The following is a 57,671-nucleotide window of genomic DNA, read 5'->3' on the forward strand; positions in this document are numbered from 1 at the left end:
ACGATGGCAGTGGGTGCCGCGCTAGCCCGCACACGTCATCGCCAATAGCGCTGCGGGGTGATCCGGCATGAGAATCAGCGAGTCTGAGGATCGGGCGGATTCTTGGCCGCCCGACCGGTCAGCGCATCGCGGACATGGTCGATCGTCGCCGTCAGCATGCCGATCGTCTTGAGCACGATTGACTTGGGTGGGGTATCCGGATGCGGTCGTGTCGGCGCGATCTTCTTTGCCTGCCGCAGCTGCTGACCCAATTTTTCTAACTCTTCATGGCTGACTGCCGCTTCGAATTTCGGCCATACCACGTCTTGTTCATACGCGATGTGCTCGCGGCCGGCTTTGACGAAAGCCTGCAGCGCCTCTTGATATTCAGGCTCCCCGGGCTGGCTGTTTTCTAGTTGCTGCAGGAGCTTTTTACCGGTCTGCTCTTGTTGAATTGCTTTATTCGCCAAAGCATCTCCCTCTTCGAGGGCACGGCGCACGGCAGGCCAGAAGAATGCTCCTCGATGGCCTCGTGCTGGGATTCGGCGATCACCAAGTTGGTCACCATTGTCTTGAGTCCACTAACCTGGCTGCCAGCGTCGGATGGCGCACCGTCGAGCACTTCAAACATGCCCAGCACACTTTTGTGGTCCTGACGCAGAAAAGTCAACGCGTCCATACGTTTACCTTCACTTTCTTGCTGCGGTGATGAACGAGCGGCCGCACCGGGTCTCGCGTCAAAGGCTTATGAGGTTGGCGTGCGCTGTTCGTGTGTGAACGGCTTGTCGCCCTCGACGGCTGGTGAGCCCGTTGGGTTGTGTTCCGCGCCCTGGTTTTTGCGCAGGTCGGTCCCGAGCCACTGCTGTTCGGGCTTTTCGATGTACTCCCACTCCACGCCGTCAGGCCACGGGCCTTGGCCCTCGTTCCAGGGGCCACGCACCGGCTTTCCGCCGCCGTCGGACATGTTGAACGCGACGTTCTGGAAACGGTTGTCCCCAGCCAATGTCCCCGGCGGGAAGTTCACCGGCAACTCGTTCAGCGCTGCCGTGAACTGTTGGTAGTGGGCGATTTCGCGTGTCATCAGGAATGTGAGCGTGTCCTGTACACCCGGGTCGTCGGTGAATTGTTTGAGGTACTCGTAGACAACTTTGGCCCGCGACTCGGCTGCAAGGTTGTTACGCAAATCCACTGTCGGGTCGCCGTTGGCGTCGATGAAGGCACCGGTCCAGTTGTTACCGGCGGAGTCTTTGACATCTGGTCCACCGCCACTGAGCACCAGAAACATTGGGTTGACCGCGACTTGGTGGATGGCCTGTTCGCGACCATCAGGGCTCGCCACCGCCGGCATCCAGTCGCAGCGTTGATGAGCTTGCTTAAGATCGTCGTTGAGCCCATCGAGGAGCATGGTGATCGTGGATCCGACCATCTCAAGGTGGCTCAGCTCCTCGGTGGCGATATCCATGAACAGGTCATACATCTTCGGGTTTTTCTCACGCAGCACGAAGGCCTGCGTGAAGTACTGCAGCGCGGCGGTGAGTTCACCATTGGCACCACCGAACTGCTCCATGAGCAGCGAAGCAAACCGCGGGTCGGGCTGCGCCACCCGAACCTCGAATTGGAGATCTTTGTTGTGGACGAACATTTGAGTGCCTCCCATAGGGGTAAAGAGGTCTACGGTGATCGGCGACCGGAAACCCACGACGCGAACCAGGGGCTGTAGTTCGTTTCGTCGAATACGAGCGATGCGGCGCTATCTCGCCGCCTCGCCATGTGCAGTACCCCTGCGGCTATCACCTAAACGAAGACCGAGTCCAGTCCAGCCCGCAGACCTTCTGCTCGGCGCCAAATGAATCAGTGTGGACGTCGCGCCACGGGGCACACCTGTGCAACCCCGTCGCGCACTACTTTCCAACCCCCCACGGCGGACCGCGTGCACTCCGCGGCCTGCAGGTGCTGATCAAAACCCTGGGCCGGTAAGGCCTACGGCAGTAGTAGTGCACTGGAGAAGTTTCGTGGCGGGGTTGGCGTCGCAGTGCTGACCGCCCCCGTGGGGTGTCAGGCGCAGTGTTCCTACTGCGCGTTCAACTCACCGTCCTGCAGGTGCCAAACCTCGCGGTCACACCCGCCCGAGGGCAATTCTCAGAAACCGTTGACGGACCTGACACACGAATCGTAAGTGGCTTCGCTACGACGCCATTTCCCCATTACTTCTTACTCGGAATGACGATGACGACGATCAAGGTCAGGATGGAGAAGAACAGCCCGAGAAGCCCCCAGCCCAGCGGATTGCGTCCTTTCATCGCGGCTATGAGGCCGCAGACTATCGCCGCGACCACGCTCCCGATGAAAACGAAAATTCCCTTAATTCCACGCAGAATAAACCCTGCCGCAATGGGATCCGAACTAGCCAGAATGACCGTGCAACATGTCAGGCCCTTTCTTTGCGAGAAGTCGTTACGGAATACCCTCGCAAAACCTTGCCAAACAAATTGCACTTGCCTACCAGCACAACCGGTTTGCCATGGGCCCGACCGCTAAAGCGCTCTAGAGCTCGCCGGAGAAATCGGCGGTGATCCAGCGGTCGGGCCGGATGGTGAAGAGCACACTTTCCTGCCCTTCGAGGCTTTTGACGAACGCGCGCCCGCCCTCCTCGCCGAGGTAACGGATCGCGATCTCTTCGCGCACGTCGAGCGGGGTCGGCTTGGTGGTCTCGACCACGGTTCCCTCGACGACCACATATTGATAGGGCGGTTCTTCGCGCTGGACCACCAGCGTCACCACTCCGGCCCGCTCGATGAGCTTGGCCTTGCGCGACGACGAACCGGTGTTGACCCGGATGTTTCCGCCGGGCTCGTAGTCATACCAAATCGGGACGCTGGCCGGCGGACGGCCGTCATCGGCCGCGACGGACAACACACCGACGTGTAGCGCGGCGAGGAATTCTTCACGCTGGGGCACGCTGAAAGCAGTCTTGGCCCGGTGAACGCGCCCGCCGCTGCCGGCTATTCCCGCTAGTTCGTGAATAGCGCGGGAATCTTTACCACCAGCTCGTAGAGGCCGTAGGCGAATGGCACTCCCACCCACAACCAACTGGCCAGACCCAGCAGCTTGAGGTGTGGCGGCGTCGGCTCGATCGTTTCCTCGGTCATTGTCCGGCCTCTCCGGAGATCACGGACGCCGGCTTTCGCGTATCCATCCCTGCCACAACGAAGCTGGGCGGCCGTGGCGTACGAATCAGCTCATTGCAGAGCATGCCGATCAGCAACAAGATCACCATGATCGTGAACGACCAGCGGTACCGTTCGGGGCCCACCACATGGGCCGCAATGCGATTATCGGCAATCGCATTGACGATCACCGGTCCGAGCACGCCCGCGGTCGACCATGCAGTCAGCAACCTGCCGTGGATCGCCCCGACTTCGAGGTAGCCGAACAGGTCACGCAGATAGGCCGGTACCGTAGCGAACCCCGCGCCGTAGAACGACAACAGCAGTATGCACACCACCAGGAACAGCGGCTTGCTCGCATTTTGTGCGACGATCAACACGGCGTAGAGCATCGCCCCGACACCGAGATAAAGCCGGTACATGTTCTTGCGCCCGACCGCATCCGAAGCGGTGGACCAGAGTAGGCGTCCCAACGAATTCGCCAGCGACAGCATCGCGACGAATCCGGCCGCGGCCGCCGTCAACGCCGCGGGAGAGGCCGCATGGGGAAAGTAATCCCGGTAAATGGGCGCCGCCCGTTCCAGAATGCCGATTCCCGCGGTGACGTTGAAGCACAACACAATCCACAGCAGCCAGAACTGGGGTGTCTTGATCGCCTCATTGGCGGTGCGATCGGGTCCTGCGGCATGCGGCATCTTCGATGCGGCGACTCTGACGATGGGCGGGTCCCATTCGTGCGGTGGTACCCGGATCAACAGGACCCCCACCGACATCAGGACGACGTACACCAGCGCCATCACGAAGAACGTCGCCGCCAGCCCGTGCCGGTCGGTGCCGAACCACTTCATCAACTGCGACGACCACGGGGAGGCTATGAGCGCACCGCCGCCAAATCCCATGATGGCGAAGCCGGTCGCCATACCCGGCTTGTCGGGGAACCATTTCATCAGGGTGGAAACCGGTGAGATGTAACCGATTCCGAGGCCAATCCCGCCGAGGACGCTATAGCCGAGGATGACGAGCCACATCTGGCCTATCTCGGCCGCCAGCGCGGCGACGAGCAAGCCGCCGCAAAAGCAGGTGGCCGCCACGAACATCGCCCAGCGGGGGCCTCGGCGCTCGACCGCCGTGCCGAAGACGGCCGCCGACACGCCCAGCATGACGATGCCCAAGGTGAAGGGCATGGCACTTAAAAGCCCTGATGCCCTGAGTGATTCATGTAATGGGAGCTTGAAGACGCTCCAGGAGTAAACGCTGCCTATCGCTAGATGTATCGAGAGCGCGGCGGGCGGAACGAGCCACCTACTCCATCCTGGGCGGGCAACGATTCGATCGCGTGAGAGTACTCCAGCAGACTCCATCGTCCTCTTTTCGCAGCGGGCTCCCCACGCCTCAGAACGTTCGGCGGTTTCCTGTCGGCGGCCAATGGGCAAGCAAGACAGAAACATCCGACAGCGTATCGATGATGCTTGGTAGAGCTAGACCGCCGACCCTTCTCGGCGAGTCCACCCGATGCTAGCGACCTGGGTCACACGATGAGCTCGACGAGATGTGATGAAAACGGTTGTGGTCAAGGAGACTAACGGGTTGCCCGGCCCATCATGAGCGGACGGACGATGCGCGGCATACCGCGCCACACGGCATCCTCGGCCGTGACAGCGAATCCGCAGGCGCGCATCAACTCCCCCGTCGGACGGTTGCAGCAACATCCGCCGGCGAAGGCGCGCCACGGCCGGAACAGGTAGTCCTGCCACGCCGCAAGCAACCGCGAATTCGCCCGTACGTGTTCGACGAACAGCAACTGCCCATCCGGGCGCAACACGCGCGCGATCTCGCGTAACGCGCGTTCAGGATCCTCGACGGTGCACAAGACGAGCGTCGAGACGACGGTATCGACGGACTCATCGGTCAGCGGTAAACACTCTGCGGGCGCATTGACGATCCGCGCCGGCCGGGCATGCCGCTGCAACCGACGGGCGAGCTTGCGGCGCATCGCCGGCTCCGGCTCCATCAGCACCAGATCATCGATGCCGTCGGGGTAGTGCGCGATGTTCAGCCCGGTCCCGGCGCCGATCTCGACGACGCGCCCCCGCGCGCCACTGACCACCGTGCGCCGCCGGCGGCGCATGCCTGCCAGCTCGCCGACCCACACGAAGGGGTCGTACACCCATGCCATGATCCGCAGCCAACCCGCGGACGGCGCGCGCACAGCGTGTTCTGGTTCGGTCGCGATCCGTGTCATGGGCGCAAACGTAGTTGTGGTCGTGGGGCGCGCGCATCGCCCAACGCGGCCATCTTTCGCCGATGGCCCGTTTCGGCTAGGTCATAGGAGCCCGAGGCGCGCGGCCTCGGCGACGGCGGCGGTGCGTGAAGTGCGCCCGAGCTTGCGGCGGATGTTCGCGACGTGGCGGTGCACCGTGTGTGGGCTCAGCACCAGATGCTCGGCAATCTCGCGATCGTTCAGACCTCGCGCGAGGCAGCGAAGGATCTCGCGTTCACGAGCGGAGAGCAGCACCGGCTCACTCGAGTGCTGCGGCGACGGAGGCTCGGGCGGCGCCAGCGCCTCGCGGCACGCACGCGCGACGGAATCGACGTCGCCGTGCCATGGGAAGTGGGCGCTCCCGGGCAGCGAGATCAGTGCGGCGCCGGGGATCGCGGCCGCGACCTCACGCCCGAGGCGATGCGGTACGGCGCGGTCGTCGCGACGATGCACGACCAGCGTTTCCGCGCTGACCTCGGGGAGGTACTGCCGTACGTCGAGGCAATAGACCAGACGCAACAACGCGGCGGCGGTCTCGGCTGTCGCTGCCTCGCGCTGCAAGCGTGCAAAGCGTTCGTGCTCCGCGGCTTCCGCCGCACCAAGGAACATGTTGCTGAGCAGGCGGGAGCCGAGTCCCCAATGCGCGCGGACCGCCGCGACGATCGCATCGCCCACTTCCGACGCGGTAATCGCCGAACCGTCAGCGTACGACCCGTACAGCACCAACCGCTCGACACGCTCGGGATACGTTGCGGCAAAGGCGATCGCGGTGCAGCTCCCGCAAGATCCGCCCTACAGCGACACACGCTCGTACCCGAGCTCGTCGACAAGCGCGCGCAGCATCGCCACTTCGCCGTCCAGGGTCAGGTCCGAATCCCGCACCGTGCGGTCCGACATGCCAACTCCGAGCCGGTCGTAGCGGATCGCGGTGTATCCATCGGCGACGCCTTCCCAGAATCGCCGGAAGCCCGCACTCTCCCAGTCGAGTTCGAGATGGCTCACCCACCATGCCGGAGCGACCAGCGGTGGACCGTCCCCGCGCGCGTCGAACGCCACGCGGCGGTCGCCAGCGCGCAGGAAGCGGATCTCGGACTTTGCCAGCATCGCCACGAGCGTACGACGTTCTGGCCAGCGAAAGGACCGTTATCGAAAGGCTAGAGCAGTCCGAGCAGTTGCAGGTCGGTGACGTATTTGACGATCATCGGCGCGCAGACATGCGGGATGTCGTTGTCGGGACCGATTTTGGCTTCCTGCACCGCGGCCCGGAATCTGTCGGTCGACGCCGACGCCCCGCGGATCGGGATTGCCGGCCGCACGTATTCGGGGCCGGCCGAATCCAGTAGCTGCAGCACGCTGCCCTGCCGCTGCCGCTCGCGCAGGGCACGCAGGCCCACCTCGAACCGTCGCAACCATTCGTCGAAATCGTGGACGCGCTGGACGGGATAACCGACTTCGATCAGCCAGTCGACATACTCGTCGAGCCCGATGCCGTCGTCGTGGGGGTTCATCACGTGATACGTCTGGAACCCATGGGCGGTTTGGGCGGTCTGGGCGCCCAGCATGGTGATCGCCTCGGCCACGAATCCGACCGGCAGCCCGTCGTAGTGCGCCCGCTGCCGGTTGCCGTTGGCGTCGCGCCGGTAGAACGATCCGGGCGCGACGCCGGCGGCCACCACGCTCAGCACCATCCGCGTGACCAAGTCCGAGACGTTGAGCTGGCCCAGGTAACTGGTGTCGGCCAGGATCATGCCGCTGCGGAACACCAGCACCGGCAGCCCGAACTGCTCATGTGCTTCCCGCAGCAGTACCTCACCGGCCCACTTGCTGTTGGCGTAGCCGATGACGGAACTGCCGGCGTTGACGCGGGTCGGGTTGATAACCCGGATGTCGGCGTCCTCGGTGAATACCGACCGCTCGATCGGGTCGCCGACGTTGGCCGTCGACACATAGGTGTACGGCTTGAGTTTCGTGGTCAGCGCCTACCGGATCAGCTCGGCGGTACCGCCGACGTTAGGTCCGAACAATTCGCTGTAGGGCAGCACGCCGTTGACCAAGGCGGCCGAATCGGCAATCAGGTCAACGGTTTCGGCCAGCTCCTGCCAGGTCGGTCCATCCAGGCCCAGCTCGGATTGGGCGTTGTCTCCGGCGACGACCCGCAGACGACCGGCCGCCAGTTCCCGAAAGTGCGCCAGCAGTCGCGGATCCCCGCTGTCGAAGATCTTTTCCAGACGATGCAGCGCATCCGCGTCGGACTTGCCGCGCACCAGGCAGACCAGCGTGCCGTCGACCAGTTCCAGCTGCTCGAGCCATTGCAGCACCAGGTAGCGCCCGAGGAAGCCCGTCGCCCCGGTCAACAGCACCGTGCGCACTTGCGCACTCGGGCCCGGCAACGCGCCGGCCGCCGAAAGCGTTGCGGCATCGAGGAATCTGTCCAGGGCCAGATCTGCGGCGTGGAACTCGGCGGCGTCGGTACCGTGCACGGCCACAAACCGCGGATCGACGACGTGACGATCCACCTGTCGACTCAAGGCGTGACCGACGGCGCGTCGAACAGGACGCGGACGGTGAGCTGGGTGTCGATCGCGGCGATCAGACGCATCGCCGAGATGCTGTCCCCGCCCAGGTCGAAGAAGGAATCGTCGACCCCGACCCGCTCGAGGTCCAGGGTCTGGGCGTAGATGCCGGCCAGGGTTTCCTCGACGGCGTTACTCGGGGCGCGGTATTCGGTGTGGTGGTACTGCGGTACCGGCAACGCACGGGTGTCGAGTTTGCCGTTGACCGTCAACGGCCATGCGTCGAGGACCACGACGGCGGCCGGAACCATGCAGGCCGGCAATCGCGTGGCCAACTGGGCACGTGCGTCGGCGACATCGACTGTCCCGGTCACGTAGCCGACCAGTCGTTTAGCGCCCGGACTGTCTTCGCGAACGACCACGGCCGCCGCTTCGACGCCGTCCAAACCGCTTAGCGCCGACTGGATTTCGCCGAGTTCGATGCGATACCCGCGGATCTTGACCTGCCCGTCGGCGCGTCCGACGTAGCGCAGTTGTCCGTCGGGACCCCAGCACACCAGATCCCCGGTGCGGTACATGCGTTGTCCCGGCGCTCCGGTGAACGGGCAGGCCACAAACCGTGACGCCGTCAACCCCGCCCGGCGCAGATAGCCCAGCCCGACGCCAAGGCCGGCCACATACAACTCGCCCACCACGCCCGGCGCCACCGGGCGCAACCATCCGTCCAGTACGAACAACGCCGCGCCCGGGATCGGCACCCCGATGGGCACGACGCCGGCCCCCGCGCGCAGCGGCACACTGACCGTCACGCACAGCGTGGTCTCGGTCGGCCCGTAGGCGGTGGTCATCACCCGCCCCGGCGCCCACCGATCCACCAACTCCGCCGTACACGCCTCCGCGGCCACCGACTCGGGCACGATCAGCAGCCGAGACCCGTGCAGCAACGCACCCCAGATCTCTTCCACCGAAGCGTCAAACGCATACGAGTATGTCACCCCGGCCGACAGCCAAGCGGTGATCTGCTCAGCTTGTTTGTGCTTCTGGGATCGCCTCCGTTCCCATACCTCGTACGCGAATACGGTACTCGCCGCTGCGATTGCCAACGCGGTGCCGACACCAGCTACCCAGTCAGGTACTGATCCCCAGTTGGCTCCCATACCGCGCTCTTGCAATTGACCCCACTGTGCGAAAGCGAGTACGCCAAGAACCGTTGAGCGTACTTGCCGGCCCATCTCCGTGCGGCGATGAGTAACCTTCACCCGTCCTGTCATTCCGCCGCACCACCCTCTCGTAGCGCGCTACCGAACCGCATGCCCATACATCGTCGCGGTCGCCTGCGGTCTCCACACCACAGTGGTGCTTGCACAAATTGCATACCACGCATGCGAGATCGGCAACTGTGTACCGGCTATTCCAGATCGGCGCTGGCGCGACGACCCAGAATAGCCGGAAACTGCTTGTCACAGCCCATGTAGCGAGGCGGGGCGGCACAAAACAGCATCGGGGCGCAATGCCGGTCTGGGCGTGCGTATCTTGTCAATAGGCACCGTCTGCCCGTCTCGGCTGGCAGCACCTCGAGCCAGCTGGACATACCATGGATTAGCGCGGTTCGTGGCGGCCCTGATAGTTTGAATTGCAGTTATCGCTAGGCGGTCATGCATCCTATGGAAGTGCTAATCCGCCGATCCCGAGACCCGACGTACAACCAGATCGGAAGGAGTTGGGATGAGGATGAGCGTGGACCCCGACAAGTGCCAGGGGCACACCTTGTGTTGGCTTGCGGCGCCCGACGCTTTCGTGCTCGATGACGAGGATGGCCATTCATCGCCGGTCAGCGAAGTCGTCGCACCCGAACACCAAGTAAAGGTCGCCGAGGCGGCGTTGAGCTGCCCCGAACAAGCAATCGAGGTGACCCCGTGACCGCGATGGACAACAAGTCGTGTGCCTACCAGTTCGACCGGCACGCCGCGGACTACCGCGACAACTTCGAAAGCATCACCCACGATCTACACGCCAAATGTCCGGTCGCGTGGTCGCCGACGTACGGCGGGCACTGGGTGGTCAGCGGTCACCAGGAACTGTTCAACATCGCCCGCCGCGCCGACGTGCTGTCCAACGACCATGACCCCGACGGAATTCGCAAGGGCTATCAGGGAATCGGTATTCCCCCTGCCAGCGACCGCCAGGGCGGCTTTCTGGAAATGGATCCGCCCGAGCAGCGCGAGTACCGCCAGGTGCTCAACCCCTACCTGTCCCCCGCAGCTGTGGCACGGTGGAAACCGATGGTCGACGACCTTGTCAACGCCTGCCTCGATGAGCGGATTGAAACTGGCCGTATCGATTTCGTCGATGATCTCGCCAACATCGTTCCCGCGGTGTTGACGTTGGCGGTTCTTGGGCTGCCGCTGAAGGACTGGCAAGTCTACTGTGAGCCGACCCACGCGTTCGTCTACACCCACCCCGAGTCGCCGGACATGCCGCGGGTGCGCGCGCTGCAGACCGAGAAGACCACACGGATGTACGGGAGCATCGTCGATCGGCGAGGAAAGCAGGTGCCGGGGATCATCGACGGGCTGATGTCGTCGACCATCTGTGGAGCACCGCCGTCAGACGAGGACATCATGGGTGTCCTCGGGCTACTCATCGGCGGCGGTTTCGACACCACGACCGCCTTGACCGCACACTCCTTGGAGTGGTTGTCGCAACACCCGCAAGCCCGCGAACAGTTGCGCGCGCACCTTGATGACCTCATCGACAGCGCCACCGAGGAGTTTCTGCGGTACTTCACCCCCGCGGTCGGTGATGCCCGCACGGTTTCGCAGGACTGCGAGATCGACGGCGTGGCATTCAAGGAGGGCGAGCGAGTGTGGCTGTCGTGGGCCATGGCCAATCGTGATCCGGTGATGTTTCCCGCCGCCGACGAAGTCGTCCTCGACCGGACGGGCAACCGTCACTACAGCTTCGGTCTGGGTGTTCACCGCTGCATCGGGTCGAACGTGGCTCGGATGGTTTTCAAAGCGATGCTCACCATCGTGCTGACGCGCATGCCCGATTTTGTCTGTCTACCCGAAGGCACTGAACATTACGACACGGTGGGCGTCATCAACGGAATGAAGCATCTGCCGGCGACGTTCACCCCGGGCCGCCGGATAGGATCCTCGCTCGACGAAACACTGGGCCGCTGGCAGCAACTGTGCGACGAGCAGCGCCTCGCTGAACCCATCACACGGTCATCGAAGTCGTAAGGCAGGCAATGAGACCCGACTTAGGCCGACTCGGTATCTGGGCCCAGGAATACAAGCTGAACCCGACGTTGGTGGCCGAACTGGAGGCGATGGGATACGGCACCGTCTGGCTGGGGGGCTCGCCCGACGGTGACTTGCGCATCATCGACGAATTTCTGGGTGCCGCCACCCGGCTGGTAATGGCCACCGGAATCGTCAACATCTGGCGCGACGAGGCCACCAAAGTGGCTGCCGCGCACCGGCGAATCAGTGACGCATTCCCCGGCAGGTTCCTCCTCGGGATCGGAGTCGGCCATCCCGAGCGGACCTCGCAATACCAGCGTCCCTACGCCAGCCTGGTCAGCTACCTCGACATACTCGAAGCCGAGGGCGTCCCGAAAGACGAATTGGTGCTGGCTGCACTAGGACCCAAGGTCTTGCAACTGGCGGCAGACCGCACCGCGGGAGCCCATCCCTACCTGACCACACCGGAGCACACTCGGCGCGCGCGGCAACTCGTCGGACCCGAAACCCTGCTGGCTCCGGAACAGAAGGGCGTCCTGACCACCGACGCGCAGCGCGCACGCGAACTGGCGCGATCGGTCGTGGTCTTTCCCTACCTCAGCCGCATCAACTATCTGCAAAACCTGCGCAGCCTAGGATGGACCGACAACGACGTCGCCGGGGACGGCAGTGACGCACTCATCGACGCACTCGTCGGCCACGGAAATCCGGCCGCCGCCACCGCGCCGATCAGCGCCCATCTCGACGCTGGTGCCGATCACGTTGCCGCACAATTGATCACCGAGCCCGATGTCGACCCGCGTGCGGGCTACGCGACGATCGCCGAGGCCGTGCTGCAATCGCAGTCGTCGAAACCTTTGTGACGCAATGGAGTTACAGCCGTTTAGCGTCGACATCCCCGAGGCAGCGGTACAGGACCTCCGATTGCGATTGGCCAACGCTCGCTGGCCAGCACAGCTGCCTGGTGCTCCATGGGAGCGCGGCGTTCCCGTTGAGTACCTCCAGAATCTGTCCAGGTATTGGGGCGAACAGTTCGATTGGCGAGCCACCGAACGCCTGCTGAACTCCCATCCGCAATTCCGCACCGACGTCGGCGGTCAAACCGTGCACTTTCTGCACGTACGGTCGCCGTCGCCCGATGCTGTGCCGTTGCTTCTGCTGCACGGCTGGCCAGGTTCCGTGATCGAATTCCTCGACGTCATCGGACCGCTCGCCGATCCCGAGGCACATGGGCTGCGCGCGCCGGCCTTCGACCTCGTCATTCCGTCACTGATCGGATTCGGTTTCTCAACGCCGCTGTCATCGGCGGGGTGGACTCCCGCCCGGAACGCCGAAGCATTCGTGGCGCTGATGGGCGGGCTTGGGTACCCCCGCTTCGGGGTTCAGGGCGGCGACTTCGGCGCGGCCATCGGGCCCGAGGTGGGTCGCCTTGCCGCCGACCGGGTCATCGGTGTCCACGTCAACGCCCCGGTAGCCAACTTCCGCTCCTCGACGCCGATTCCCGCCGAGGAGTTGGCGTCTCTGACCGACGTTGAACGACGCCGCGCGGCCACCGCTTCGCTGTGGAGGGCCGAGCGGATGGGGTACTTCAAACAGCAGGCCACCCGGCCACAGACGTTGAGCTACGGTCTGACTGACTCACCGATCGGGCAGCTGGCCTGGATCGTGGAGAAGTTCAAGGAGTGGACCAACGCCGGGCACGCACTGCCCGAGGACGCCGTTTCGCGCGACCGACTGCTTGCCAACGTATCGCTGTACTGGTTCACGGGCACCGCGGCGTCCTCGGCGAACATCTATTACGAGGTGGCGCACGCCAGGCAACGACCCACGCCGTCCAGGGTCCCCACCGCGGTCGCGAACTTCGCCGAGGACATGGGCATCCGTCGGTACGCCGAGCGCTGGCACAACATCGTGCGGTGGAACGACTTCGACGCCGGCGGACACTTCGCCGCCCTGGAAACACCCGAGTTACTGGTTCGTGACATCGGGCAGTTCTTTTCCAGTTTGGTCTGATCCGCGAATCTTCTTGCGCGCCACGTCAGTCAAGGCCCGAAAGGTCAGTCGGCAGTCCATCCAGAGATTGTGACGGCTGGTTGCCGACCACCGCTACCGAGGTGGCAATCGACCAATTCTTGTTTGGAGACGACCGCTAGACCCGCCACGGATGATCACCGGACATGGCCGCGGTCTACCCCTCCGCGACAAGCTCGTAGCCGGCTGAGCGGGCGGCACGAGGAATGTGATGCGCCTCCTCGGGCGCACCGTTGGTCAGAGTCCAGGTTCGATACAAAGCTGACCGAGTCAATCATTAGTGCCAGTCCCAGACGGACATGTCGCCTGCAGGGTAGTTCTGGCAGATGTCGGTGGTGTGGGCGGCGACGCCTTTGTTGTTGAAGAACAGTTTGGCCCAGTTGGGCCAGCGCCAGGCCATGTTTTCGAAGAAGGCGTTGGTGGCGGTGTGTTCGGAGTATTGGCGTCGGCCAGCGTAGTCCGTGGAGAAGAACCAGTGGATGCGGTCTTGGGCGCCTTGTTGGTCGACGGCGGGTTTGTTGTTGTAGTCGATCATGTAGCGCTCGTAGTAGACGGGTTCGACGTCGCGGGCGGCGGCCATGATCTGTTCGGCGGTGCAGGGGGTTTTGAGGATGCGTTTGGGGATGGGGTAGTCGTCGGTGGCGTCGGCCGAAGCGACCGCGGAGGTGGTGATGGCGCCGGCCAGCGCTGCGGTGGCCATCGCGAAGCGGATGGTGTTGCGAAACATGAGTTTTCCTTTTTTGGGTGCTCGCCGCTACGCGGCGTGGTTGATGACGCCGCGCTTGTCGGGGCAGTAGTAGTCGACGGCCAGTCCGACGAACTGCCATACCTGCTCGGTGCTGCTGTCCCGGTCCAGCTGATTGCGCACGAACGTCGCAGACTGGGCGGCGCTGGTGTCGACGTTGTTGTATGTCCGCTTGCACATGATCTTGCCGATCCAGGCGTTGGAGTCCTTCTGCCCGTAGATCCCCACCGTGCTGAGCTGGTTGGTGAAGTTGGTGTCCAGATCGCGGTCGATGGACGGATCGGCGTGGGCGGGTGCGGCCAATCCCACTGCGGCACCGGTGATCAGGGCAGCGACGGTGTACTTCATGCCAGGGCCTCCTCGGGCTTCTTCTGGATCGGTGCCGGCCAGGGTTCCCGGACCGGGCGTTGGCGCACCGGCACCGGCCACCAGAACCACTTGCCCAGTAGTGCGGCGATGGACGGGGTCATGAACGACCGCACGATCAGAGTGTCGAACAACAGACCCAGACCGATGGTCGTGCCGATCTGCCCCAGGATCACGAGGTCGCTGAAGATGAACGACGCCATGGTCGCCGAGAACACGAGGCCGGCGGCGGTGACCACCCGGCCCGTGCCCGCCATTGACCGGACGATGGCGGTGTTCAGGCCGGCGTGCAGCTCTTCTTTGAACCGCGAGACCAGCAGCAGGTTGTAGTCCGCACCCACGGCCAGTAGCAGGACGATGGCCAGCGGTATGACCACCCAGAACAGGCGGATCCCGAAGATGTACTGCCACACCAGGATCGACAGACCCACCGAGGCGCCCAGCGATACCGCGACGGTGCCAACGATGACGAAGGCGGCGACGATGCTGCGGGTCACGAACATCATGATCAGCAGGATGAGGGCCAGTGCGGCCAACGCGGAGAGGAGCAGGTCGTAGGTCATCCCCTCCTGAAGGTCCTTGTTGGTGGACCCGATTCCGGCGACGTAGATCTCGGCGTCGGACATCGGTGTCGCTTTCAAGGCATCGAAGACCGCGTTCTTCATGGCGTCGATGTGTGGGATGGCTTGGGGGTCAGCCGGGTTGCCCTGGTGGGTGATGATGAACCGGGCGGCTTTGCCGTCGGGGGACAGAAACAGCTTGAGCCCCCGCTTGAAGTCGGCGTTGTCGAAGGCCTCCGGCGGCAAGTAGAACGAGTCGTCGTTCTTGACGTCATCGAAGGCCTCACCCATCGCGGTCGCGTTCTTCAACGCCTCGCCGCTCTGCGTATTCGTGCCACCGGTGGTCGCGTAGTTCGACAAGGTGAGGTCGCGGTTGCGTTCCTGGATGGCGATCTGCGGCGGCAAGAGGGCAACCAATTGCGGTTGCAATGCGTCCAGTTTGTCCAGGCTCGCGGTGATGTTGGCGAACTTGTCGGCAAGCTCGGAGATTCCGTCCAGCGAGTCGAACACCGACCGCAGCGCCCAACACATAGGGATGTTGAAGCAATGTGGCTCCCAATAAAAGTAGCTGCGCAGTGGACGGAACTCGTCGTCGAAGTTGGCCAGCTTGTCCCGTAGGTCGTTGACGGTCGCCACGGTGTCGTGGAACGCCTCGGTCTGTTCGTGGGTGGCGTCGGCGCTCTGCTGTTGGAGCGCGAGCTGATGCTTGAGCACGTCGATGGTGTTGCCGATCTCGTTGGCCTGCCTAAGCAGATCGTCGGCCCGGTCCCGCTGATAGCCGAGGTTCATGATCTGGCTCGCGCTGGTCGCACTGATCTGGAACGGAATGGAACTGTGGGTGATCGGTGTGCCGAGGGGGCGGGTGATCGACTGCACCAGCGCGACACCTGGTGTGTGCAGGACCGCTCTGGCGGCGCGCTCCAGGATCAGCATGTCGGCCGGGTTGCGCATGTCGTGGTCGGTTTCGATCATGAGGAGTTCGGGGTTAATTCGGGCCTGCGTGAAGTGTCTTTCGGCGGCCTCCATTCCGATCACGCCGGGTGCACTTTTCGGCATATAGGGCCGGTTGTCGAAGCTGGTCTGGTAGCCCGGCAGCGCGAGCACGCCGATGAGGGCGACGCCGCAGGTCACCACCAGGATGGGCCCCGGCCAGCGCACGATGGCGGTGCCGATCCGGCGCCAGCCGCGGGCGCGTAACGAGCCCTTGGGCTCCATGAGCCCGAACCTGCTGGCGATCAACAAAACTGCGGGGCCCAGCGTCAGTGCGGCCACCAAGGTTACGACGACGCCGATGGCGGAGGGGACTCCGAGGGTCTGGAAGTAGGGCAGTCGGGTGAACGCCATGCACGCGACGGCGCCGGCGATGGTCAGCCCCGATCCGACGATGACGTGGACTGTGCCGCGCCACATGTCGTAGTAGGCCGGTATCCGTTCCTGCCCGTTGCTGCGCGCTTCTTGGTAGCGGCCGACGATGAAGATGGCGTAGTCGGTGCCGGCGGCGATGGCGAGCAGCGTCAGGATGTTGGTTGCATAGGTGGACAGCCCGATAAGCCCGGAGTGGGCGAGCATCGCAACGACGCCACGGGCGGCGGCGAGTTCGATGGAGACTGTCACCAGCACGATGAGCATGGTGACCAGCGAGCAGTAGACGAACAGCAGGATGATCCCGATGACCAGGAAGGTGATCGCGGTGACCTCGTTGGTGCCCGCGCTGCCCACCTCGAAGTTGTCGGTCTGCAGCGGTGACGCGCCGGTGACGTATGCCCTGACGCCGCGAGGGGGCGGGGTGTCGGCGACGATCTTGCGAATGGCGTCGACGGATTCGTTCGACAGGGCCTCACCCTGGTTGCCGCGCAGGTACACCTGTGTCAGGGCGGCCTTGCCATCCTTGCTCTGCGAGCCGCCTGCGGTCAACGGGTCGCCCCAGAAGTCCTGGACATGCTGGACATGCCGGGTATCGGCCTGCAGCTTCTTGACCAGGCCGTCGTAGAACTTGTGGGCCGCCTTGCCCAGCGGCTGGTCACCCTCGAGCACGATCATCGCCGCGCTGTCGGAGTCGAATTCGTGGAAGACCTGGCCGATGTGGCGCATCGCGAGGATGCTCGGCGCGTCCGGGGCATTCAGGCCGACCGAGCGCTCCCAGCCGACGACCTCGAGTTGCGGCACCAGGGTATTGGACAGCGCAGCGATGGCGATCCAAATGAACAGGATCGGAACCGAGAAGGTGCGGATGAGCCGCGCCGGCAAGGAGCCCTCGACGGCGGCATCGACCTGATGCTGACTCATGCCGTCTTGTCCAAGCAAGCGATGTAGCCGTTCACGTTGTCCGTAGACCTTTCGTCTTTGACGATCCCGTTGACCGTGATGCGGCAGCTGATGACGTTGCCGTCACCCTGCGCCCGCAGATCGGCGTACAGCGTCGGGTCGTCGGTGATCAGTGTCTGTGACCAGGGCAGCGGGACGTTGTCGACCCGCTGCGGCTGGGCGTGAATGTCCAGATAGTTGATGGTCGCCACGGACCCGGGTGAGCCCGACACCTCAAACAGCACTGTCTTGGGGTTGTAGCCGGTGTTCTCCAGGGCCTCAGAGCCAGGCCGTGACACCTCGTTGTCCGAGCCGAAGATGCCGTGCAACCGGTAGACGGCGACCGCCGTCAGCGCGACGACGACGGCGAGAACTACCGACATCCAGAAGCGACCAAGCCCGCGGATAACCCAACTCAACCTTCGACCATTCCCGGTTGTCCCCGAAGTGAAGGCGCTCGGAGAGGTCCGCCTGCCCGGCGCGTCCATACCGCCACGATGCGGCGAGGATCCGCGAGCGAGCAGAACGTATCAGTTCCATAATGGAACTGATACGTTCTTTTACGGGCCGCTATGTTCCTTTAGGCTGTATGTGATGAGCACCTCATCCCAGATCCTGTCCCACGCTCAGGCGCGCACGCGAGCGGCAATCATCGAAGCGACCGTCTCGGTACTTGCGGCCAATCAAACAGCGTCGCTGCCGGTGATCGCCGAGGCCGCCGGTGTGGGCCGCACGACGCTGCACCGGTATTTCCCCGACCGCGACCACCTCATTAGAGAAGCCACAGCCGATTCGATCGCAAAGGTTCGCGAGCTTGGCCTGGGAGCCGCTACCGACCAAGGCACACCGATCGATGCATTGCATCGCCTGGTCGCGTCGTTCCTGTCCGCGAGTGACCGGATCGTGTTCCTCTTCAAGGACCCGGCGGTGTTGCAAAACATCCACCCGGAGGAGCGACCAGATGACGATCTTGTGATGGACCTCGTTCGGCGAGGTCAGACCGAGGGCGTCTTCGCCTCAGACCTGAGTGCAGTGTGGATTGAGCACGCGCTCCTGGCGCTCGTGTTGCAAGGGTGCGAAGACGTGCGCACCGGTGAGCTCCAAGCTCATACCGCGGTGACAACGATTCTGCGAACATTCCTCCGAGGGGTGTCAGCATAAGGGGCCCCGGACAGAATTCCACACCGCCGGCTGCCAAATGCTAACCGCCGCCGCATCATCCTCGGTCGCGTCGCCATCCTGTTCGGTGTGGCGGTTTGGGCTCAGCGCACCGGAACCCTCGCCGCTGTAACGGTGCTCGAATGCAACCACGTCGGCCGCAACGACGGGTGTATGGGTTGATGGAAAAGACGGAACGACAACCCGGATGGTCTACGTCGTGGCAGGCGCCGCCCCACGCGCTGGGGCGGTCATTCCGATGCGCATCCAAGGCGCGACGCGCACGACGACATTCTCGCCGGCGACGTCGCGCGGCTGTCGGCATCACAGCGTCAACACCGGCGCCGAGCACAGGACGAATTCGTAGCGCACCTGCGCGAGACGCACCGCTCGTGACCGCGGCGATCACTTCTGTCCAAGGCGCATGATCTACGCGCTTGACCGCTAGCACGTCGAATAAGTTCGTTCGCCGCCGCTGGGCGATCGCACCACGGTCGCGGCCGGGCAGTGACACCAAACCGTGCAAAGCGTCATGGAGCAGGTGATGGACGAACGCGACCGCAGCCAGCGCCTGGCTGATGTCAAAGCAGCGATCAGTAATGCCGATGAGGAGACGCTGCGGAACGGGCGAGCTGACCAAAACTTGGGACGCCCTCGACGAGATCTTGATGGGCGACGCGCAGTGACCGATCAGATCGCGCCTGGATCCGTCGTGTGGGCCTTGCCGTTCGACGTCAGCGGCAGTTCGTCGACGAACAAGACGTGGCGGGGCCGTTTGAAGGGCGAGATCTGGGCGCGCACGTGCGCGATCAGTTCGTCTACCGACGGGCTGGCCCCGCTGCGCGCAACGACGATCGCGCAGATCGCTTCGCCCCAGTAGTCGTCGGGAACGCCGACAACGGACACCATCTCGACGTCCGCGTGCGTCGACAACGCTGCCAAGTCCGTCCAGATAGCGGGCGTCTCCGAGGAGAATCCGGGGCTCGCTGGCAACGATGAGCGCGAGTTGTCCTGCGGGGCTGAGTCTCTGGTTGATCATGCTGAGTATGCGACCGCTGCGGGGGGCAGCGTAGTACAGCTGAACATACGGTAGGCCGTTGTCGGCCACGACGGCGATCCTGTCGCCAGCAGCGCTGTGCTGTCCCAGCCAGCCCGCGATCGAACCGACCTGCTGGTGCAGTTCTTCGAAGGTGGTCGCGGTGCCCGCGCCGGATACCACGGCGCAACGATCGGGTGCAGCCGTGGCCGCCTGCGATAGCAGATCCCCGAGGCGCCGCGCCGGGTGGTCGGTCAACACGGCTGCCTGCCGTTCCGCTGGTCGACGAGCATCGCCCGCAATCGACGGATATCCACTTTCTGGCTGGACAGCCACGGGATGTCGTCCTCATGCATGACCACCGCAAGCTTGGGCACTTTGTAGGACGCGAGCTGTTGACGTGCTGCTGCCAGAATGGTTGGCACGTCAAGAGTGTCGTCGTCGCCGACCAGAACCGCTCCGACGTCCTCACCTCGAGCTGCAGCGGGCACGCCAACGACGAATGCTTGCCGCACCGTCGGCTGGGCCTCGAGCACCGCTTGGACCTCTGCCGGTGACACGTTGGCGCCCGCCGTCTTGATGACATCGTCGAGGCGGCCGTTGAAGAACAGCCAACCGTCACGTAGCGCGGCCGCGTCTCCGGTGCGGTACCAGCCGTCGGGGGTGAACACCGCCTGGCGCTCACGGCGGTGAAGGCCCAGCATCAGCGCATCGCCGCGGACCAGCAGCTCCCCGGTTTGCCCGTCGGAAACGTCGCTGAGGGTGATCGGATCCACGATGCGGTGCGCCATGTCCGATAGCGCACGGCCCCAGCTGCCCGCGGCACCAGCGGGCACATCCCAAGCCGCCGAGACCGGCCAACCCGAGTGAGGCCCAAGCGTCTCGGTCATCCCCAACGCACTCGGCCGCTCGCCGTCCTGCGGTAGCAGCCAGCCCAATCCCTTGATGTGCCCGAACATTTCATCGGAGTATGACGGGTGCTGACGCATCCGCTCCACCACGGGCCCCCAGGCGGTCACTGTGTCGACACTGGTTTCGGACAGCAGCGCCAACGCCGCCCCCGGTTCGAACCACGGCTGGGTCACGAAAGTGCCGCCGGCGACGGCGGTGCGCAAGAACGACCACACCAGCCCACCAACCCACTTCAGAGGCATCGACGTCCACAGCACGGTCGGCTCGTCGGTCGCGGTGAGCCGTCCGAGGCGCCGGGCTTGGCGAAGTGCCGAACCGTGGCTGTGGACAACGCCTTTCGGGTCACCGGTGGAACCGCTGGAGTAGATGATCGTCAGCACGTCGCATGCCTCGACATCGTCGGCCAGCGCAGCGACGACGGCGTCCGTACCGATGTCGGGCGCCACGGTCTCGACCTCATCGAGCCACAGCACCCGGCGCAACTGGGGCAGTTCGGCCGCGCGGCGTTCGCTTGACGGTCCAGCGCTGCCGAGCAGATCCGCCAGGTCGTCGCGGTAGGTCTTGTCCGCGAATGCCGGTACCGCGACGAACATGTGGGCGCCGCTGTGTGATAAGACGCGTTGCACCTCGACGGAGGTGGCGAAGGTGTTCATCGGTACGACCACCGCGCCGATCCGGGCGCAGGCTGCCCACCACCAGATCCAATCACCGCCGTTGGGTAGCAGCAGGGCCACGACGGTGCCCTTGCGGGCGCCCATGGTCACGAGTTTGGCTGCCAGAGTTGAGGATCGCGCCAGCATGTCGGCGTAGCCGGCTGATTCTTGGGGTGTCACGACGGCGGTCTTGGTCGGCCGGCGGCGGGCAAGCTCGGCCAACAGTTTCGGGACCGTTTCACTCGTTCCAAGCGGCGCGTCGCCGGTACTCACCGGATTCATCAGGCCGGGCGTGGGAGTCCCAGTCCCCGTTGGGCGATGATTGAGCGCTGTATCTCGCTGGTGCCGCCATAGATGGTGGTGGGCTGGGCATGTCTGATCGCACGGTCGAGTTGGCCGCCGTGGCCGGTGTCGTCGGCACGTAGGCCATCGGGGGCGAGCATGGCCAGGTCGTCGGCCATCCGCACCAGCGACTCGGAGGAGAACAGCTTGGCCATCGATCCCTCGACGCCGGGCAGCACCCCCTTGGCCGACAGCCAAACACTGCGGTGGCCGAGCAGGCGGGTGACGCGGGCTTCGGTGGCGGCTCGGGCGAGACGGGCAGCGACCGACGGGTCATCGAGCAGCAACCCTCCGTCAGCGGCTCTGGCAGTTGCAGCCCAGCGCTCGGCGGCCGCGACGAGGCGGCGGTGCTCGCCGCCGGTGGCATTGGTGCGTTCCAGCGTCAGTGCCACGGTCATGGTCTCCCATCCCCCGTTGAGCGCACCTATGCGCGCGGAATCATGGACGCGGACATCGTCGTAAAACGTCGCGTTGGTCCGCTCCCCCGACATCGTCATGACCGGCTGGATCGTGACGCCAGGCTGATCGAGCGGTACCAGAAAAGTGGTGAGCCCCTTGTGTTTCGGCACATTGGGATCGGTGCGTGCCAGCAGGAAGACGTAATCGGCGACATGGGCATTGGTGGTGAACATCTTCTGGCCGTTGATGCGCCACTCGTCGCCCTCACCGACGGCGCGGGTGGCCGCGGCAGCGACGTCGGAACCGCACTCGGGCTCGGTGAAGCCGAGAACGATCAGGATTTCGCCGCCCAGCGCTTTGGGCAAGATCTGCGCTTTCTGATCCGGGGTTCCGAGCTCACGGATGACCCCGGCGATCATCATGGTGGTGACTGCGCCGTACATCGGGGCGCCTGCGTCGGCGAGTTCCTCCTGGAAGGCCAACACATCGAGGGGGTCGAGTCCGCGACCGCCGAATTCGACCGGCCAGCCGGGAGCCAACCAGCCGCGCCGGGCCAGTGCGCGGTGAAAGTCCCAGTGATGAAACGTCCCGGTCCGGTGGACCTCGTCGAGCCGGTCGGCCATCAGCTCCTCGGCCAGCAGTGAGCGCGCCTGCTCTTTGTATTCCAGGCTGGTGGGCCCGAAGTCGAAGTTCACGACGGCACCTCGTCACGGTAGCGGTATCGGGCGACGCGACGGTAGGCCGCATCGGAGCCGCCGAAGACACCGGCCCAACCGCGCGCCCGACGGAAATACAGTTGGGCGTCGTACTCGAGCATGACGCCGTATCCGCCGAGGGTGTGCACACCCCAGTAAGTGGACAGCCGGGCAACGTCGGCGGCGAAAGCGAAGGCCATGCACTGCCGTTCGGCCGCCTCATCGTGCCCGGCGTCGACTGACCAGGCGGCCTCGCGGACCAGCAGCCGTGCCCCGTCGATCGCGGTGGCGACATCGGCCAGTGGCAGGTTGGCGTGGTTAGGGACCGACGGTGGGACTGGGCGGTTCGGGACGACCAGCACAGAGTCTGGGCTTGACACCAGAACCATGTCGGCGACGGCGCCTGCGGGGACCAGCCGCGCCACCCCGCCGGCGGGGCCGTGCAGCGCCGGGGAGGTGATCTGACCATCATCGAGCAACGGGGTCAGCATCTGGCCCTGCAGCTGCGCGAGCAGCCGGGCCGTGACCTGAGTCTCCACGACGGGCGCCGACGCGCAGTGTCGCCCAAGGCATTCGGCGACCAGGACCAGGTCGAGCATCGAGGCGCCCCAGCCACCCTGGGCCTCCGGCACAGCCATGTGGATCGTTCCGATGTCGTGCAACGCCGCCCACAGCGCGGGGTCGAAGCCCAGTGGTTCGGCGGCCCGGATATCGACGGGGCGTGAATGTTTGTCGAGCAGTGCGCTCACCGAATCGACGAGCAGTTCCTGGTCCTCGCTAAGTGCCAGATCCATCAGTTCAACGGTCCTGCAATGATTTTGGTCTCGGTGTACTGGGCAAATCCCTCCAGGCCGTTCTGCCTGCCGAGCCCGCTGGATTTGTAGCCGCCGAACGGGGATTCCGCGCCGTACCAGGCGGCGCCGTTGATGGCTGCGGCGCCTGCCTTGATGCGCATTGCCACTGCAAAGGCTCGCTCCTGGCTGGCGGAGGTCACGCCGGCGGCCAGTCCGTAGACCGAGTCGTTGGCGATGCGGACTGCGTCGTCGTCGTCGTCGAATCCGATCACCACGAGCACCGGTCCGAAGATCTCTTCCTGTGCGATGGTCATCGCGTTGTCGACGTCGGCGAACAGTGTCGGCTCGACGAAGTAGCCGTGCGGCAGATGCGCCGGCCTGCCGCCGCCGGTGACCAGCCGCGCGCCCCCGGCGATGCCCTTGTTGACGTAGCCCAGGATCCGATCGCGCTGACGCGCGTTGATCTGGGGGCCCTGAAGCACCTCGTAGTCGTTGGGGTCGCCATACTTGACCGCCTGCAGGCCAGCGGTGGCCAGCTCGACGGCCTCTTCGTAGCGGCTGCGGGGCACCAGCAGGCGGCTGAGAATGCCGCACCCCTGTCCCCCGTGCATGCCGATGGTGCCCGCATCCCGGGGAATCGTCGCGGCGAAATCGGCGTCGTCGAGCACGATGTGGGCCGACTTGCCGCCGAGCTCGAGGAAAACCCGCTTCATCAGCGGCCCCGCGGACCGCTGATGAACCGGCCGACCGCGGTGGATCCGGTGAAGGAGATGAGATCGACGCGGGGATCGGTCACCAGCATCGAACTGACTTCGTTGTCGGAGGTGGTCACCACGTTGACCACGCCGGGTGGGATGTCGGTGTGCTCGGCGACGATGCGTCCCAACCGGGTGGCGTTGAACGGTGTGTCCGGTACCGGCTTGATGATGACGGTGTTGCCGGTGATCAACGCCTGGGCGGTCTTGGCGAGGGTGACCTCGAAAGGGAAGTTCCACGGGACGATGGCACCGACCACGCCGACCGGCTCTTTGAAGACCGAGCGCCAGCTGCGCTTGCCGAAGGCGGTGCCGATCGAAAGGTCGCGCTCCCAATCAAATTCATCGACATGGTCGACTACCCACGGGATGACCTCACCCAGCGGGGTGTCGAGTTGAGGGCCGTACGTCAGCGCGATCGGGCTACCCACCTCGGCGACGAGTTCGGCTCGCAATGCCTCCCGCTCGGCCTCGATCCCTGCCTGCAACTGCAGCAGGCAGGCTTTGCGGAATGCGCGATCGGTGGCCCAGCGACTGCCGTCGAAGGCGGTCCGGGCGGCGCCGATCGCCTCGTCCATGTCCGACGTGTCGGCGTCGGCGACCTGGCCCAGCACCTGCTCGGTGAACGGGTTGACGTTGTCGAACTCAAGTCCCGACCGCGCATCGACGAGCTTGCCGTCGATGAGCATCCGTTTGTCGGCCGTCGCGCTGATGGTCATAAAGTCCTCCCGTTTTCGGCGGCCGCAGCGTGACCGGCCTGGTGGTAGAGGGCATGGAACTGGGCACCGCGCCGGGCAGCGACATGGCAACCGGCGGTTTCGGTCCACGTGTTGACGGCGGCCTTGGTGACCAATAACCGGCCGAGGTTCACCTCGGCGATGGAGGACGCGAGGGTGTCGACGGTGGCACCCAGGACCGCATCGGGAACGCACGCAAGCGCCAAGCCGATCCGCGCGGCCTCGGCGCCATCGACGAGGCGGCCGGTCAACACCGATTCCATCGTTCGCTGCACGCCGAGTCGCTCGGGCCAGAACCCCAGCGTCGGGAACAGTCCGATCTCTCGGACCTCGGGCATGCCGAAGCGTGCTGACTCACCACACACCACCAGGTCTGCGCAGCCGAGCAACTCGTTGGCGAGCCCAAGGCAGTGGCCGTGCACCTGCGCGATGACGGGTTTGGGCAGCGACTTGAGCCGCAACCATTCCGCCACCCGCTGCCCGGTGGCGGCCATGTCCTGCGGCGCATCGCGAAGGCGTGCCCGAAACGCGTCGTCCTCGGCGCGAATGTCGGCTCCGGCGCTGAACGCGCGACCAGCGCCGGATAAGACGACAACCCGGACGTCGGGGTCGCCCATCGCGGTATCGAGCGCCGCTGTCAGTTGGTCGAGCAGCGCCGGCGATAGCGCATTGAGCTTGTCCGGGCGGTTGAGTCGCAGCCGACGCACCCCTGCGGCGGTTTCGACGATGACGAGGCTCACGCGCCACCCACGTTGCGTGCGACTTCGCGAAATGGCACACCGCGGTCGGGGTGCTGCTCGCGCGGCATGCCGAGCAATCTCTCGCTGATGACGTTGCGGGCCATCTCGGTCGTTCCGCCGCCGATGCTGGAGGCTTGTCGCATCAGGAATCGGTTGCCGACCCCCGTCGTCGGGGCGTCCGCATCCCACGCAACGGCGCCGAATGCGCTGATGTCGGCGGCGAGGGTGGCTCGTCGAGCCGATGCGCCCGCCTCGAATAGACGCAGGATCGTGCCAGCCGTCTCGGGCATGTCGCCGCGGGCCAAACCGAGCAGGATTCGGGCGTTGAGTTTCTCCTGCACGATGTCATCGACGCATTGCCGTCCGACGAGTTGGCCGATCAGCGGGTCTTCGGCCCGGCCAGTGGCCAGCGCAAGATCGATGAGCGTGCGGTCGCGCCCAACGGCGGCCACGCTGCGCGACCCGCCCGTAAAGGGCGATGCACCGGCAACCGCTTTTCGCTCGTGGTTGATCAGCGTCATGATGACCGACCAGCCGCCGTCCACAGCGCCGAGAACATGGTCGTCGGCGACGAACACATCGGTGAAAAACTCTTCGCAGAAATTCGAGGCGCCGTCGCTGGTGCGGATCGGCCGGATGTCGATCGCCGGCTGGCTGATCGGCACCAGAAACACCGTCAGTCCCTGGTGTTTGGGAACGTCCCAGTTGGTCCGCGCGGGGCACAGCGCCCAGTCGGCGCGGTCGGCACCCGAACTCCAGGTCTTGGCCCCGTTGAGGACGAAGCCACCGTCCACACGGTCGGCTGTCATCGACGTGGAGGCGACGTCCGAACCCCCGCCGGGTTCGGAGAGGAACTGGACCCAGCGTTCCTCGCCGCGAAGTATCCGCGGCAGGTGGCGTAGCTTCTGTCCTTCGGTTCCGCAGTCGTAGATGGTCGGCGCGATGATGTTCAACGTTGGCTCCTGCAGCACGAGCGGCGACTCGAACCGTGCGGCTTCCTCGGCGAATGCGCGCGCATACTCCACGCCCAGACCTTGTCCGCCGTATGCGGGCGGATAAACAAGGCCCGCGAATCCGGCGTCGAAGAGCATTCGCTGCAGTTCTCGGGCGCGGGCCACGGCTTGGTCTCCGTGGCTTCGAGTGTGACTGCCGGCGCGAGCGGCCAGGGGCACGTTGGCCTCCAGCCACGAGCGGGCCGTGAGGCGGAAGTCATTGACGCCGGCGAACCGGCCGTTCATGGCGTCGCCTCACCAACCTCGGTGGCGGCCACCTCGGCGTATAAATCCGCGGGCGTGCCGTACGAGTTGGCGATCAGCGTGGCCCGGCGCAAGTACAGGTGCAGGTCGTGTTCCCAGGTCACGCACATCCCGCCGTGTAGTTGGACACAGTCCTGGATGAGCTCGACGGCATGCGCGGCGGCATAGGCCTTCGCGGCCCGCGCCAGCAGGCCAGCGCCCCGGGATTCAGCTCCCACTGCGTCGGCGGCAGCGTCGGCCACCGCATGGGTCGCCTCGACCCACATCTTCATATCGGCGCATCGATGTTTGAGCGCCTGATACGACGCCAGCGGCCTGCCGAATAAGTAGCGGTTGGCCAGCCAGTCCAGCGTCAGGCCGAAGACCGCGTCGACGACGCCCGTCAGCTCGGCGGCCTGAAGCACCCAAGCCAGGCGGCGTGCGCGTTCCACCTCGTCGGGACCGGTGCTCAGCGCCTGACCGGCGGGCAACCGAACATTGTCCAAGCTCACCACGGCATGCCGCGTGGAGGCGTCAAGCCATTTCAGCGCACGAACCGACACACCCGATGTTTCGCGTTCCAGCAGGCAGGTGGCCGTTGGGCCGGATAGCAGCAGCAGCGCTTCCTGCGTTGGCAGAGTTGCGGTTATCTCACCGTCGATGCAGACATCGCCGTTGCTGTGCCTGTCGATCACAATGCCGCTGGTCGGCGAACGCTGCAGCCACCATCCGGCTACCGCCGAACCCTCCAGCAGGCCGGGTAGATGCCGGTCGCGAAGGTCCGCGTTGTCGCTGCGGACCAGGGCATCGATAGCGACGTTGGTCTCCAGGAACGGGCCAGGGGCTACCGCACGCCCGATCTCAGCGGCGATCACGGTCAAGTCGACCACCGGCGCGTCGCTGATGCTGGCGCCCCCGTGCTCGTCTGGAACGAGCGGTGACGTCCAGCCCAGCGCCGACATCTTCTTCCATAGTTCCGCGTCGAATCCGCTCGGTTCTTCGAGCGTGGCACGCACGGCGCTCAGCGGTTGCTCGGTCGACAAGAACCTCTGTACGACATCGCGGGCCAGTCGCTGATCCTCAGTGAGGTCGAACCTCATCGGCTCCGCCTCCCTCACATTGCGATTTCACATAACAGAACTGGCACTAGCACAGACTGCAACTAGTAATTGCATAATACGCATGGGAGACTACCGCTGAGCGTGTCGTAGCTGCGAACGCGCCCGAACCTGAAAGGCGACACCTGTGACAGCTGGCCGCTACATCACCTACGAGACGCTGGATCAAGGCCGCATCGCTCGGATCATGCTCAACCGGCCCGATGCACGTAACGCGCAGAACCGCGGGCTTCTCGTCGAGCTCAACGACGCGTTCCTGCGCGCCGAGGCCGACGACGATGTGCGTGTGGTGATCCTCGGCGGTGTCGGCACGATGTTCTCGTCAGGACACGACCTCGGGTCCAAGGACCAGGTGCGTGACCGAACCCCGGGACCGGGTCAGCATCCCTCGTATCAAGGCAACGGAGGCACGCGGCAGGGTGCTGAGCGATTGATGCTGCAGGAGTGGCATTACTTCTTCGAGAACACCCGTCGGTGGCGCAATCTGCGCAAGATCACGATCGCTGCGGTGCACGGTCCGGTTTACGCCGCGGGCCTGATGGTGATGTGGGCGTGTGATCTCATCGTCGCCGCCGACGACACGACGTTCGCCGAGGTGGTCGGGACGCGCCTCGGGATGTGCGGTACCGAGTACTTCGCTCACCCCTGGGAGTTCGGGCCCCGGCGCGCCAAGGAGCTACTGCTGACCGGTGATTCGCTCGGGGTCGACGAAGCTCATGCCATCGGGATGGTGAGCAAGGTGTTCCCCGCCGGGGAACTGGCTGACAAGACCCTGGAGTATGCCCGCCGCATCGCTGCGCAGCCGTCGATGTCCTCGCTGTTGATCAAGGAGTCAGTGAACCAGTCCGTCGACAACATGGGCTTCTACAACGCGCTCAACGCCTGCTTCACGCTGCACGAGCTCAATCACGCGCACTGGGCGTGGGTCACCAACGGCCAGTTCATGATGGGCACCCCCGAGCACGGTGTGCCTGCCTGGAAGGATGCGCCACCGGTGGTCCCGCGGAACAAGAACGAGGTCCGCGCGTGACCTCGGCGCAGGCACTCAGCGATGAATTGCTCGCGGCCCTGACGCTGACCGAATCCTCCGATGGCGCACTGCACGCTCCGTACTTCAGCGAGGGGCGCGGTGTCGTATTCGGCGGTCAGCTGTTGGGCCAGGCGATCGTCGCCGCGGCCCGACGGATGCCGGGCAAGCGGGTGAAATCGGTACAGACGATCTTCTCCCGCGGCGTGAAGGTCGCCGAGCCGGTGGACATCCTCGTCGAGCCGATGCACGAGGGCCGCAACATCGGCAGCGCCACAGTCAGTTTCGTGCAGGATGGCTGCACCTGCGCTCGCGCGCTGGTGCTGCTCGACGTCGCCGAACCCGACCTCGTCCGCTACCAGATACCGATGCCCGAGGTCGATGGCCCCGATCCCGCCGCGGCACGGCCGCATCCACTGACCGCACCACAGACCATCATGGTCGGTGACGTCGACATTCACGATCCAGCGCTGACCGGGCCGGCCACCCTGCAGCTGTGGGTGCGGTTCCCCGACGCACCGGCCGACTCTCCTGCCGTACACCGCGCCCTGTTGGCGCACACCACCGACGGATGGCTGATCGCGACCGCGATGCGCCCACACCCCGATCTGGGCCAGTCGATGGCACACGTCGAGGTGTCCACGGCCGTGCTGAGCCAATCGTTGGCGTTTCACGGCGATGTCGACGCACGGCGGTGGCTGCTCATCGACCACGCGGCGCTGGCCACCGCCGGTGGGCGCACGTACGGTCGCGGGCACATCTTCACCGAAGGCGGCGAACTGGTCGCGTCCTTCGTGCAGGAAGGCCTGCTGCGCAACTTTCCCCGCGGGCAGGACCCACGGGGAAAGCACAGAACCATCTTCTGAGTTGAAGCGGATTGGGGCCGAAGCTACCGACTAGGAGGCCGCGGCCTGTGCCGCCTCGAATCGTTCACGCCACACGCGTCGGGACACCTCGCTGGTATCGACGTCGGCCGCGCCTGCGCGCAACGCAGCGACCGTGGCCTGCTCACGCGGAACCGTCGCGAACGGATCGACGCCGAAGAAACGGCAGCTGTTCTGCCAGGTGATCTTGTGGATCTCCTCGTCGGTGGCATTGGCGTTCCACAGCTCCTCGTGCAGCTCCTCAGCGGCGTGCGGCCAGTTCGAGTCCGAGTGGGGGTAGTCGCATTCCCAGGCGATGTTGTCGACCCCGATCTGCTGGCGCAGCTGCAGCCCGGACGGGTCAGTGATGAAACAGGCCAGCACGTGTTCCTTGAACACCTCGCTGGGTAGGCGCTGGTCGCGGTTGCCGGTCCACACCTGGTTGTTGTGATGGCGGTCGGCCCTATCCAGGAAGAACGGAATCCAGCCAATCCCGCCCTCGGACAACGCGATTCGCAGGTCCGGGAACTTACGCAGGGTCGGCCCGAGCAGCAGATCGGATGCGGTGATCGCCGAGATCTGCCCGGCGATCACGATGAAGTTGTCCACAGATGAATCCGGCGCCTGTTGGAGCAGACGTATCCCGAGACCAATGTGCAGGCACAGCACCACGCCGAGTTCAGAGACGACCTTCAGCAGCGGATCCCAGTGCCCGCTTTGGAAGCTCGGCAGGCCAATCGCATACGGGGTCTCCGGGAATGTCACGGCGCGAACGCCTTTGGCGGCTAGCCGACGCAGTTCTGCAATGCAGGCGTCGACGTCCCACAGCGGCAGCACCCCCAACGGGATGAACCGTCCCGGGTATGCACCGCACCACTCGTCGATGTGCCAGTCGTTGTACGCGCTGATGACCACCCCGGTGAGTTCCTTGTCGGCGGAGTCGTTGAACGCTCTGCCGCTGAAACCGCCCATCGTCGGGAAGCACATCGACATGAGAATGCCGGCGGCGTCCATATCGCGGACCCGATGGTGGACGTCGTAACACCCCGGCCGCATCTCGGCCATCCCGACCGGATCGAGCGACCACTCCTCTTTCGGCCAACTAGCGACCGCGTTGAGACCCACCGATCCGATTTCCATATCCTGGAACACCCAGCGCTCCACCCCGTTTGGTCCAGGGACGAGCTTCGGCGCCCGGTCCAGGTACTTGGCGGGCAGATGATTGTCGAACACGTCGGGCGGTTCAATGAGGTGGTCATCGACGCTGACGAGGATCAGATCGCCGATATTCACGAGTCTCGCTCCTTGCGATCAGACGCGCGTGGTCAAGCCGAGGACGTCGTAGAGGTTTCCGCCCATGATCTTGCGGACCTCCTCGTCAGTGCGGTGACCGAGCTCGTCGAGCCACGACAACGGCTCGGCAAGGCCCTCAGGGTGTGGGTAGTCGGATCCGAACACCACCCGGTCGGCTCCAATGGTGTCGATCAGGGTGTCGATGGAGTCCTCCCAGAACGGGTTGACGTAGACGGATCGCAGGAACGTGTCCTTGGGGTGCTCGGTGAACTCCTGGGGCATCTTCTTGTACACGCCCTCAAGGGTTTTCAGCGCCGGCAGCACCCAGCCGCCGCCGTTTTCCACCGAGATCAGCCGCACGTTGGGGAACCGGATCAACATGCCGTGGCAGATCGCCGAATAGATCGTGTCGGAGATCGGGCGTGCGCCCATCGCCGCCGCTGCGAACGTCGACGGCTTGAAGGCGGAGAACTCGATCTGGCGTCCCTCCCAGTCGTTGATGTACTTCTGGTATCCCGAGTCGGATGCGTGCAGTGCCACCAAGACCCCGGCCTCCTGTACCCGCGCCCAGAACGGATCGAACTCGGGCAGGAACGGCGACCGTGTCACCGGGCTGCCCGCCACCGGACCCGGACGCATGAGGACCACTTTGGCGCCGTGCTCGAGGCAGAACTCCAGCTCGGCGATGCCCTTCTCGACCACACTGGGGTTGACGACAGGCGTGGGGAAGATCCGGTCCTGGTAATTGAACGTCCACTCGTCGAGCAGCCAGCGGTTGAACCCGTGGATGAGCTTCTCGGTGATGTCGGGCAGGTCCAGGAAGTTGACCTCAACCAGTGACGCGAGTGTGGGGAACATCAGCGCCGAGTCAATGCCGAGCTCGTCGAGTAGCGCCAGGCGATCGGCTGGATTGCGGAACGCGGGAATGCTGCGCATCGGCTTGCCCATGATCTCGCGCAGCGACTTTCCCTCCGGGTTGTTGCCCGAGTAGAAGTCCATCGTCGCGCCCGGCCGGGCGACCACCTCGAAGGTCGGGTTGGGGATGTAGTCACTGACCTTGTTGCGGATCGCCACTTTGGTGCGGCCATCGACCGTGATGTACCGGAAGACGTCCTTCAACTCGGCGGGCAGGTACCGGGTGAACGATTCCTCAGTCTCGTAGAGGTGGTGGTCGCCATCGAACACCGGGAAATTGAGCTGCGGCACGTCGGTCCTTCCTACCGCCCGCCGGACAGCGACGGGCACTGAATTTGGCGCTTCCATTCTTTTCATGTCACGCTAGCATAATCTGCAAGTCAGATAAACGCGCCGCGTATCGCGGACCAGAACGTCCCTCAACACCGCCGAGCGTGGCGTGGGGCCCAAAGGAGGCAATCATTTCCCGAACGGATTCCGGTGGCGGTGCTCACCCGAAAGTCATGCAAGGGGTACGCGTGCTCGAGGTCGCCGCCTGGACGTACGTGCCCGCGGCGGGCGCAGTCCTAGCCGAGTGGGGAGCCGATGTCATCAAGATCGAGCACCCCGAGACCGGCGACCCGCAGCGAGGCCTGATCACCTCGGGCCTGGTTCAGGCGGCCGCGGTCAACACCATGGTGGAGCTACCCAACCGCGGAAAACGCAGCGTGGGGCTGGATCTGCGGTCTGACGCGGGCCGCCAGGTGCTCATGGAGTTGGCCGCCACCAGTGACGTGTTTCTGACCAACTTTCTCCCGCCAGCGCGCGCGGCCTTGCGTATCGAGGTTGAAGATCTGCGCGAGGCAAATCCGGACATCATCTACGTTCGCGGGTCGGGGCAGGGCCAGCGCGGCCCCGAACGCGACCGCGGCGGTTACGACGGAAGTGCGTTTTGGGCGCGATCGATCGCCGACATCGCCACCGGTAGCAGCGACGGGTGGCCAATGCGCCAGCCGGGCCCGGCCTTCGGAGATCTCATCGGCGGCATGACCATCGCCGGCGGCATCGCCGCTGCCCTGTTCCATCGAGAGCGCACCGGACGATCGACCGTCGTCGACAACTCGCTTCTGCACACCGCGATGTGGGCGGCCGGGGCGAGCCTGCTCGGCGCCGGGGTGAACGGTTCCTACGAACCGGCGACGACTGATCGCTACAACGTGCCCAATCCGGTCGTCAACGTCTACCGCACCGGCGACGAGCGGTACATCACACTGGTGATGTTGCAGTCGGATCGCTACTGGGACGAGTTCGTGACCAAAGGCGGGCGCCCTGATCTGGCCAGCGATGCGCGGTTCTGTTCGGCCAAGGCGCGTTACGCGAATCGCCGGGCCTGCATCGCCGAACTCGACGCGATGTTTGCGGCGCGATCGTTCGACGAATGGCGCACCGTCCTGGCCGACGTCGAAGGCGTCTGGGCTCCTGTGCTGCGACCCAACGAAGTGCTCGCCGACCCCCAGGTGCAGGCCAACGGATACCTTCGCGAGATCGCGCTGGACGATGGCACCAGGTTCGCAATCGTTTCCGGGCCAATACAGTTCGACGAGTCGCCGCCCGTGTTGGCACGTGCTCCTGAGCACGGCGAGCACACCGACGAGGTCCTGACCGAACTCGGGTACGAGACCGAAAAAATCCTGGAGCTCAAAGTCGCCGGCGCCGTTCTGTGACGGTTCCGAAGACTCGCATGTGGTAACGGTTGCTAGCCAATGTCATTGACGAATCGCATCTGCCGGCTCTGCGCCAGCAGCACGCCTGTGCAAGTCCATACCTCCACGTCCTCGTCGACGAAGCCGCCGGCGGAGACCCGGTTGGTGAGCACGACCAATAGCGGGCTACCCGCCGGGACATCCTGATCCGGAAGTTCGTGGCGCAGGTGGTAGGTGAGGTCTACGGTTGTCACCGTGTGCCGCGGTGTCCAGGCCCGATACACCGCCGGAGCCCACAGATCCACCAGCACGGCGACCCACCGGTGGTCGATAGGCTCGGCGGTTCGCGGCGCGACCCACCCGCCCACGCGTGACACGCGGTGCCCGTCTCCGTCTTTGATCCGGGGCTGAATCCACAGCCGTTCATGAATCGGTGTCAGCGCACGCGTGTGGGCCGAATTCTCATTGGGATCATAGGGTTTCACCAGTGGTGCATCGACAAGGGCTACTTCGCCGGTCTTGCGCCGCTGCGCTACCGAGGCCACCCCGAGGCCGGAAAGCCGTTCCGCAGAGAACAGCCGGACGGACACGTTGGCCATTCGGCGGCCCTGTCGTTCGACGGTCACCTCTACTCGCAACCGGCCGTCGACGATTGGGCGCAGGTAGTGCAACGTCAGCTGTTGGAGCATCATCTCGGATCCAGCGAATTCGGTCTCCACCGCGCTGATCGCCAATGCAAGTACGTAGCCGCCATGCACGGACCCCTGTGCCAACCAGCCCCGGCCCACCTCGCGCTCATAGACACCGGCGCAGGTTCGCTCCAATTGGCACTCGTCGACCATGCTCACCGCGGCGCACTCTGCGCCACCCGCGCCAGAATCATGTCGGTGAGCTGATGGGTGCGGACCTTGAACGTTGGTGTCCACGGGATCTCCTCGGACTCGAATATCGCGACAAGTGTCGGAACCTTGTACGGGGACAGATCCCTCTTCAACTCTGCCCTGATCCGCGCCGCGTCGAGCCCGCTACCGCTATCGAGGACCGCCGCTGCGGCGACGAGTTGCCCGCGCGTGTCGTCGGGTACCGGCACCACATACGCCTCGCGCACACCGTTAAGGGCAAGCATCGCTTCTGCCACCTCCGCTGGAGCGACGTTGGCTCCCGCGGTCTTGATCATCTGAGTCAGGCGGCCAAGGTAGTGGATCGAATTCCCGTCGCGCAGCCCCCGGTCGCCGGTGTGCAACCATCCGTCGGCGTCGAATCCGAAGTCCTTGGGCCGCTTGTAGTAACCGGGCGTGACACACCGGCCCCGCACCGCGATCTCACCGGTCTCCCCGTCGGCGACGGACTGGTTGTGCTCGTCGACGACCCGGACTTCCAGGCCCGGCTGAATGTCCTCGATCGCCGCGATGTGGTTGGCACCGCCCGATCCCCAGGAGAACGGGCCGAAGGTTTCCGACATCCCCAACGCCATGCGGTGGCCCTCAGGGGTGCGGATACCGTCGCCCTCGTGGCCGACCACCAGGCGCGGATCGGCAACCCGCAGCGAAGCGCGATCGGTTGTGGCGAAGGCAGAATGCGCGAGTAGTTGTTCAACCTGGTGCGGATAGATGACCAGTCGGGTGACCTTCTCTCGTTCGATCAGCGCGAGCACCTCACCCGCGCCGAAGCGCTCGCACCACACCGAGGTGGCGCCCGCGGCAAGGCTGGTGAACAAGCTCATCGTGAGTCCACCGATCCAGAAGAGCACGTGGCTGGTGTATGTCCGTTCGCCGGGCCGGTACTGCATCCGCTCGGCCAGGTACCGCGCACGGAAGCACACCGTGTCATGAAGGTGCGGAACCCCTTTGGGGTCCGCCGTGGTCCCCGAGGTGTGGATCATCAGCGCCACGTCAGTGCCGAGGACATCGGCCTCGACCGCCTCCAACAATGCCTCGCTGACAGGGGTTGAGGGGTGGCCGTACTGCGCGGAGGACGCCCACGGGGGCAAGCCGGCTTCGGCATTCACGAAGTCGACCCACCGCAGATTTGGCACGTCGGGCAGCGTAAGGAACGGTCCGCGAGCGGATTCCAGCCCCGGCAATGCCGCCGCGAGGCGCTCGACCTGATCGGTGCCCATCATGGTGCGCGCGGTCAAGATGGCAGCGACATCACCGTAGCGCAGCAGCCGCAACAGCTCCCGGCCACGAGCGAAGGCCGAGATCGGCACGGCAACCGCCCCGATGCGGCTGACGGCCAACAGCGACACGATGAAGTCGGTGTCGTTGCCGAAGGAGATGCCGACATGGCAGCCCTTGGTGACCCCGCGTCCGATCAGATTGCGCGCCAGGGTTCGTGTGCGTTGGTCGAGTTCGGTGAATGTCAACCGCGTACCACCCGCAACGACGGCGTCGGCGTCGCCGAAGCTGTCGGCTGCCGTGCGGAGCAGTTGCCCGATCGTCGCCGCTTCGATCGGCGTCGCCATGTGTCAGTCCTCCGGGCTTCCGCTGTCAGAACGGCTGGGCCAAGAGCTTTCGATCGAACCGGAACACCTCGATGGCGTTCTCCCGGAATATCTTTCGTGCTTGCTCCGGTGAGACGTGCGCGGCCTGCTCATCGACGAGTCGGCGCGAATTGGGGTAGGTCCCCTCCTCGTGCGGATAGTCGTGGCCCCACATCAGCGAAACGTCGCCTGACATTGGCACATTGCGCATCCCGATGTGGTCGACCTGAAAGGTCGCGTGGCATTGTCGCTGGACGTACCAGCTGGGCGGATGTGCGAGATCGGGGTACACCGTCGGCTTGGTCTGCTGATCTTTGCGGATTTCGTCGTATTCGCGGAACACCTTGTCGTAGTAGTCCATCAGTTCTTCAACCCAGGCGATCCAGCCGGTGTTGAACTCGACGAAGACGACATGGAGGTTGGGGTGACGCTCGAGCACTCCCGACGTCGCCAACAGAGTCGCCACCCGTGGTGCGATGGTCTGGGTCGACACCAGGTTCGCGACGGTGGCGCCGGGCCCTCGGTACCAGATGGTGTTGAAGCCGGTGCCCTGATGCATGACTACGGGTAGCCTCGCGGCGTCGATGGCGTCCCACATCGGGTCCCATACCCGGTGGTTCCATGCCACCTCGGTGTGAGAGGGCAGCATGATGGCCCGCAGCCCCTGTTCGGCGACGCGCTCGACTTCAACGGCGGCGTTCTCGGGCTCCCAGGTGGGGATGATGCCCGCACAGCAGAAGCGGTCCGACGCGCGCTGCAGGGTGTCGTAGATCCAGTCGTTGTAGATGTGACAGCTGGCCTGGCCGCCCTTGGCATCTTCCAGTAGCCAGACGTACAACCCGATGGTGGGGAAGATCGTCTCGGCGACGATGCCCTCGGACCGCAACACTTCGAAGCGCTTCGCGGGATCGAGCACCGAAAGCCGTTCGGCTTCGGAAGCCATGTCCTTCTTGAAGACATGCTTGCCCTCGAAGACCACCTTCCAACTGCCGTCCTCGCCCGACTGCAGTCCTTGCATGGCCTGTGAACGCAGCGATGGCGGGAGGTTTTCCGACCACAGATCCCGGGGCTCGTTGACGTGAGAGTCCGCCGAGACCAGGCCGATGTCCGACACCTTGGCTTCCGTTGACTGCGGGATCGAATCCGTGACGGTCATCTGGTCGTCCTTCCTCCGGCGGGTGCCCATCGGCGAACACGGACCTGAGGTTTCGTCCGCTGTCCGCGATTCGTGCTGGAACACCCGCGTATCAGGTCCGGGATTGCAAATCGTACTTCTATATCTCGCATGTCACGCTAGCATATTATGCAAGTTGTCTAAACGTCGCCAGGATACGACGCTTTAGGCGCTGCCCGCCGCGCACCGGGCGCCCGATCATCGGGCAGGCCTTAGCCACAGATTTTGGCCGTCAGTTGGTCGACACGTGTCAACGCAAGAGGCCCTGCGATGGATGTCTAGGTATTAGCTGAGACGCCGATACCGCGCAAACAATAAGCAACGACATCGCTTTGGCCCGCGGGGGCAGCAGCTGGACCGGCCGTGACAGTCAGACCACTGGTATCCCCCAGCAGTTTGGAGTAGTTGTACGAGCGTGTGGTGGCGAAGATCAGCGACACCGCATCCTCCGGCCGACAATGAGTCATCTTCCCCTCGCTGGCGACTGACGACACCACCTCGAGCGCCAGCTGTGCCATCGGGGCGTGGGCACGAGCCACCTCATCGGCACGCTCGGCTCGCAACGCGAGTTCGTGCTTGGCCAACGCAACCGTGAACGGGGTGCGCTCGTTGCTGACGAGGTCGGCGATAAACGTCGCCAGACGCTGGACGGGATCGGTGATCTTCGCCGACTGGGTGCGCATCCTCTTGACCGCCGTAGACAGGCTTTCCTCCAGCACCGCCGCCAACAGATCGTCCTTACTCGCGAAGTGCCGGTAGAGGATCCGCAGCGAGAAGCCTGCCCGATCGGCGACATCCTGAACCGTCAGGCTCTCCCCCTCCACCTCGAGGATTTCCATCGCGGCGCGTACGAACGCAGCACCGCGGTCGATCGATTGGGACCGCGCCGCTCCCAAGGAGCGGGCGACAACGCGGTCGCGCCACGGTCCCGCACTGAGGGCATCGCGACTGGTGTCCTCGACAGGCGCGCCGTTGTTCGGCACGTCTCGCACTGCCGCCCTTTTTGCTGTTCTGGCCACGATCTCCGCCTTATCCGAGCTGGTCACTTGCCGTCAAGAGTAGCCGACCGGTCCGCGTAAACGGGTTGTTGTGTCGCCTGCCGGCACCTGCAACGTCGGCCATCGGAGTTCCCGGCACCCATAATCAGGAAGCACGAGTATCAGAATTGGTGAAGTCTCATTCGCGATTTGCGCAAAGACGATGTGCAGCGGCGAGCGGGCGCTGCACTCGCGGGCGCGTCGGGCTGTCGCCCGCCCGGTGTCGGGCCTGGCATTTGCAGTCGGTCTCCACCGGACATACGGCTTCCTGTAAGCGCCCTCTGATACGAGTCACGCTGCTCCGTGCGATGTCCGCAGGATTCTGCGGCGCCTTCGTCTGCACCGCAGAGTCGCCCTTAGACACTGTTCGTCTGTCTGTCGCGGTCGAGCAGTTCGCGGCCGCACCATACTCAACGGCAGCCGAGTTCATTCGAAGGGCCGGCTACGACACGAGAGTCTTGCGTAAGCAAGATCTTTAGCGTCTCTCACAACTGGTCAAAACGCCTCTGCCCCAACATGTGTCGCCAATCGTAATCGATATTGATCGCGTTGGCACGCAGCAGGAGCGGCTGTCGAGATGCAGCGAAGATTGACAAGACACGCCTGGGTACTTTGACAAAACATCGGCGTGTCGCGAGAGGCTGTTAATCTTCGTTGCATAAGCGCTGGTCACAGTACCATCGCAGCGTCGGCTAGCTCCCCGGTATCCGCCGTGCCGAGCGCGCGGCACTGTCCGAGCCAGGCTCTCCAAGACAAAACGAGCTTGTCTTCGACCTACTTTGGGAAACCCAGCAAGATCGTTCTGACTCGTTCTTGCGACTCCAGGTTCATCAAATCGGGACGCTCGAGTACACGTTTGAACGCGTCTATAGCCACGCAACCCTGTCGCGCTCCGAACGCTTGTGGAAGTACGTCCGATCCGCCTTGCTCTGTGGCCGAAAGACCGCGGTGCCGGACTCCAGCGCGGTCAACGCCTCGTCCAGTGCGCCGGGAATCAGGTCCATGCCCCGTATGACCAATTCGGTGCCGGTATCGGTCGGGCCGATCGGTAGCGAATGCTGCACCAGGATGTCGCCGGTGTCCAGACCGTCGTCCATCCGGTGCACGGTCAGCCCGAACTCCGACTCGCCACTGATCAGCGCCTGCCGATCAACCACCCGCCGAGGATCGGCCCGCCAATAGGGCCGAGTAAGAAGGGTACTGCCCCAACCGCGACCAGGCGGCCGAGTCGTTTGGGGCCGGCCTCGCGGGTGACGATCACAAAACTCAGCGGTGACAAGATGCCGCCACCGATTCCCTGCAGCACCCGAAATGCGATGAGCCACCATATGTTTGGCGCGATTACGCACAGCAGCGACGCTGCCGTGAATATTGCGACCGCACCCAAGAAAAGTCGCTTGGTGCCGAATCTGTCGACCGCCCAACCGGTTACCGGGACGACGGCCGCGAACGCGAGCAGGTAGCCGGCGATCGTCCACGAGACGACGGCTGGGGTGGATCCGAATTCGGCGGCAAAAGTGCGCTGGGCCACCGCGACCGCGGTCGCATCCAAAAACCCCAGCAGGGCGGCCAGGCCGCACACCGCGCCGATCCGGAGCAGCCTGGCGTCGAGCCTGTCGGGGTGGTCGGCCTCACCCACGCCCGATTGTCCGATGGTTGCCGAAGGCGCGTCGTTCATAGCGTTGCCGAGCATATCGACGGCAACCGAATGCGTTTCGCCGACGTTGCGTCGACCGCCGGGTAGCCCTGCCGGGGTCTAGTCCTCCGACTCGTCGGAGTTGTTGGCCTCCTCAGACTCGTCGGACTCGCCTGGATCCTCGGACTCGTCGAGCTTGTCGGCGAACTTCGTCAACAGCCCCGCCAGTTCCCGGGCCTCGTCGGATGCCAGCGAATCTTCGAACACGTGGTCTTCGTCGTCGGAGATGCGCTCTAGGCAAACCGCGTTGCTCTTGATGCTGACGTCCCACCGGCTCCCCTCTTGATTGGTCATTCGATCCCGCCTTCCCGACTAGCAAACCCATTTGTCGAAACGCCACGTGCGCTACCGATTCGATTACCCACTTCCGTGGGTGTGGGAACGGTCGGAATTTCCCGAGCGGCGGCACGGCCTGGCCGCCAGAATCACGTTGCGTTAGCGTCATCGGCGTGACCCTCAAAAACATCGCCCTCACCACCCTCGACGGCAAACCGACCACACTGGCCGAATTATCCGACGGCGCAACGCTGGTCGTGAGCGTAGCCTCCAAATGTGGACTAACGCCGCAGTACACCGTCCTGGAACAACTGGCCAAGGACTACGGCGACCGGGGCCTGACCGTCGTCGGCGTCCCGTGCAACCAATTCATGGGTCAGGAGCCGGGCACCGCGGACGAGATTCAGCAGTTCTGCTCGACGACCTACGGGGTGACTTTCCCGTTGCTGGCGAAGACCGACGTCAACGGCGACGACCGACACCCGCTGTACGCCGAGCTGACCAAGGCCGCCGATGCCGACGGCGAAGCGGGCGACATCCAATGGAACTTCGAGAAGTTCCTGGTCGCACCCGACGGTACGGTGGCCAACCGGTTCCGGCCGCGCACCGAGCCCAATGCCCCGGAGGTCATCACCGCCATCGAGGAGGTGCTGACCCCTATCGCCTGAGTTCGTAGTCGTCCGGGTCGGGCCGCGCATCAAGATCACGGAAATCAACACTCAATCTCTCCATTGTGCGTGGTCCCTGCTGAGAACTGACTGAGACGACCGTCGGCGCACGGAACAGGACGGTATCGTCGCGCTACGGGCCTGGCCGAACCATTGGGCTGCAGTTAGAAAGCGTGAACACGGTGGCAACTACCAGGCGCAGCGACCGGCTGACGACACGAGCACCGTCGACGACGGTGCGGGCAGCGCACGGTCTCTTCGTGACCGGGGAAGTCGACGCCGCGTATCTGGAAGCAGCCAAGTTGCCGCGCGTAATCGTCGAGAGTTGGCAACGCAGCCTGGCTACGGGAGTCAACCCCGATTGCGGTGCCAAGGTCGCGACCGCCGCCGGCCGGTTAACCGCCCTTCGCAATGCCCATCCGCTCGCCGAGGCATTGCCCGTCGTCAGACGCCTGCTCGTGGATCACGCATCGGATTCCGGAGTGGCCGTCGCCATCACCTCGGCCGACGGCATGATCCTGTGGGTAGAGGGAGATGCCGACGTCTGTCGCAAGGCAACGGCGATGAACTTCGTCCCGGGCGCCGACTGGAGCGAACGGGGCGCCGGCACGAACGCCCCAGGCACCGCCCTGGCCTTGGACCGAGAAATTCAGATTCGTGCGTGTGAGCACTTTTCCCGGCCCGTGCAACGCTGGAACTGCACGGCGACACCGTTGCATGATCGCCGCAACGGTGAATTACTCGGCTCTCTCGACCTCACCGGTGGCGCGTCGGTCGCATCCTCGCAAACACTGGCGTTGGTCCGGGCGGTCGCGCTCGCGATCGAGAATCACCTCGCCCTGCTGACGTACACCCAGCCCCAGCCTCCACCGACGGGCGCTCGCCTGACGGTGCTCGGGCCGGATCGCCCAGCATGGGAAACGACCGACGACGTCTCGGGCCCACGACGCAAGACGCTGACCGGCAGGCATGCCGACATCCTGGTTCTGTTGATTCGCCATCCGGAGGGATTGAGCGCCGATCACCTCGCCTACCTTCTCGACGAGAAGGAACTCGACGTCGTCACCATTCGCGCCGAGATGTCGCGGTTGCGCAAGGTCATCGGAGAGGCAGTGCTCGCGTCGCGGCCCTACCGGCTCCTGACCACGGTGTGCAGCGACATGGACGACGTCATAGACCTCTTGCGCTCGGGCGATCTGCACGCGGCCCTGGACCGCTACACGGGCTCCCTGCTACCGCGGTCAGTATCGCCGGCGATCGCCCGTCTGCGCAGTGAACTCAGCGCAAGCCTGCGTGAAGCCGTTCTCTCCGAATCCCCAACCGGGGACCCGCGACTGCTACGCCGCTGGCTCGATCTGCCCGAAGCACGCGACGATCGTCAGGGCTGGCGCACGCTGATCGACCATCGCGGCGCGGCGGCTTGCATCCGAGCCGAGGCGCGTGGGCACCTCGTCGGACTGGATGCGGATCTGGCGTGACGAGCATTCGTCCCACCGAAATGTGCAACCTTGGTGCAACTAACTAGCGCCTTAACTTCAGTGATCACCGACACATCGAGTGTTGGATTGAAGTAGGAGAAACGCATGTCCGTGTACGCCCGCCCCGGTACCGAAAGATCGTTGATGTCCTTCGCCCCGCGCTACGACAACTTCATCGGAGGCCAATGGGTGGCCCCGACTGCGGGACGGTACTTCGAGAACCGCACGCCGGTCACCGGTCAGGTGTTCTGCGAGGTCGCCCAGTCGGATGACAGTGACGTCGAGAAGGCCCTCGACGCCGCTCACGCCGCGGCACCGGCGTGGGCGAAGACAGCACCCGCCGAGCGGGCGCTGGTCCTCCATAAGGTCGCCGACCGCATCGAGGCCAACCTGGAAGCGATCGCGGTCGCCGAGTCGTGGGATAACGGCAAGCCCGTTCGGGAAACGCTCAACGCGGATATTCCGTTGGCAGTGGACCACTTTCGTTACTTTGCGGGCGTCCTGCGCACACAGGAGGGGTCGCTATCACAGATCGACGAAGACACCGTCGCCTACCACTTCCACGAGCCTCTGGGCGTAGTCGGCCAGATCATTCCGTGGAACTTTCCGCTGTTGATGGCCACCTGGAAGCTGGCGCCCGCGCTGGCCGCCGGTAACACCGTGGTCCTCAAGCCCGCCGAGCAAACCCCGGCGTCGATCCTCTACTTGCTGAGCCTCATCGGTGATCTGCTGCCCGCCGGCGTCCTCAATGTAGTCAACGGATTTGGCGTCGAAGCCGGCAAGCCTCTGGCGTCCAGCAACCGCATCGCCAAGATCGCCTTCACCGGCGAGACCACCACCGGCCGGCTGATCATGCAATACGCCTCGCAGAACCTGATCCCGGTGACGCTGGAACTGGGCGGCAAGAGCCCGAACATCTTCTTCTCCGACGTGATGGCCGCGCATGACAACTTTCAAGACAAAGCCCTGGAAGGCTTCACCATGTTCGCCCTCAACCAGGGCGAGGTTTGCACCTGTCCATCGCGATCGTTGATTCAGGCCGACATCTACGACGAGTTCCTGGCGATGGCGGCGATCCGCACCAAAGCCGTGCGGCAGGGCGACCCGTTGGACACCGCGACCATGATTGGCGCACAAGCCTCCAACGACCAGCTCGAAAAGATCCTCTCCTACATCGAGATCGGAAAATCCGAAGGTGCCGCGGTGATCATCGGCGGCGAACGCGCCGAACTCGGTGGCGACCTGTCCGGCGGCTACTACATGCAGCCGACGATCTTCACCGGACACAACGCCATGCGCATCTTCCAGGAGGAGATATTCGGGCCCGTCGTCGCGGTCACGTCGTTCACCGACTACGACGACGCAATCTCAATCGCCAACGACACCCTCTACGGTCTCGGTGCCGGCGTGTGGAGCCGCGACGGCAACACCGCCTACCGCGCTGGACGCGACATCAAGGCCGGCCGCGTCTGGACGAACTGCTACCACCAATACCCCGCACACGCGGCATTCGGCGGGTACAAGCAGTCCGGCATCGGCCGCGAGAACCACAAGATGATGCTCGACCACTACCAGCGGACCAAGAATCTGCTGGTGTCGTACAGCAATAAGGCCCAAGGCTTTTTCTGATCACTAGCGCCACCTAGTCAGCCCCATTTCGAATCGAAGCAAGGACGCCAATGACGACCACCAAGAGCGGCAAAGTCGAAGAGCACCTCGAGGAAGCCAGCTATCTGGAGAAACGCCAGCTGAAGTCCGGCAGCGCCGGCTGGCTGCTGCTCGCCGGCCTGGGTATCAGTTACGTGATCTCCGGCGACTACTCGGGGTGGAACTTCGGACTGGCCGAAGGCGGGTTCGGCGGCCTGGCGATTGCGTCCGTGGTGATCGCGGGCATGTACCTTGCGCTCGTGCTGGGTATGGCCGAATTGTCCTCCGCGCTGCCGGCCGCAGGCGGTGGCTACACCTTCGCCCGACGCGCGCTCTGTCCCTGGGGTGGATTCGCCACCGGCACCGCCATCCTGATCGAATACTCGATCGCTCCGGCCGCCATCGCCACGTTCATCGGCTCCTACGTCGAGTCCCTCAATCTCTTCGGCATCACCAACGGCTGGTGGGTGTACCTCGCCGTCTATGCCTTCTTCATCGTCATCCACCTTGTCGGAGTCGGTGAAGCACTGAAGGTCATGTTCGTGATCACCGCCATAGCGCTCGTCGGTTTACTGGTATTCGCCATCGCCGCGGCCGGCCACTTCGACACGGCCAACCTGACGAACATCGCTCCCGCCAACGCCCTCGGCGCGTCGAAGTTCCTCCCCCACGGCTACCTCGGGATCTGGGCGGCGATTCCGTTCGCCATCTGGTTCTTCTTAGCGGTAGAGGGCGTTCCGCTGGCCGCCGAGGAGACGGCCAACCCCGAGCGCAACGTGCCACGCGGCATCATCGCCGCCATTGTCGTACTGCTCATCTCCTGCGCCGCGGTGCTGGTGCTCACCACCGGCGCCGGTGGCGCCGAGCAGATGTCGTCCTCCGGCAATCCCCTGGTCGAAGCACTCGGGCACGGCGCCGCCAGCAAGACCGTCAACTACATCGGCTTGGCCGGCCTGATCGCCAGCTTCTTCTCGATCATCTACGCCTACTCGCGCCAGCTCTTCGCCCTGTCGCGCGCCGGATACCTGCCCACCCGGTTGTCGGTCACCAATTCCCGCAAGACGCCCACGCTGGCGTTGATCGTCCCGGGCGTGATCGGCTTCGCCCTGTCGCTGATCGGTCACGGTGCACTATTGCTGGACATGGCGGTGTTTGGCGCGGCGGTAAGCTACGTGCTGATGATGGTCAGCCACATCGTGCTGCGCATCCGCGAACCTCAGATGCGGCGGCCCTACCGGACTCCCGGCGGCGCCGTAACCTCCGGTTTCGCACTGGCAATCGCCGTGCTGGCGGTGATCGCCACGTTCCTGGTCGACAGCGTTGCCGCACTGTGGTGCCTCGGAGTGTTCGCGGCCTTCATGGCCTACTTTGCGTTCTACAGCCGGCATCGACTGGTCGCCAACTCCCCCGACGAAGAGTTCGCGATGTTGAAGAGCGCCGAGAGCGAATTGAAATGATTTACCGCCAAAAGATTTCGGGCACGACGTACGCCTTCGACGGGCTCGTCGAGGTCATGGCGAAGGCGACGCCATTGCGCTCCGGCGATCAACTCGCCGGCTGCGCGGCGGAGTCGGACGCCGAAAGGGCATCTGCGGCATGGGTTTTGGCTGACCTGTCGTTGCAGACGTTCCTCAACAACGATGTCGTTCCATACGACGATGATGAAGTCACGCGCCTGATCCTCGACACGCACGACCGAGATGCGTTCGCCGCCATCTCCCACCTCACCGTCGGTGGATTCCGCGACTGGTTGCTGGAACAAGCTGCCGCCGACGACAGCGCCGAGCGGATCGGCGCCATCAAGACGGGCGTCACACCCGAAATGGTGGCAGCCGTCAGCAAAATCATGCGCAACCAGGATCTGATCGCGGTCGCGGCGGCGATCGAAGTCACCGCGGCGTTCCGCACTACGATCGGTGGCAAGGGCACACTGGCCACGCGCCTGCAGCCCAACCATCCAACCGACGATCCGCGCGGCATCGCGGCCGGAGTTCTCGACGGACTCCTGTTGGGTTGCGGCGACGCCGTCATCGGCATCAATCCCGCGACGGATTCACCGCACGCCACGGCCGACCTGCTGTATCTCCTCGACTCCATCCGGTCGCGCTACGACATCCCCGCGCAGTCCTGCGTGTTGTCACACGTCACCACGACCATCGGATTGATCGAGCAGGGTGTGCCCGTGGACCTGGTCTTTCAGTCCGTCGCCGGTACCGAAAGTGCGAATAAGGCTTTCGGGGTCGACATTGCGGTCCTGCGTGAAGGCCGAGACGCTGCCCGTTCCCTCAACCGCGGCACCGTGGGCAACAACGTGATGTACCTGGAAACCGGCCAGGGGTCGGCGCTGAGTTCACACGCCCACCTGGGCACGGGGGGCAAACCGGTCGATCAACAAACCCTGGAGGCGCGTGCGTATGCCGTGGCCCGAGACCTCGATCCGCTGCTGGTGAACACCGTCGTTGGCTTCATCGGCCCCGAATACCTCTATGACGGCCGACAGATCATCCGCGCCGGCCTCGAAGATCACTTCTGCGGCAAGCTCCTCGGGCTGCCGATGGGCGTGGACGTGTGCTACACCAATCACGCTGAGGCAGACCAAAACGACATGGACACCTTGCTCACGCTGCTGGCAGCGGCGCGCGTGGCGTTCGTCATCACGGTTCCCGGCGCCGACGACATCATGCTGGGCTACCAGAGTCTGTCGTTTCACGATGTACTGCTCACTCGACACACGCTTGGTCTTCGTCCGGCCCCCGAGTTCGAGAGCTGGCTACGCAAGATCGGCATGATCGACCAGACCGGGCGGCTCACCCTATTCGACGTCGCGCAGTCGCCCCTGCGGTCCCTCACCTCGGCTTGCGCGCCATGACATCCGAATCCCTTGCCCGTCAGCAATTTTGGGATGAGCTCCGCAAGACGACGCAGGCCCGGATCGGCTTGGGGCGGGCCGGAAACGCGCTTCCCACACACGAGGTACTGGAGTTGGCCGGCGCGCACGCCGCGGCTCGCGACGCGGTCCACATCCCCCTCGACATAACGCGCCTCGCTCAGGAAATCGAGCCGATCGGCATCGGCGAACCCGTGATCGTGACCAGTCGCGCAACCTCGCGGGAAGAGTATCTGCGCCGCCCAGATCTCGGCCGGCTGCTTGCCGATTCGATCGTCGTTCCCGAGGAACCCGCTGACGTCGGATTCGTTCTCGCGGACGGTCTTTCACCAACGGCGTTGATGCACCACGGACCGGCGCTGCTGCAGGAACTCGTCGCACAGTTACGCACTTCCTACCGCCTTGCGCCGCCGGTCATCGCTACGCAAGCGCGCGTCGCACTCGGCGATCACGTTGCCACGCAAGCGCACTACGGCACGCTCCTGGTGATCATCGGTGAGCGCCCCGGCCTCAGCGTCGCCGACAGCCTCGGCATTTACCTGACACACCTGCCGCGTCCCGGCTGCACCGACGCCGACCGCAATTGCATCTCCAACATCCGTCCGCCCGATGGACTCAGCTACCGCGAAGCCGCCCGCATCGCCATGAGCCTCATTGCCGGCGCACGTCGACTCGGACGATCCGGTGTGGCATTGAAGGACACATCGCGGGCGGTCACGCTGGAAGCAGATCAGCACACCGAGGTGCGTTGAATACCCGCTGCCGTAGCGAAAGGATTTGTGGCGCAGCTACTCCTGCGCAGCTTTGATCATGAAGGACGCCGTGCGATTGAGTACGTCGCATTCCTTGGTCAGGTCGTTGAATGCCCGCCTCAGTTGATTGAGTTCGTCACGCTTGTTGGCCGTGTCAACCGTGCGGTCCAACGCCACGTGAGTCGGCTGCGCGGGCTCGCGCGTTCCGGCGGCGGACGGAACGAACCTGAGCCTGGAACCCGACCGGTTACCGGCGTCGCCGCTTCGAGGCGAGTTGACCACCGTGGCCACCGCCGGCATTCCGCCGGCCCATGTCCCCGGCAGCGGCAGGCCCGCGGTCGGCGCGCCGGCATACCCTTCCATCGGCATGGCCGCGGAGACGAGCCGGATCGCCGGTGACGTCGACCACGAGGGCGGGGCCGACAGACCACCGATCGGTACGGCGCGGCCCAATGCCGCCGACGTCCCCGCGCCCAGCGATGTCGGACCGACGGTGCCGACCGTCGACACCGACGACGACGCCGCGGCGGCAAGCGGAGCCGCGGCCGCCGCCGGAGCCTGGGCCGCCGATATGGCCGGCGCCATGGCCGCGTCGACCATCGGGTCAAGGATGTATCCAACGGCGGTGGGCAAGAACGTCATTCCTTCGATGAAGTTCTCAACGTTGGCCAGTTTGTCGTTCAGCGACTTGTACCACTCGAAGAATTGCGACAGCGGACCGTCGTTGCCCGCAGACGATTGCGAGTTTTGCGCGGTGTCAGCCGCCTGCTCGACGGCCGCGGCCTGGCCACTCGCCCCGGAATCATCGGTGTTCTGCTGCGGTGGACTAAACGGCACCAACTCACTAGCCGCCGCCGAACTACCCGCATACCCACACATCGCCGCGGCATCCTGAGCCCACATCTCGACATAGTGAGCCTCCGTCACCGCAATCGCCGCCGAATTCTGCCCCAAAACATTCGACGCCACCAACGCCGCCAGCAACGCCCGATTCTCCGCAATCACCGGAGGCGGCACCACCGCAGCAAACGCCACCTCATACGCCGCCGCCGCCGCGGCCATCGCCACCGACGACGGACCCGCCCACAAACCCCCCACCAAATCGGAGACCACCCCGTGATACCGACCCGCCGCCGAACTCAACTCCGCAGCCACCCCATCCCAGGACGACGCCGCCGCCAGCAACGGCCCCGACCCCGCCCCCACATACATCCGCGCCGAATTCACCTCCGGCGGCAACGCCGCAAAATCGAACACTCCGACCTCCCTGTCAGTTATCCGACGCATTCGGGGCGACGGCATTCTCGACGCCAGGTATTGCTTCGCCCAGGGGAGCGGCTAATGCGCGAGCCGCCAACCTGATCAATTGATCCGTAACTGATATATCTAATATCGATATATGTTTCGACAATTCATATATTTATAGTTTAGAAACAGGGATGGGCCTTTTTCCAGGCAAAACTAGGAATTAACCTGTCGCTGGACGGACGCGGTCACGCCAACTCGATCAGCAGATCGCCAGGCGACACCTGGGCCACGCGGTCGATCGCTACCCGGCGCACCGCGCCCGCGACCGGAGCAGTGATCGTCGCTTCCATCTTCATCGCCTCGATCGTGGCGACCGTTTCGCCACTGGCGACCTCATCCCCGACGCCCACGCTCAGCGTGACGACGCCACCGAAGGGGGCGCCGACGTGCCGCGGATTCGCGCGATCGGCGCGTTCGGCCGCTTCGACCGTGGGACTCACCGAACGGTCGCGGACCGAGACGAGGCGCATCTGCCCGTTCAGGGTGCACACCACGGTGCGTACGCCGCGTTCGTCGGGGTTGCCGACGGCCTCGACGGTGATCAGCAGATCCACCCCGGGTTCGAGACGGACGCGGTGCTCCTGGCCGTGCACCAGGCCGTAGAAGAATTCGAGGGCCGACATCCGTGAGGTGTCCCCAAACTCCTGGCAGTGCTGCTCGAATTCCGCTGTGGGACCCGGGAACAGCAGTCGGTTCAACGTCCGTTGCCGGTCGCTTCCGGGCTTGTCCAGCCGCGCCTCATCCTCACCGGTCAGCCGGGCCGGAGGCGGCGCCGGCGCGCGGCCTTCGAGAGCTCGGGTGCGCAGAGGCTCCGGCCAGCCTCCGGCGGGTTCCCCGAGATCACCCCGCAGAAAGCCGACGACCGAGTCGGGGATGTCGTAGGACGACGGCTCGGCGGCGAACTCCGCCGTCGTGATGCCGCTCCCGACCAGGGCGAGGGCGAGGTCGCCGACCACCTTCGACGAAGGGGTCACCTTGATCAGCCGGCCCAGCATCCGATCGGCCGCGGCGTAGGCGCCCTCGACCGCCTCGAAGCGGTGCCCCAGCCCCAGCGCGATGGTCTGCTGCCGCAGGTTGGACAACTGGCCGCCGGGCACCTCGTGGGTGTAGACGCGGCCAGTCGGGGCGGGCAGCCCGGATTCGAAGGGCGCGTACACCTTTCGCAGCGCCTCCCAGTAAGGCTCGAGGTCGCAGACGGCCGCCAGATCCAGCCCGGAATCGACGTCGGTGTGGGCGGCCGCGGCGACGATAGCCGACAAAGCCGGCTGGCTGGTTGTCCCGGAGAGGGGCGCACTGGCTCCGTCGACGGCGTCGGCGCCGGCCTGCCACGCGGCCAGATAGGTGGCGAGTTGCCCGCCGGGCGTGTCGTGGGTGTGGACGTGGATCGGCAGGTCGAAGTTGACGCGCAGCGCCGCGACCAGCTTCGTGGCGGCGGCCGGGCGCAGCAAGCCGGCCATGTCCTTGATGGCCAGTACGTGCGCGCCCGCCGCCACGCACGCTTCGGCCAGCCGCAGGTAGTAGTCCAACGTGTAGAGGTCTTCGCTGGGGTCGGCGAGGTCGCCGGTGTAGCACAGGGCGACCTCGGCCACCGCCGTGCCGGTTTTGCGCACCGCGTCGATGGCTGGTCGCATGGCGTCAATATTGTTGAGCGCGTCGAAGATTCGGAAAATATCGATGCCGACCTCGGTGGCTTCGGCAACGAAGGCCGTGGTCACCTTCGTCGGATAGTGGGTGTAGCCAACGGTATTCGCGCCACGCAGCAACATCTGCAGACAAATGTTGGGGATCGCGTCGCGTAACTGGGCCAACCGGTCCCACGGGTCTTCCTTCAGAAAGCGCAGGGCGACGTCGTAGGTGGCGCCGCCCCAGCACTCGACCGACAGCAGCTCCGATGTCAGCGCCGCGACGTACGGCGCGACTTCCACCAGACCGCTGGTACGCACGCGCGTCGCGAGCAACGACTGGTGGGCGTCGCGGAAAGTGGTGTCCGTGATGCCGAGCGCCCGCCGGGCGCGCAGGTCGGCGGCAAAGCCCTCCGGACCGAGCCGTAGCAAACGCTGCCGCGACCCGGGCGCCGGTGCGGTCAGCAGCGCGCGATCGACAGCGGGCAGCTTCTCGCGAGGGTGGATCACCGTCGGCCGGTCGCCATGGGGTTTATTTACCGTCACGTCGGCGAGATACGCCAGCATCCGCGATACGCGATTGTCCGACTCGCGCGCGGTCAGCAGCCAGGGTCGGTCCTCGACGAACGACGTCGTCACCCGGCCGTCACAGAAGTCAGGATCGTCGAGCACGGCCTGCAGGAACGAGATGTTGGTGGCGACGCCGCGAATGCAGAATTCGGCGACGGCGCGGCGCGCCCGGGCCACCGCGGTTGCGAAATCCTGGCCGCGGCAGGTGACCTTGACCAGCATCGAATCGAAGAATCCGGTGACCCGGCCGCCCAGGGTCGCCGCGCCGTCCAGTCGTACCCCGGCCCCGCCGGGCGTGCGGTAGACCGAGATGCGTCCGACGTCCGGCCGGAACCCGTCGGCGGGGTCCTCGGTGGTGATCCGGCACTGCAGCGCAGCGCCGCGCACCACGACGCGGTCCTGGGTCAACCCCATCTCGGGCAGCGACTGGCCGGACGCGATCCGCAGCTGCGCACCCACCAGGTCGACGTCGGTGATCTCCTCGGTCACCGTGTGTTAAACCTGGATCCGCGGTTCATCTCGATGAAGACATACCGCCCGCTGTCATCGAGCAGGAATTCGACGGTGCCCGCGCAGGTGTAGCCGATATGGCGAGCGAAGGCCACCGCGTCCGCGCAGATGCGGTCGCGCAGTTCGGGATCGAGGTTGGGCGCGGGGGCGATTTCGACAACCTTCTGGTGCCGGCGTTGCACGCTGCAGTCCCGCTCGTAGAGGTGCGTCGTGTTGCCGACGGTGTCAGCGAGAATCTGCACCTCAATATGGCGGGGATTGATCACCGCCTGCTCCAGGAAGACCGTCGGATCTCCGAACGCCGACTCCGCCTCGCGCGAGGCCGCCCGCACCGCGTCGGCTAGATCTGCGGGCTTGGCGACGTAGCGCATCCCGCGACCGCCGCCACCGGCCACCGCCTTGACGAAGACCGGGAATTGCAGCGGCGCAGCGGCGAGCAGCTCGTCGACGTCGGATGACGGCGCCGAACTGGCCAGCACGGGAAGACCCGCATCACGCGCCGCCGCGACGGCCCGGGCCTTGTTGCCGGTCAACTCCAGCACGTCGGATGTCGGCCCGATGAACGTGATTCCGGCCTCGGCGGATGACCGGGCCAGGACGGAGTTCTCGGAGAGAAATCCGTACCCCGGATAGATCGCGTCGGCGCCGCATCGGCGCGCGATGCCGACGATCTCGTCGACGGACAGATAAGCGCGCACCGGTTGCCCCGGCACCCCGATCTGGTACGCCTCGTCGGCCTTCAGCCGATGCACAGAGTTGCGGTCCTCGTGTGGGTAGACGGCAACGGTGCGGGCGCCGAGCTCGCACGCCGCGCGAAATGCACGGACCGCGATCTCGCCACGGTTGGCCACGAGTATCTTGTCGAACACCGACGGGTCCCTCCGGGCGCGGGCTATGCGATGGGCGACTCATATATTAGCTGAATCCGTGTGATATACAACTCATCGACGGCCCCCTTGCCTGCGCGCGGCCACCGTGACGCTCGTCTTGAGAGCTTGACAACCCCTGTGACCCGCGCAACACTGTTGCGTAATACGATTTGTGTTTCGTTATACGCAGAGTCTCGGCTTCGGGAGGCCCGCATCATGCTCGCAATCTGTCCCCTCGCCGACCTCGCTCCCGGCGAGGCCCGCCGCGTGGAAACCCAACCGCCCATCGCCGTCTTCCACACCGAAGACGGCGAGGTGTTCGCCATCGACGACACGTGCTCACATCAGGACGCGTCGCTCGCCGACGGCTGGGTGGAGGGCTGCGAGGTGGAGTGCCCGCTGCATGCCTCCCGGTTCAATCTGCGCACCGGCGCCGTCGATGCGCCGCCCGCCAAACTGCCGGTCCGGGCGCACACCGTGGTGATCGAACACGGGATCGTCTACATCGAGCCGAGCACCGCAGAACCTAACCTGCCACCACAGCTCCGCGCACGCATCGCCGACACGGGCCGACCGTGAAGCACATTGCGGTCATCGGGGCCTCGCTGGCGGGTCTCTCGGCAGCCCGCGCGCTGCGCGACCAGGGTTACGACGGGCGTCTCACCATCGTCGGCGACGAGACTCGCCGCCCCTACGACCGCCCCCGCTGTCCAAGGAATTCCTCGCCGGGGAGATCTCCGAAGCTGACCTGGCGCTGGAGGACCCGCCGGAGGATCTGCAGGCCCATTGGCACCTCGGCGCGTCGGCCACCAAGCTCGATACCGGTGCTGCCGCAATTGAACTCGCGACCGGTGAGCGCATCCCCGCCGACGGTGTGGTCATCGCCACCGGTTCGCGCGCGCGGCGCTGGCCCGACAGCCAGACCATGGCGGGGGTACACGTCGTGCGCACCGTCGACGACGCTGTCGCGCTGCGCGCCGAACTGGTACCCGGCGCCCACATCGTCGTCATCGGAGCCGGATTCGTCGGCGCCGAGGTTGCCTCGACGGCCCGCAAGATGGGCGTCGACGTCACCATCGTCGAGGCCGCTCCGACGCCGCTGCACGCTCAGCTCGGGCGGCGCCTCGGCGCGGCGGTAGCGGCCGCGCACGCGGTGAACGGCACGAGGCTGATCTGCGGCGCCGGTGTGGCCCGGCTGACCGGGCAGTGCCGCGACCTTCGGGCCGGCCACGGCGCCGACCGGGTTACCGGAGTGGACCTCACCGACGGGCGCCACCTGCCCGCCGACGTCGTCGTAGTCGGAATCGGCGGTACCCCGAACATCGAGTGGCTGCGGTGCAGCCCGCTCGCGCTCGGCGACGGCGTGTTGTGCGGAGCCAACGGCCAGACCGCGATCCCGAACGTAGTCGCCGCAGGCGACTGTGCGGCCTGGCATGACTTCACTACGGATCCCACCGGCGCGTCGAGCATTGGACGGGCGCGATAGAACGTCCCGCGATCGCCGTCGCCGCGCTGCTTGCCGGCGGCGCGGACTGCCGCCTTCCCGTGAAGCCGCCCTACTTCTGGTCCGATCAGTACGGGTCGCGCATCCAGTTTGCCGGCAGCACCCACCCCGACGACGAGATCAGCATCGAGGAGGGCAGCTGCGAAGAGCGCAGCTTCCTCGCGACCTATCGCCGCGGCGGGCACGTCACCGGGGTTCTCGGCGTCGACCAGCCCCGGCTGTTCGCCCGGTGGCGTCGCCAACTGGCCGCCGTGCCCACGCCGGTCTAAGTCCCGAATTTCAAGCCCAGGCCCAGGCCCAGGCCCAGGCCCAAAAGACAGAAAGCCCGAGGGAATCCATGACGACCACCACAGCGACCAACCTGCCGGACAGCCTGATCTCTACGCTCGCGGGCTGCTACTACACCGATCCGGCGATCTTCGCCCTCGAGCAGGAGAATATCTACGAGACGATGTGGTTCTGCGCCGTGCGCGCAGCGGGCCTGGACAAGGCCGGCGCCTTCCGAACCGTCCAGGTAGGCCGGGAGAGCGTGCTGTTGACCAGGTCAAGAAAGGGCAACATCAACGCCTTCTACAACGTGTGCCGGCACCGGGGCGCGCAGCTGTGCACCGAGAGCAGCGGGGAGGTCAAGCGCGCGTTGCAGTGCCCCTACCATGCCTGGACCTACGACCTCGACGGAAAGCTCGTTGCGGCGCCGCATTTGACGAAGATGCCTGATGTCGACCGGTTCGAGTACGGCCTGCGCAGGATTGCGATCAAGGAGTGGCTCGGCTACGTGTGGGTGTGCTTGGCCGACGAACCGCCGTCATTCGAAGACACTGTGATGCGCGAAGTCGTCGAGCGCCTCGGCGACGTGGCAGCGATCGATCACTACACCGTGGCCGACCTGAAGGTAGGCCGTCGGATCGTCTACGACGTCAAGGCGAACTGGAAGCTGATCGTCGAGAACTTCATGGAGTGCTACCACTGCGCCACCATCCACCCGGAACTGACCGAGGTGCTCCCGGAGTTCGCCGACGGGTATGCCGCGCAATATTACGTGGGGCACGGCGCGGAGTTCGGCGAGGACATCCAGGGTTTCACGATCGACGGTTCCGCCGGGCTCGACCCGATCCCCGGAGTGAGCAAAGACCAGGATCGGCGCTACTACGCGATCACCATCCGCCCTCAGGTCTTCATCAACTTGGTGCCCGACCACGCGATCGTGCACCGGATGTACCCTATGGCGGCCGATCACACCATCGTCGAATGCGATTGGCTCTACCTGCCCCAAGTCGTGGAATCCGGGCACGACATCAGTCGCTCGGTCGAGCTGTTCCACCGGGTCAATCAGCAGGATTTCGCCGCGTGCGAACGCTGCCAGCCCACGATGGGTTCGCGCATGTACCGCGACGGCGGGGTCCTGGTCCCCAGTGAGCATCACATTGGGGCTTTCCACGACTGGCTGCGCTCCATGCTCGCAATCTGACCAAGAGCACCCCTCGGCCCCGCAATCCGGCCGAGCCGAGGGGTGCCGTGCTAGACGTTCGCGGCGCCAAGCCAACGGAGAGGGACAGCACCGCCTACGTCCGCGAGAGGCGCCGATCCCGGAAGCTCGGGGTCGGCGCCTCCGTCGCACGGTCGGGACCGCGGACCGCCGCCCAACACGACGCAATTGATATATCAAATTGCGACACGACCTCGCTTGACGCGCAGCTCAGCGGCCTCGGCCTGGTCGCACGTGCCCGGACCTGCGAATTTAGTTCGCCGCTACCCTTGACATGACCCAGTTCATAAGACAGGCTGTTGCACAACCAGAATCACATTGCGCTATACGCAACGAATCTGTATAAGTCCGGGGGCGATGGCGTGGCCGAACATCTGAACCTGTACATCGCAGGCGAATGGAGGCCGGCCGGCGACGGCGCTCGTCGCGAGATCCGCTGCCCCGCGGACAGTCAGCTGGTGGCCACCGCTGCCGAGGCCTCCGCTGCGGACACCCGGGCGGCAATTGCCGCCGCGCGCAAGGCTTTCGACGAAGGCTCCTGGCCGCGCACACCCGAGCGCGAACGCGCGGACTTGCTGGGCCGCACGGCGGCCCTGATCGCCCGCAACCGAGGCGACTTCGCCCGGGCCGAGGCGCTGGACACGGGCAAGCGCCTCGTCGAAGCCGAATGCGACATGGACGACGTCGTGGCGTGCCTGCGGCACTACGCCGCGGTCGGTGGCAGCCATGCCGGACAGGTAGTGGACACCGGCAGACCCGATGTCGTCAGCCGGCTCGTGTACGAGCCGATCGGCGTCTGCGGATTGATCACCCCCTGGAATTACCCCCTGCTGCAGGCGATCTGGAAGGTAGCCCCCGCGCTGTTAGCGGGCAACACCGTGGTCCTCAAGCCCAGTGAGCTCACCCCCTCCACCGCGGTCCTGTTGATGCAAGCGCTACAAGAGGCCGGTTTGCCCGCCGGCGTCGCCAATCTGGTTCTCGGGCCCGGTCCGACGGCCGGCGCCCCGCTCGCCGAGCATCCCGACGTGGACATGGTGTCGTTCACCGGCGGCATGACTTCGGGCACCCGGGTAATGACCGCGGCCGCGCAGACAGTGAAACGGGTCGCACTGGAACTCGGCGGCAAGAACCCGAACGTGGTCTTCGCCGACGCCGACTTCGAGACCGCAGTGGACTACGCACTCACCGCGGTGTTCCTGCACTCCGGCCAGGTGTGTTCGGCTGGGGCGCGGCTGCTCGTCGAGCAGAACCTGCACGACCGGTTCGTCGACGAGGTCGTCGCGCGGGCCCGCCGGATCACGCTCGGCGGGCCCTTCGATCCCGACGCCGAAACGGGCCCGCTGATCTCGGCCGCGCACCGGGACAAGGTCGAGGCATACATGGCCGCGGGACTCGCCGAAGGCGCGGTCCTACGGTGCGGCGGGCGCCGACCCGATGATCCGCGCCTGCGCGACGGGTTTTTCTACCCGCCCACCGTTCTGGACGAGTGCTCTTCGGGAATGTCCGTGACACAAGAGGAATCGTTCGGTCCGGTGCTCACCGTCGAAACGTTCACCGACGAGGACGAGGCGGTAGCACTAGCGAACGACACCGTCTATGGCCTGGCCGGCGCGGTGTGGACCCAGGACGCCGGCAAGGCGCAGCGCGTGGCAAATCGTTTGCGGCACGGCACAATCTGGATCAACGACTACCACCCCTATGTGCCGCAGGCCGAATGGGGCGGGATGAAGCGTTCGGGCAACGGCCGCGAGCTCGGCCGCGCGGGCCTGGACGAATATCGCGAGATCAAGCACATCTGGCAGAACATCAACCCACAGCCGACACGGTGGTTCCGCGGATCGCCGACCTGACTGCAGCCGACCGACAGCCCAAGACGTTAGGAGACACTGGTGGCCATCCACACGGAAAACTCACCACAGGCGGTAGTCACGCCGCCGATCCGGCGCACCTGTGCCGAGCTGCGCGTGCAGGAACTGTGGAAGATCTTCGGCGCCAACACTTCCGATATCGCCTGCGACAAGACCTTTGAGCACCTCAGCGTGCAGGACATCAAGAGGAAGACGGGCTGCGCGGTCGCGGTCCGCAACGTGAGCTTCGACGTAGGCCGCGGCGAGGTATTCGTCGTGATGGGCTTGTCCGGCTCCGGCAAGTCCACCCTCGTGCGGTGCCTGACGCGGC

46 protein-coding genes and 7 pseudogenes (1 of these 53 cut by a window edge) are annotated in these 57,671 nt (G+C 65.0%); 20 read left to right on the top strand and 33 right to left on the bottom strand.

Annotation, left to right across the window (positions count from 1 at the left end):
- Nucleotides 1-74: 74 nt before the first annotated feature.
- The 9 genes and pseudogenes from G6N54_RS11210 to G6N54_RS29695 all read right to left on the bottom strand — a co-directional run.
- Nucleotides 75-658 (bottom strand): annotated as a pseudogene (locus tag G6N54_RS11210) (hemerythrin domain-containing protein).
- Nucleotides 659-724: 66 nt separating this feature from the next.
- The gene (locus G6N54_RS11215; protein WP_163794664.1) at nt 725-1,621 is read right to left on the bottom strand and encodes a manganese catalase family protein; all 897 of its coding nucleotides are present in this window, start codon (nt 1,619-1,621) and stop codon (nt 725-727) included.
- A gap of 902 nt (nt 1,622-2,523) precedes the next feature.
- Nucleotides 2,524-2,937 (bottom strand): pyridoxamine 5'-phosphate oxidase family protein, encoded by a 414-nt coding sequence (locus tag G6N54_RS11225; RefSeq protein ID WP_372513143.1) that lies wholly within the window; start codon nt 2,935-2,937, stop codon nt 2,524-2,526.
- 53 nt (nt 2,938-2,990) lie between these two features.
- A complete protein-coding gene (locus tag G6N54_RS29440) occupies nt 2,991-3,128 on the bottom strand; it encodes an MFS transporter small subunit (protein WP_170313039.1) in 138 nt (45 codons plus the stop codon).
- Nucleotides 3,125-4,507, bottom strand: coding sequence for an OFA family MFS transporter (locus tag G6N54_RS11230; protein ID WP_163790230.1), 1,383 nt, complete (start codon nt 4,505-4,507; stop codon nt 3,125-3,127). The genes G6N54_RS29440 and G6N54_RS11230 overlap by 4 nt, the downstream gene beginning before the upstream one ends.
- A 218-nt stretch (nt 4,508-4,725) precedes the next feature.
- Nucleotides 4,726-5,388 (bottom strand): class I SAM-dependent methyltransferase, encoded by a 663-nt coding sequence (locus G6N54_RS11235; protein WP_163790232.1) that lies wholly within the window; start codon nt 5,386-5,388, stop codon nt 4,726-4,728.
- Nucleotides 5,389-5,469: 81 nt separating this feature from the next.
- Nucleotides 5,470-6,081: a helix-turn-helix transcriptional regulator gene (locus tag G6N54_RS30440; protein ID WP_232073653.1), complete on the bottom strand. Its 612-nt coding sequence runs from the start codon at nt 6,079-6,081 to the stop codon at nt 5,470-5,472.
- A 117-nt stretch (nt 6,082-6,198) separates the two neighbouring features.
- Nucleotides 6,199-6,510 carry an alpha/beta fold hydrolase gene (locus tag G6N54_RS30445; RefSeq protein ID WP_232073655.1) on the bottom strand — a complete coding sequence of 104 codons (312 nt, stop codon included), beginning with the start codon at nt 6,508-6,510 and terminating at the stop codon, nt 6,199-6,201.
- 50 nt (nt 6,511-6,560) lie between these two features.
- Nucleotides 6,561-9,052 (bottom strand): annotated as a pseudogene (locus tag G6N54_RS29695) (thioester reductase domain-containing protein); the annotation flags it as partial.
- A 592-nt stretch (nt 9,053-9,644) separates the two neighbouring features.
- Here G6N54_RS29695 and G6N54_RS11250 point away from each other — a divergent pair.
- The 4 genes from G6N54_RS11250 to G6N54_RS11265 are packed head-to-tail and all read left to right on the top strand — an operon-like array spanning nt 9,645 to nt 13,180.
- Nucleotides 9,645-9,839 (top strand): ferredoxin, encoded by a 195-nt coding sequence (locus tag G6N54_RS11250; RefSeq protein ID WP_163790234.1) that lies wholly within the window; start codon nt 9,645-9,647, stop codon nt 9,837-9,839.
- 5 nt (nt 9,840-9,844) lie between these two features.
- Complete coding sequence (locus tag G6N54_RS11255; RefSeq protein WP_163794667.1) at nt 9,845-11,164, top strand: cytochrome P450; 1,320 nt, start codon at nt 9,845-9,847, stop codon at nt 11,162-11,164.
- An 8-nt stretch (nt 11,165-11,172) separates the two neighbouring features.
- Nucleotides 11,173-12,030: an LLM class F420-dependent oxidoreductase gene (locus tag G6N54_RS11260; RefSeq protein WP_163790236.1), complete on the top strand. Its 858-nt coding sequence runs from the start codon at nt 11,173-11,175 to the stop codon at nt 12,028-12,030.
- Between the two features lie 4 nt (nt 12,031-12,034).
- A complete protein-coding gene (locus tag G6N54_RS11265) occupies nt 12,035-13,180 on the top strand; it encodes an epoxide hydrolase family protein (protein ID WP_179969195.1) in 1,146 nt (381 codons plus the stop codon).
- Nucleotides 13,181-13,475: 295 nt separating this feature from the next.
- Here the strand turns inward: G6N54_RS11265 and G6N54_RS11270 are convergent, their stop codons facing one another.
- From G6N54_RS11270 to G6N54_RS11285, 4 genes are read right to left on the bottom strand one after another with little or no spacing between them, the layout of a single operon-like run.
- Nucleotides 13,476-13,898 (bottom strand): DUF5078 domain-containing protein, encoded by a 423-nt coding sequence (locus tag G6N54_RS11270; protein WP_372513149.1) that lies wholly within the window; start codon nt 13,896-13,898, stop codon nt 13,476-13,478.
- 54 nt (nt 13,899-13,952) lie between these two features.
- Nucleotides 13,953-14,291 (bottom strand): DUF732 domain-containing protein, encoded by a 339-nt coding sequence (locus tag G6N54_RS11275; RefSeq protein ID WP_163790239.1) that lies wholly within the window; start codon nt 14,289-14,291, stop codon nt 13,953-13,955.
- Nucleotides 14,288-17,155, bottom strand: a complete 2,868-nt coding sequence (locus G6N54_RS11280) for an MMPL/RND family transporter (protein ID WP_163790240.1) — start codon at nt 17,153-17,155, stop codon at nt 14,288-14,290. The genes G6N54_RS11275 and G6N54_RS11280 overlap by 4 nt, the downstream gene beginning before the upstream one ends.
- Nucleotides 17,152-17,556, bottom strand: a complete 405-nt coding sequence (locus tag G6N54_RS11285) for an MmpS family transport accessory protein (protein ID WP_163794668.1) — start codon at nt 17,554-17,556, stop codon at nt 17,152-17,154. Before G6N54_RS11285 ends, G6N54_RS11280 begins: the two co-directional genes overlap by 4 nt.
- Nucleotides 17,557-17,767: 211 nt before the next feature.
- Here G6N54_RS11285 and G6N54_RS11290 point away from each other — a divergent pair, with 211 nt between their 5' ends.
- Nucleotides 17,768-18,334 carry a TetR/AcrR family transcriptional regulator gene (locus tag G6N54_RS11290; protein WP_163790241.1) on the top strand — a complete coding sequence of 189 codons (567 nt, stop codon included), beginning with the start codon at nt 17,768-17,770 and terminating at the stop codon, nt 18,332-18,334.
- Nucleotides 18,335-19,021: 687 nt separating this feature from the next.
- Here G6N54_RS11290 and G6N54_RS11295 read toward each other — a convergent pair.
- From G6N54_RS11295 to G6N54_RS11335, 9 genes and pseudogenes are all read right to left on the bottom strand, one after another.
- Complete coding sequence (locus tag G6N54_RS11295; RefSeq protein WP_163790242.1) at nt 19,022-19,324, bottom strand: AMP-binding enzyme; 303 nt, start codon at nt 19,322-19,324, stop codon at nt 19,022-19,024.
- A gap of 25 nt (nt 19,325-19,349) precedes the next feature.
- Nucleotides 19,350-19,703, bottom strand: a pseudogene (locus G6N54_RS31535) (AMP-binding protein); the annotation flags it as partial.
- Nucleotides 19,622-21,214, bottom strand: coding sequence for a class I adenylate-forming enzyme family protein (locus tag G6N54_RS11305; RefSeq protein WP_163790243.1), 1,593 nt, complete (start codon nt 21,212-21,214; stop codon nt 19,622-19,624). The gene G6N54_RS11305 and the pseudogene G6N54_RS31535, both read right to left, overlap by 82 nt.
- On the bottom strand, nt 21,214-22,368 hold the full coding sequence (locus G6N54_RS11310) for an acyl-CoA dehydrogenase family protein (protein ID WP_232073663.1): 1,155 nt from the start codon (nt 22,366-22,368) through the stop codon (nt 21,214-21,216). The genes G6N54_RS11305 and G6N54_RS11310 overlap by 1 nt, the downstream gene beginning before the upstream one ends.
- On the bottom strand, nt 22,365-23,162 hold the full coding sequence (locus G6N54_RS11315) for an acyl-CoA dehydrogenase (RefSeq protein WP_163790244.1): 798 nt from the start codon (nt 23,160-23,162) through the stop codon (nt 22,365-22,367). Before G6N54_RS11315 ends, G6N54_RS11310 begins: the two co-directional genes overlap by 4 nt.
- Nucleotides 23,162-24,636: pseudogene (locus tag G6N54_RS11320) on the bottom strand (aldehyde dehydrogenase family protein). The gene G6N54_RS11315 and the pseudogene G6N54_RS11320 overlap by 1 nt, the downstream one beginning before the upstream one ends.
- On the bottom strand, nt 24,633-25,394 hold the full coding sequence (locus G6N54_RS11325; RefSeq protein ID WP_163790245.1) for an enoyl-CoA hydratase/isomerase family protein: 762 nt from the start codon (nt 25,392-25,394) through the stop codon (nt 24,633-24,635). The pseudogene G6N54_RS11320 and the gene G6N54_RS11325 overlap by 4 nt, the downstream one beginning before the upstream one ends.
- Nucleotides 25,391-26,632 carry an acyl-CoA dehydrogenase family protein gene (locus tag G6N54_RS11330; protein WP_163790246.1) on the bottom strand — a complete coding sequence of 414 codons (1,242 nt, stop codon included), beginning with the start codon at nt 26,630-26,632 and terminating at the stop codon, nt 25,391-25,393. Before G6N54_RS11330 ends, G6N54_RS11325 begins: the two co-directional genes overlap by 4 nt.
- Entirely contained in the window at nt 26,629-27,729 is a 1,101-nt protein-coding gene (locus G6N54_RS11335; RefSeq protein WP_163790247.1) for an acyl-CoA dehydrogenase family protein, read from the bottom strand. Before G6N54_RS11335 ends, G6N54_RS11330 begins: the two co-directional genes overlap by 4 nt.
- A gap of 145 nt (nt 27,730-27,874) precedes the next feature.
- Between G6N54_RS11335 and G6N54_RS11340 the strand changes: the two genes are divergently transcribed.
- Both G6N54_RS11340 and G6N54_RS11345 read left to right on the top strand, forming a co-directional pair.
- Entirely contained in the window at nt 27,875-28,777 is a 903-nt protein-coding gene (locus G6N54_RS11340) for an enoyl-CoA hydratase (RefSeq protein WP_163790248.1), read from the top strand.
- Nucleotides 28,774-29,640 carry an acyl-CoA thioesterase gene (locus G6N54_RS11345; protein ID WP_163790249.1) on the top strand — a complete coding sequence of 289 codons (867 nt, stop codon included), beginning with the start codon at nt 28,774-28,776 and terminating at the stop codon, nt 29,638-29,640. The genes G6N54_RS11340 and G6N54_RS11345 overlap by 4 nt, the downstream gene beginning before the upstream one ends.
- A 30-nt stretch (nt 29,641-29,670) precedes the next feature.
- Here G6N54_RS11345 and G6N54_RS11350 read toward each other — a convergent pair whose 3' ends face one another.
- Together G6N54_RS11350 and G6N54_RS11355 are read right to left on the bottom strand one after the other, a co-directional pair.
- The gene (locus G6N54_RS11350) at nt 29,671-30,930 is read right to left on the bottom strand and encodes an amidohydrolase family protein (protein WP_163790250.1); all 1,260 of its coding nucleotides are present in this window, start codon (nt 30,928-30,930) and stop codon (nt 29,671-29,673) included.
- 18 nt (nt 30,931-30,948) lie between these two features.
- The gene (locus G6N54_RS11355) at nt 30,949-32,136 is read right to left on the bottom strand and encodes an amidohydrolase family protein (RefSeq protein WP_197939591.1); all 1,188 of its coding nucleotides are present in this window, start codon (nt 32,134-32,136) and stop codon (nt 30,949-30,951) included.
- Nucleotides 32,137-32,348: 212 nt separating this feature from the next.
- On the opposite strand from G6N54_RS11355, the gene G6N54_RS11360 reads away from it, so the two are divergent.
- A complete protein-coding gene (locus G6N54_RS11360; protein ID WP_163790251.1) occupies nt 32,349-33,548 on the top strand; it encodes a CaiB/BaiF CoA transferase family protein in 1,200 nt (399 codons plus the stop codon).
- A 32-nt stretch (nt 33,549-33,580) separates the two neighbouring features.
- Here G6N54_RS11360 and G6N54_RS11365 read toward each other — a convergent pair whose 3' ends face one another.
- The 7 genes and pseudogenes from G6N54_RS11365 to G6N54_RS11395 all read right to left on the bottom strand — a co-directional run bounded on the left by G6N54_RS11365 (nt 33,581) and on the right by G6N54_RS11395 (nt 40,210).
- Nucleotides 33,581-34,369: a thioesterase family protein gene (locus tag G6N54_RS11365; RefSeq protein WP_232073762.1), complete on the bottom strand. Its 789-nt coding sequence runs from the start codon at nt 34,367-34,369 to the stop codon at nt 33,581-33,583.
- A gap of 2 nt (nt 34,370-34,371) precedes the next feature.
- Entirely contained in the window at nt 34,372-35,991 is a 1,620-nt protein-coding gene (locus G6N54_RS11370) for a class I adenylate-forming enzyme family protein (protein ID WP_163790253.1), read from the bottom strand.
- A 25-nt stretch (nt 35,992-36,016) separates the two neighbouring features.
- Nucleotides 36,017-37,165 carry an amidohydrolase family protein gene (locus G6N54_RS11375; protein ID WP_163790254.1) on the bottom strand — a complete coding sequence of 383 codons (1,149 nt, stop codon included), beginning with the start codon at nt 37,163-37,165 and terminating at the stop codon, nt 36,017-36,019.
- Between the two features lie 296 nt (nt 37,166-37,461).
- A complete protein-coding gene (locus G6N54_RS11380; RefSeq protein WP_163790255.1) occupies nt 37,462-38,022 on the bottom strand; it encodes a TetR/AcrR family transcriptional regulator in 561 nt (186 codons plus the stop codon).
- Between the two features lie 1,082 nt (nt 38,023-39,104).
- Nucleotides 39,105-39,362 (bottom strand): annotated as a pseudogene (locus G6N54_RS11385) (formyltransferase family protein); the annotation flags it as partial.
- A 2-nt stretch (nt 39,363-39,364) separates the two neighbouring features.
- A pseudogene (locus G6N54_RS11390) lies at nt 39,365-39,913 on the bottom strand (MFS transporter); the annotation flags it as partial.
- Nucleotides 39,914-39,976: 63 nt separating this feature from the next.
- A complete protein-coding gene (locus G6N54_RS11395; RefSeq protein ID WP_163790257.1) occupies nt 39,977-40,210 on the bottom strand; it encodes a hypothetical protein in 234 nt (77 codons plus the stop codon).
- 155 nt (nt 40,211-40,365) lie between these two features.
- Between G6N54_RS11395 and G6N54_RS11400 the strand changes: the two genes are divergently transcribed.
- From G6N54_RS11400 to eutC, 6 genes are all read left to right on the top strand, one after another.
- A complete protein-coding gene (locus G6N54_RS11400) occupies nt 40,366-40,860 on the top strand; it encodes a glutathione peroxidase (protein WP_163790258.1) in 495 nt (164 codons plus the stop codon).
- A 182-nt stretch (nt 40,861-41,042) separates the two neighbouring features.
- Nucleotides 41,043-42,338, top strand: a complete 1,296-nt coding sequence (locus tag G6N54_RS11405; protein WP_232073665.1) for a helix-turn-helix domain-containing protein — start codon at nt 41,043-41,045, stop codon at nt 42,336-42,338.
- A 105-nt stretch (nt 42,339-42,443) separates the two neighbouring features.
- Nucleotides 42,444-43,967, top strand: a complete 1,524-nt coding sequence (gene adh / locus G6N54_RS11410) for an aldehyde dehydrogenase (protein WP_163790259.1) — start codon at nt 42,444-42,446, stop codon at nt 43,965-43,967.
- A gap of 50 nt (nt 43,968-44,017) precedes the next feature.
- Complete coding sequence (gene eat / locus G6N54_RS11415) at nt 44,018-45,442, top strand: ethanolamine permease (RefSeq protein ID WP_163790260.1); 1,425 nt, start codon at nt 44,018-44,020, stop codon at nt 45,440-45,442.
- Nucleotides 45,439-46,854, top strand: a complete 1,416-nt coding sequence (locus tag G6N54_RS11420) for an ethanolamine ammonia-lyase subunit EutB (RefSeq protein WP_163790261.1) — start codon at nt 45,439-45,441, stop codon at nt 46,852-46,854. The genes eat and G6N54_RS11420 overlap by 4 nt, the downstream gene beginning before the upstream one ends.
- Nucleotides 46,851-47,624 carry an ethanolamine ammonia-lyase subunit EutC gene (gene eutC / locus G6N54_RS11425; protein ID WP_163790262.1) on the top strand — a complete coding sequence of 258 codons (774 nt, stop codon included), beginning with the start codon at nt 46,851-46,853 and terminating at the stop codon, nt 47,622-47,624. Before G6N54_RS11420 ends, eutC begins: the two co-directional genes overlap by 4 nt.
- A gap of 36 nt (nt 47,625-47,660) precedes the next feature.
- Here the strand turns inward: eutC and G6N54_RS31060 are convergent, their stop codons facing one another.
- Both G6N54_RS31060 and G6N54_RS11435 read right to left on the bottom strand, forming a co-directional pair.
- Nucleotides 47,661-48,881 (bottom strand): PPE family protein, encoded by a 1,221-nt coding sequence (locus G6N54_RS31060; protein WP_269475884.1) that lies wholly within the window; start codon nt 48,879-48,881, stop codon nt 47,661-47,663.
- 236 nt (nt 48,882-49,117) lie between these two features.
- Nucleotides 49,118-52,503: pseudogene (locus G6N54_RS11435) on the bottom strand (pyruvate carboxylase).
- 216 nt (nt 52,504-52,719) lie between these two features.
- Here G6N54_RS11435 and G6N54_RS11440 point away from each other — a divergent pair.
- The 6 genes from G6N54_RS11440 to G6N54_RS11460 all read left to right on the top strand — a co-directional run.
- Nucleotides 52,720-53,082: a bifunctional 3-phenylpropionate/cinnamic acid dioxygenase ferredoxin subunit gene (locus G6N54_RS11440; protein WP_163790264.1), complete on the top strand. Its 363-nt coding sequence runs from the start codon at nt 52,720-52,722 to the stop codon at nt 53,080-53,082.
- Nucleotides 53,083-53,251: 169 nt separating this feature from the next.
- Entirely contained in the window at nt 53,252-53,989 is a 738-nt protein-coding gene (locus G6N54_RS30460; RefSeq protein ID WP_332107612.1) for an NAD(P)/FAD-dependent oxidoreductase, read from the top strand.
- Between the two features lie 59 nt (nt 53,990-54,048).
- Nucleotides 54,049-54,276, top strand: a complete 228-nt coding sequence (locus tag G6N54_RS30465; RefSeq protein ID WP_232073667.1) for an oxidoreductase C-terminal domain-containing protein — start codon at nt 54,049-54,051, stop codon at nt 54,274-54,276.
- Nucleotides 54,277-54,344: 68 nt separating this feature from the next.
- Complete coding sequence (locus tag G6N54_RS11450; protein ID WP_163790265.1) at nt 54,345-55,475, top strand: aromatic ring-hydroxylating oxygenase subunit alpha; 1,131 nt, start codon at nt 54,345-54,347, stop codon at nt 55,473-55,475.
- Between the two features lie 380 nt (nt 55,476-55,855).
- The gene (locus G6N54_RS11455) at nt 55,856-57,343 is read left to right on the top strand and encodes an aldehyde dehydrogenase family protein (RefSeq protein ID WP_179969196.1); all 1,488 of its coding nucleotides are present in this window, start codon (nt 55,856-55,858) and stop codon (nt 57,341-57,343) included.
- Between the two features lie 39 nt (nt 57,344-57,382).
- Nucleotides 57,383-57,671: the 5' portion of a quaternary amine ABC transporter ATP-binding protein gene (locus tag G6N54_RS11460; protein WP_179969197.1), read on the top strand. It continues 803 nt past the right edge of the window; 289 of the gene's 1,092 nt are visible here — the first part of the coding sequence; its start codon is at nt 57,383-57,385; its stop codon lies off the right edge, out of view.

Origin of the sequence: Mycobacterium stomatepiae (genome assembly GCF_010731715.1) — a bacterium.
Taxonomy (GTDB): Bacteria; Actinomycetota; Actinomycetes; order Mycobacteriales; family Mycobacteriaceae; genus Mycobacterium; species Mycobacterium stomatepiae.

Excerpts from the sequence above, each read along its gene's own strand:
- G6N54_RS29440 (WP_170313039.1), bottom strand. The coding sequence starts at position 3,128 with ATGACCGAGGAAACGATCGAGCCGACGCCGCCACACCTCAAGCTGCTG.
- G6N54_RS11255 (WP_163794667.1), top strand. The coding sequence starts at position 9,845 with ATGGACAACAAGTCGTGTGCCTACCAGTTCGACCGGCACGCCGCGGAC.
- G6N54_RS30445 (WP_232073655.1), bottom strand. The coding sequence starts at position 6,510 with ATGCTGGCAAAGTCCGAGATCCGCTTCCTGCGCGCTGGCGACCGCCGC.
- G6N54_RS11440 (WP_163790264.1), top strand. The coding sequence starts at position 52,720 with ATGCTCGCAATCTGTCCCCTCGCCGACCTCGCTCCCGGCGAGGCCCGC.
- G6N54_RS11330 (WP_163790246.1), bottom strand. The coding sequence starts at position 26,632 with ATGAACGGCCGGTTCGCCGGCGTCAATGACTTCCGCCTCACGGCCCGC.
- G6N54_RS11365 (WP_232073762.1), bottom strand. The coding sequence starts at position 34,369 with ATGGTCGACGAGTGCCAATTGGAGCGAACCTGCGCCGGTGTCTATGAG.
- G6N54_RS11335 (WP_163790247.1), bottom strand. The coding sequence starts at position 27,729 with ATGAGGTTCGACCTCACTGAGGATCAGCGACTGGCCCGCGATGTCGTA.
- G6N54_RS11275 (WP_163790239.1), bottom strand. The coding sequence starts at position 14,291 with ATGAAGTACACCGTCGCTGCCCTGATCACCGGTGCCGCAGTGGGATTG.
- G6N54_RS11235 (WP_163790232.1), bottom strand. The coding sequence starts at position 5,388 with ATGACACGGATCGCGACCGAACCAGAACACGCTGTGCGCGCGCCGTCC.
- G6N54_RS11250 (WP_163790234.1), top strand. The coding sequence starts at position 9,645 with ATGAGGATGAGCGTGGACCCCGACAAGTGCCAGGGGCACACCTTGTGT.
- G6N54_RS11270 (WP_372513149.1), bottom strand. The coding sequence starts at position 13,898 with ATGGCCACCGCAGCGCTGGCCGGCGCCATCACCACCTCCGCGGTCGCT.
- G6N54_RS11305 (WP_163790243.1), bottom strand. The coding sequence starts at position 21,214 with ATGAATCCGGTGAGTACCGGCGACGCGCCGCTTGGAACGAGTGAAACG.
- eutC (WP_163790262.1), top strand. The coding sequence starts at position 46,851 with ATGACATCCGAATCCCTTGCCCGTCAGCAATTTTGGGATGAGCTCCGC.
- G6N54_RS11360 (WP_163790251.1), top strand. The coding sequence starts at position 32,349 with ATGCAAGGGGTACGCGTGCTCGAGGTCGCCGCCTGGACGTACGTGCCC.
- G6N54_RS11215 (WP_163794664.1), bottom strand. The coding sequence starts at position 1,621 with ATGTTCGTCCACAACAAAGATCTCCAATTCGAGGTTCGGGTGGCGCAG.
- G6N54_RS11450 (WP_163790265.1), top strand. The coding sequence starts at position 54,345 with ATGACGACCACCACAGCGACCAACCTGCCGGACAGCCTGATCTCTACG.
- G6N54_RS11280 (WP_163790240.1), bottom strand. The coding sequence starts at position 17,155 with ATGAGTCAGCATCAGGTCGATGCCGCCGTCGAGGGCTCCTTGCCGGCG.
- G6N54_RS11395 (WP_163790257.1), bottom strand. The coding sequence starts at position 40,210 with ATGACCAATCAAGAGGGGAGCCGGTGGGACGTCAGCATCAAGAGCAAC.
- G6N54_RS11380 (WP_163790255.1), bottom strand. The coding sequence starts at position 38,022 with ATGGAAATCCTCGAGGTGGAGGGGGAGAGCCTGACGGTTCAGGATGTC.
- G6N54_RS11370 (WP_163790253.1), bottom strand. The coding sequence starts at position 35,991 with ATGGCGACGCCGATCGAAGCGGCGACGATCGGGCAACTGCTCCGCACG.
- G6N54_RS11260 (WP_163790236.1), top strand. The coding sequence starts at position 11,173 with ATGAGACCCGACTTAGGCCGACTCGGTATCTGGGCCCAGGAATACAAG.
- eat (WP_163790260.1), top strand. The coding sequence starts at position 44,018 with ATGACGACCACCAAGAGCGGCAAAGTCGAAGAGCACCTCGAGGAAGCC.
- G6N54_RS11290 (WP_163790241.1), top strand. The coding sequence starts at position 17,768 with ATGAGCACCTCATCCCAGATCCTGTCCCACGCTCAGGCGCGCACGCGA.
- G6N54_RS11420 (WP_163790261.1), top strand. The coding sequence starts at position 45,439 with ATGATTTACCGCCAAAAGATTTCGGGCACGACGTACGCCTTCGACGGG.
- G6N54_RS11230 (WP_163790230.1), bottom strand. The coding sequence starts at position 4,507 with ATGGAGTCTGCTGGAGTACTCTCACGCGATCGAATCGTTGCCCGCCCA.
- G6N54_RS11375 (WP_163790254.1), bottom strand. The coding sequence starts at position 37,165 with ATGACCGTCACGGATTCGATCCCGCAGTCAACGGAAGCCAAGGTGTCG.
- G6N54_RS11265 (WP_179969195.1), top strand. The coding sequence starts at position 12,035 with ATGGAGTTACAGCCGTTTAGCGTCGACATCCCCGAGGCAGCGGTACAG.
- G6N54_RS11315 (WP_163790244.1), bottom strand. The coding sequence starts at position 23,162 with ATGGATCTGGCACTTAGCGAGGACCAGGAACTGCTCGTCGATTCGGTG.
- adh (WP_163790259.1), top strand. The coding sequence starts at position 42,444 with ATGTCCGTGTACGCCCGCCCCGGTACCGAAAGATCGTTGATGTCCTTC.
- G6N54_RS11285 (WP_163794668.1), bottom strand. The coding sequence starts at position 17,556 with ATGTCGGTAGTTCTCGCCGTCGTCGTCGCGCTGACGGCGGTCGCCGTC.